This is a genomic window from Pseudomonas sp. A-R-19 (assembly GCF_019956575.1).
Taxonomy (GTDB): Bacteria; Pseudomonadota; Gammaproteobacteria; order Pseudomonadales; family Pseudomonadaceae; genus Aquipseudomonas.
The window spans coordinates 57,672-115,342 of record NZ_JAHBDR010000115.1 but is presented as its reverse complement, the minus strand read 5'-3'; the positions used below and the strand labels follow the sequence as shown (position 1 = coordinate 115,342).

The window sequence follows — 57,671 nt, the reverse complement described above, 5'->3', positions numbered from 1 at the left end:
TCCGCGCCTCGGTCAAGGACGTACAGCACGAATTGCTGATCGCCATCGCCCTGGTGGTCATGGTCACCTTCCTGTTCCTGCGTCGCGCCAGTGCCACGATCATTCCGTCGGTGGCCGTGCCGTTGTCGTTGATCGGTACCTTCGGCGTGATGTACCTGGCCGGGTTCTCGGTCAACAACCTGACCCTGATGGCCCTGACCATCGCCACCGGTTTCGTGGTGGACGATGCAATCGTCATGCTGGAGAACATTTCGCGCTTCATCGAGGAGGGCGACAGCCCGTTGAACGCGGCGCTCAAGGGCGCCAAGCAGATCGGTTTCACCCTGATCTCCCTGACGTTGTCGCTGATCGCCGTGCTGATCCCGCTGCTGTTCATGGCGGACGTGGTCGGGCGGCTATTCCGCGAGTTTGCCATTACGCTCGCGGTGGCGATCCTGATTTCCCTGGTGGTTTCCCTGACCCTGACGCCGATGATGTGCGCGCGGTTGCTCAAGCGTGAACCCAAGGAAGAGGAGCAGGGCCGTTTCTACCGTGCCAGCGGTGCGTTCATCGACTGGATGATCGCCGCCTACGGACGCAAGTTGCAGTGGGTGCTCAGGCACCAGCCGCTGACCTTGATGGTGGCCATCGGCACTCTGGCGCTGACGGTGTTCCTGTACATGGTGGTGCCCAAGGGCTTCTTCCCGGTGCAGGACACCGGTGTTATCCAGGGTATTTCCGAAGCGCCGCAATCGATTTCCTTCGCCGCCATGAGCGAACGCCAGCAGGAACTGGCCAAGGTGATCCTGGCCGACCCGGCCGTCGAGAGCCTGTCGTCCTATATAGGCGTCGATGGCGACAACTCAACACTCAACAGCGGTCGCTTGCTGATCAACCTCAAGGCGCACCACGACCGTGACCTGAGCGCTATGCAAGTGATCGCCCGCCTGCAACCGGAACTGGACAAACTCGTCGGTATCCGCCTGTTCATGCAGCCGGTGCAGGACCTGACCATCGAAGACCGGGTCAGCCGTACGCAGTACCAGTTCAGCATGTCGTCGCCGGATTCGGAGTTGCTCAGCCTGTGGAGCGGGCGCCTGGTCGAGGCCCTGGCCGAGCGGCCGGAGCTTACCGACGTGGCCAGCGATTTGCAGGACAAAGGCTTGCAGGTCTACCTGGTGATCGACCGCGATGCGGCGTCGCGGGTCGGTGTGTCGGTATCGAACATCACCGATGCACTGTACGACGCCTTCGGCCAGCGGCAGATCTCCACGATCTACACCCAGGCCAGCCAATATCGCGTGGTGCTGCAATCGCAGTCCGGCGAGAAAATCGGCCCGGATGCGTTGAACCAGATTCACGTCAAGACCACCGATGGCGGGCAAGTACGCCTGTCCAGCCTGGCGCATGTCGAGGAGCGTCAGGCGCAACTGGCGATCACCCACATCGGCCAGTTCCCGGCGGTGATGATGTCCTTCAACCTGGCACCCGGCGTGGCGCTGGGGCATGCCGTCGAGATCATCGAGCAGGTGCAGAAGGACATCGGCATGCCGATTGGCGTGCAGACCCAGTTCCAGGGCGCGGCGGAGGCTTTCCAGGCTTCGTTGTCGAGCACCTTGCTGCTGATCCTGGCGGCGGTGGTGACCATGTACATCGTGCTGGGCGTGCTCTACGAGAGCTACATCCATCCGATCACCATTCTGTCGACTTTGCCTTCAGCGGCGGTCGGCGCCTTGCTGGCGTTGATCCTGAGCGGCAATGACCTGGGCATGATCGCGATCATCGGCATCATCCTGCTGATCGGCATCGTGAAGAAAAACGCGATCATGATGATCGACTTCGCCCTCGACGCTGAGCGCAACCAAGGCATGGACCCGCAAACGGCGATCTATCAGGCCGCCTTGCTGCGTTTCCGGCCGATCCTGATGACCACCCTGGCGGCGTTGTTCGGTGCCGTGCCGTTGATGCTGGCCACCGGTTCCGGTGCGGAACTGCGCCAGCCGCTGGGTCTGGTGATGGTTGGCGGTTTGCTGCTGAGCCAGGTTCTGACGTTGTTCACTACGCCTGTGATTTACCTGTATTTCGATCGGTTGGGACGTCGTTTTGGCAAGACCGGTGCGCAGGAGACGGCGGTATGACGGCCTGCGTGACCTGTGGGAGCGGGCTTGCTCGCGAAGGCATCCGGTCAGTCGACAAGGATGTTGAATGCAAAGCCCTCTTCGCGAGCAAGCCCGCTCCCACAGGGGGCCGCCATCGATGAACCTTTCGGGACCTTTCATCAAGCGCCCGGTCGCGACCATGTTGCTGAGCCTGGCGATCATGCTGCTGGGCGGTGTGAGCTTCGGTTTGCTGCCCGTGTCGCCGCTGCCGCAAATGGACTTTCCGGTGATCGTGGTCCAGGCCAGCCTGCCCGGGGCGAGCCCCGAGGTCATGGCGTCGACCGTGGCCACGCCGCTGGAGCGCTCCTTCGGCACCATCGCCGGGGTCAACACCATGAGCAGCCGCTCCAGCCAGGGTTCGACCCGGGTGATCCTGCAATTTGACCTGGACCGCGACATCAATGGTGCGGCGCGGGAAGTGCAAGCGGCTATCAATGCCTCGCGCACCCTGCTGCCGAGCGGGATGCGCAGCATGCCGACCTACAAGAAGGTCAACCCATCCCAGGCGCCGATCATGGTACTGTCGCTGACCTCGGACGTGCTGGAAAAAGGCCAGCTCTATGACCTGGCCTCGACGATCCTGTCCCAGAGCCTGTCCCAGGTGCAGGGCGTGGGCGAGGTGCAGATCGGCGGCAGTTCCCTGCCGGCGGTACGTATCGAACTCGAACCGCAGTCGCTGAACCAGTACGGCGTGGCCCTGGACGATGTGCGCAACACCATCGCCAATGCCAACGTGCGCCGGCCCAAGGGCTCGGTCGAAGATGACCAGCGGCTGTGGCAGGTCCAGGCCAACGACCAGCTGGAAAAAGCCAAGGACTACGAATCGCTGATCATCCACTACAACGGCGGCGCGGCCCTGCGCCTGAAGGATGTGGCCAAGGTCAGCGACGGCGTCGAGGACCGCTACAACAGCGGCTTCTTCAACGACGACGCGGCGGTGCTGCTGGTGATCAACCGCCAGGCCGGTGCCAACATCATCGAGACGGTCAACGAGATCAAGGCGCAATTGCCGGCGTTGCAGGCGGTGCTGCCGGCCAGCGTCAAGCTGAACCTCGCCATGGACCGTTCGCCGGTGATCAAGGCGACACTGCACGAGGCGGAAATGACCCTGCTGATCGCCGTGGCACTGGTGATCCTGGTGGTGTTCCTGTTTCTCGGTAACTTCCGCGCCTCGCTGATCCCGACCCTGGCGGTGCCGGTATCGCTGGTCGGCACCTTTGCCGTGATGTACCTCTACGGCTTTTCGCTGAACAACCTGTCGCTGATGGCGCTGATCCTGGCCACCGGGCTGGTGGTGGACGATGCCATCGTGGTGCTGGAGAACATTTCCCGGCACATCGACGCAGGCGTGCGGCCGATGAAGGCGGCGTACCTGGGCGCCCAGGAAGTCGGCTTTACCTTGCTGTCGATGAACGTGTCGCTGGTAGCGGTGTTCCTGTCGATCCTGTTCATGGGCGGGATCATCGAAAGCCTGTTCCGCGAGTTTTCCATCACCCTGGCGGCGGCCATCGTGGTCTCGCTGGTGGTGTCGCTGACCCTGACGCCGATGCTCTGCGCCCGTTGGCTCAAGCCGCACACGCCGGGGCAGGAGAACCGTCTGCAACGCTGGAGCCAACGGGCCAATGAATGGATGGTCGGCAAATACGCCACCAGCCTCGACTGGGTGCTGCGCCACAAGCGTCTGACATTGCTCAGTCTGTTTGTGACAATTGGCGTTAACATTGCACTCTATGTTGTTGTTCCTAAAACGTTTATGCCTCAGCAAGATACAGGGCAACTGATCGGTTTCGTACGCGGCGACGACGGCCTGTCGTTCAGCGTGATGCAGCCGAAGATGGAAATTTTCCGCCGGGCTGTGTTGAAGGACGAAGCGGTGGAAAGCGTTGCCGGGTTCATCGGCGGCACCAACGGCACCAACAACGCCTTCATGCTGGTGCGCCTGAAGCCGATCAAGGAGCGCAACATTTCCGCGCAGAAAGTCATCGAACGCCTGCGCAAGGAAATGCCCAAGGTTCCCGGCGCGCAACTGATGCTCATGGCGGACCAGGACCTGCAATTCGGTGGCGGCCGCGAGCAGACTACCTCGCAGTATTCGTACATCCTGCAGAGCGGGGATCTGGGGGCGTTGCGCGAGTGGTATCCGAAAGTCGTCACCGCGCTCAGGGCCTTGCCCGAACTGACGGCGATCGATGCCCGTGAAGGCCGGGGTGCCCGGCAAGTGACCCTGATCGTCGACCGCGACCAGGCCAAGCGCCTGGGTGTCGACATGGACATGGTCACGGCGGTGCTGAACAACGCCTACAGCCAGCGGCAGATTTCGACCATCTACGACAGCCTCAACCAGTATCAGGTGGTGATGGAGGTCAATCCGAAATACGCCCAGGACCCGATCACCCTCAAGCAGGTCCAGGTCATTACCGCCGACGGCGCGCGGATCCCGTTGTCGACCATCGCTCATTACGAAAACAGCCTGGAAGACGACCGGGTCAGCCACGAGGGCCAGTTTGCCTCGGAGAGCATTTCCTTCGACATGGCCGAAGGCGTGACCGTGGAGCAGGGCACCGCCGCCATCGAGCGGGCGATTGCCAAGGTGGGCTTGCCGGAAGACGTGATCGTGAAAATGGCCGGCACCGCCGACGCCTTTGCCGCCACGCAAAAGAGCCAGCCGTTCATGATTCTCGGTGCCCTGGTGGCGGTGTATCTGGTGCTCGGCGTGTTGTACGAAAGCTACATTCACCCGCTGACCATTCTGTCCACGCTGCCGTCGGCCGGGGTCGGTGCGTTGCTGTCGATCTATGCGCTGGGCGGCGAATTCAGCCTGATTTCGTTGCTGGGGCTGTTTCTGCTGATCGGCGTGGTGAAGAAAAACGCCATTCTGATGATCGACCTGGCGTTACAGCTGGAGCGTCATCAGGGCATGGCACCGCTGGAATCGATTCGCAGTGCCTGCCTGCAACGTTTGCGGCCGATCCTGATGACCACCCTGGCGGCGATCCTCGGTGCCTTGCCGCTGCTGCTCAGCCGCGCCGAAGGGGCGGAAATGCGCCAGCCGCTGGGCCTGACGATCATCGGCGGGCTGATCTTCAGCCAGGTGCTGACGCTATACACCACCCCGGTGGTCTACCTCTATCTCGACAAACTGCGCCATCGCTTCAATAAATGGCGTGGGGTGCGTACCGATGCTGCTCTGGAAACTCCGCTATGACTGAACGTTCGCTTTTCAACCTGGCTGCACCGCTGATCACGGCCCGAGGCTCGCGTTTGTTGAGCCTGTCTCTGTGCGTGGCGATGCTCAGTGCCTGCGCCGTCGGCCCGGATTACCAGCGCCCGCAAACCGCCGAGCCAGCGCAGTACAAGGCCGCAGAAGGCTGGCGCCAGGCCAATCCGAGCGATGCCTTGGCGCGTGGTGCGTGGTGGGAGTTGTACGGCGACCGACAGCTCAATGGCCTGATCGAGAAACTCAACAGCTCGAACCAGACCGTGGCCCAGTCCGAAGCCCAATACCGTCAGGCCCAGGCGCTGGTGCGCAGTGCCCGTGGGGCGTTCTTTCCGACGGTCGACCTGACGGCCGGCAAGACCCGTTCCAGCCAAGGCACTGGCAGCAGCAGCTCTAGCCTCAGCAGCTCTTCCAGTGGTATCCGCGACACCTATACCGCCCAGGCCGGGGTCAGTTGGGAGGCCGACATCTGGGGCAAATTGCGGCGTGGCCTCGAAGCCGATACGGCCAATGCCCAGGCGAGCTTTGCCGACCTGGCGGCCATGCGCCTGAGCCAACAGTCGGAACTGGTGCAGAACTACCTGCAATTGCGGGTGATCGATGGCCAGAAGCGCTTGCTCCAGGACACGGTCGAGGCCTACCGGCGTTCGCTGAAAATGACTGAAAACCAGTACCGCGCCGGGGTTTCCGGCAAGGACGCAGTGGCCCAGGCGCAGACGCAGCTCAAAAGCACCGAAGCCGATATGATCGACCTGATCTGGCAACGCGCGCAGTTCGAGAACGCCATTGCCGTGCTGATCGGCCTGCCGCCGGCCGAGTTCAGCCTGGCGGAAAGCAGCGACATTCCGCAGTTGCCGCAAGTACCACTGGCACTGCCGTCGCAGTTGCTGGAACGTCGCCCGGACATCGCTTCGGCCGAACGCTCGGTGATCGCCGCCAACGCCAACATTGGTGTGGCCAAGGCTGCCTATTACCCGGACCTGACCCTGAGTTTGAACGGTGGTTACAGCAGCAGTACCTCGAAAGACTTGTTCAGCCTGCCGAACCGCTTCTGGTCGGTCGGGCCGCAATTGGCCATGACCCTGTTCGACGGCGGCCAGCGCTCGGCGGAAGTCGACCGCAGTGAAGCGGCCTACGACGAAACGGTGGCCAAGTACCGCCAGACCGTGCTGGACGGATTCCGCGAAGTGGAAAACTTCCTGGTGCAGCTCAAGGTGCTTGAGGACGAAGCCGTCGTGCGCCAACAGGCATTGGACGCTGCCCGCGAATCGTTGCGCCTGACCCAGAACCAGTACAAGGCCGGTTTGATCGCGTACATCGATGTGGTGGTGACCCAGGCCGCAGCACTGAACAATGAACGCAGTAACCTGGACCTGCTGCAAAGCCGCCTGATAGCCAGCGTGCAATTGATTGCCGCCCTGGGCGGTGGCTGGGACGGGCAGCTTGAGGTGAGCGAAAACCAATAACGGTTGACCCCTGCAATCCCTGTAGGAGCTAGCTTGCCAGCGATGGTCGACAACGATAACGCTGTAAACCGGATAAACGCGGCGCACTGGAGTCCATCGCCAGCAAGCCGGCTCCTACAGTCTGGCGTTCACATCATTTCGACCAGGACGCGGTCCCTTGTAGGAGCTGGCTTGCCAGCGATGGTCGTTAACGATAACGCGTATGACCTGGATAAACGCGGCGCACTGGAGTCCATCGCCAGCAAGCCGGCTCCTACAGTTTGGTGTTCACATTATTTCGGCCAGGACGCGGTCACCTGTAGGAGCTGGCTTGCCAGCGATGGTGGATAACGATGACGCGCATGAACCGGACAAACGCGGCGCACGGGAGCCCATCGCCAGCAAGCCGGCTCCTACAGTTTGGTGTTCACATCATTTCGACCAGGACGCGGTCCCTTGTAGGAGCTGGCTTGCCAGCGATGGTCGTCAACGATGACGCGCATGAACCGGACAAACGCGGCGCACTGGAGTCCATCGCCAGCAAGCCGGCTCCTACAGTTTGGTGTTCACATCATTTCGACCAGGACGCGGTCTCTTGTAGGAGCTGGCTTGCCAGCGATGGTCGTGAAAGATGACGCGTACAAACTGGATAAACGCGGCGCACTGGAGTCCATCGCCAGCAAGCCGGCTCCTACAGTTTGGTGTTCACATCATTTCGACCAGGACGCGGTCCCGTGTAGGAGCCGGCTTGCCAGCGATGATCGTTAACGATGACGCGTGTGACCGGGATAAACGCGGCGAACTTGAGTCCATCGCCAGCAAGCCGGCTCCTACAGTTTGGTGTTCACATCATTTCGACCAGGACGCGGTCCCTTGTAGGAGCCGGCTTGCCAGCGATGGTCGTTAACGATGACGCGCATGAACCGGACAAACGCGGCGCACTGGAGTCCATCGCCAGCAAGCTGGCTCCTACAGTTTGGTGTTCACATCATTTCGATCAGGACGCGGTCCCTTGTAGGAGCCGGCTTGCCAGCGATGGTCGTTAACGATAACGCGTATGACCTGGATAAACGCGGCGCACTGGAGTCCATCGCCAGCAAGCCGGCTCCTACAAGGTTTGTGTTGACGATGCGAGTTAATGTAAAACCTTAAAACAGGCGTTTCATCGGCCTGATGGCCTTTTGCTTATTTTGTGAGTGCGTTCTCATTTGGAATCAGTACAATCGCCGCATTTGCCCCCCAGCGAGAATCAATACCATTAACAGGGGCATTCGCGAGAAGTCCCCATGCTCATCGGTAGCTATTCCCCCACCCTGGTTATCATTTCGCTCTGCGTAGCGATTCTCGCGTCATACACCGCCCTCGACCTGACCGGACGCATTGCCACCGCCAAAGGCCGCGCCGTGCATTTGTGGACCGCGGGCGGGGCCATTGCCATGGGCGTCGGCATCTGGTCGATGCATTTTATCGGCATGCTCGCGTTCAAGTTGCCGATCGACCTGGGTTACGACGGCATGATCACCCTGTTGTCGCTGCTGATCGGCGTGCTCTCCAGCGGTTTTGCCCTGTGGCTGGTCAGCCAGCCGCAATTGCCGGCCTGGCAACTGGCCTTTGGCGCGTTGGTCATGGGTGCTGGCATCAGCGCGATGCACTACACCGGCATGGCGGCCATGCGCATGCAACCGGGCATCGATTATGACCCGACGCTGTTCGGCGCTTCGCTGATGATCGCGGTCGGTGCATCGGGCGCGGCATTGTGGATCGCTTTCCATCTGCGCCAGCACACGCCTTATGTCCGCCTGATCCGTGGCGGCGCCGCTGTGATCATGGGCATCGCCATCGTCGGCATGCACTACACCGGCATGGCCGCTGCACGTTTTGCCGATGGCAGTTTTTGCGGGGCGGCGGTCAATGGCCTGAGCGGCAAGGGCCTGGACAACCTGGTGCTGGTCACCACGCTGGCGGTGCTGAGCATCGCCTTGCTGACCTCGATCCTCGATGCACGCCTGGAGGCCCGCACCGCGAGCCTGGCGCAGTCGTTGACCGAGGCCAACCGGGAATTGACCCAACTGGCCCTGCACGACACCCTCACCGGGTTGCCGAACCGGACGTTGCTCGCCGACCGAATCGATCAGGCCATGTCGCGGGTCCGGGAAGAAGGGGGCTGCTTTGCCCTGATGTTCATCGATCTGGACGGCTTCAAACCGGTCAACGATGCCTTCGGCCACCATATGGGTGATCTGCTGTTGCGCGAAGTGGCCCAGCGTCTGCGCGAAGACCTGCGCAGCCAGGACACCTTGGCGCGGATCGGCGGCGATGAGTTCGTGTTGCTGGTGCAATTGAGCGAACAGAACGACGCCTTGAACCTCGCGGCCCGTCAGGTCGGGTTGATCGCGCGGGCGTTCCGGGTGACCGAACATGATCTGCATATCTCCGCCAGCGTCGGCATCGCGCTCTACCCGGGTAACGGCCAGTCCGCCCACGAGTTGCTGATGAACGCCGACGCGGCGATGTATCACGCCAAGGGCGCAGGTAAAAACGGCTACAGCTTTTTCGATGCGTCAATGAACAGCAACGCGCGCAAGCAGCTGCAATTGCTGCAGGATCTGCGAAATGCCGTGGAACATCAGGAGTTCAGCCTGCATTACCAGCCCAAGTTCGACGCCGCCAATGGCCGTCCGGTGGGCGCCGAGGCCTTGTTGCGCTGGGAGCACCCGACGCAAGGAATGCTGTTGCCGGACAAATTCATCGAACTGGCGGAAAAGACCGGGTTGATCATTCCGATCGGCGAGTGGGTGCTCAACGAAGCGTGCCGCCAGATGCGCGAGTGGTACGTGCTGGGCTATACCGATTGGCGCATCGCGGTGAACCTTTCTGCCATCCAGTTTTGCCATGCGGGGCTGGTCCAGAGCGTCGCCAAGGCCTTGGCCACTCACCATCTGCCGGCCAACAGCCTGACCCTGGAAATCACTGAAACCACGGCCATGAGCGATGCCGATGCGAGCATGACGGTGCTTCAGGAACTGTCGGAAATGGGCGTTGACCTGTCCATCGACGATTTTGGCACCGGCTATTCGAGTTTGATGTACCTCAAGCGCCTGCCGGCCAATGAACTGAAGATCGACCGCGGTTTTGTCCGCGACCTGGAGCACGACAGCGATGACGCCGCCATTGTTTCGGCCATCGTCGCCCTCGGCCAGGCGCTGGGGTTGCGCATCGTTGCCGAGGGAGTGGAGACGGGCTCGCAGCAAGACTTCCTGACGCAACTCGGTTGCGATTCGTTGCAGGGTTACCTGCTGGGGCATCCGCTGCCGGCCGCAGGTTTCATGATGGAAATCCATCGCGGCGAGGCACTGGTCGCCAGCTGACCCGTGGCGAGGGAGCTTGCTCCCGCTGGGTCGCAAAGCGGCCCCCGCTTTTCAGCCTGCAGAGTCAACTGAAATCGCGACTGCTTCGCAGCCGAACGGGAGCAAGCTCCCTCGCCACAATGCTCTGTCGAATTCATGCAAAAACCGCCAATGGCGGTTATTCTTGCCCCCGACCGCTTAAGCTTTGATTGGGGGAAAGCTCGCATGGATAAAGTCATCGTCATCACCGGCGGCAGCCGCGGCATTGGGGCCGCCACCGCTCTGTTGGCCGCCGCGCAGGGCTATCGGATCTGCATCAACTACCAGGCCGACGAACAATCTGCACTCAGCGTGCTGGAGCAAGTCCGCGCCCTCGGTGCGCAAGCCATTGCGGTACGGGCCGACGTCAGCATCGAAGACGAAGTCATCGCGCTGTTCAATCGGGTAGACAGCGAACTTGGCCGGGTCACCGCGCTGGTGAACAACGCCGGCACCGTCGGGCAAAAGTCCCGGGTCGACGAGATGTCCGAGTTCCGCATTCTCAAAATCATGAAAACCAACGTCCTGGCGCCGATCCTCTGCGCCAAGCACGCGATCCTGCGCATGTCGCCCAAACACGGCGGGCAGGGTGGCAGCATCGTCAACGTGTCGTCGGTGGCCTCGCGCTTGGGCTCGCCCAACGAGTACGTCGACTACGCGGCCTCCAAAGGCGCGCTGGACTCGTTCACCATCGGTCTGTCCAAGGAAGTGGCGGGCGAGGGGATTCGGGTCAACGCCGTGCGTCCGGGCTACATCTACACCGATTTCCACGCCTTGAGCGGTGATCCGGATCGGGTCAGCAAGCTGGAATCGGCGATCCCGATGGCCCGGGGCGGACGTCCGGACGAAGTGGCGGAGGCGATTGTCTGGCTGCTGTCGGACAAGGCTTCTTATGCGACGGGGACGTTTGTTGATCTCGGTGGTGGTCGTTAAGAGGAATTCGCGTGGTGTCTACTGTCATTCGTGACAGTAGACGTTCCTTCCGGGATGCGCCTAGATTCGCGGTAGTCTTTGAAGGGACGCCTCGATTTGAACAGGCACACACCATCGATCAACGTTGTTGACCCGCGCGGTTTAGCCGTTCGTGCGCTGGCGTACCATCGACTGGCGGCCGTCAAACCGATCACTGCGCGGGTAACGCAGCAGGTTTTCGATCCGCTTGGCCGCCTCGTTCAACAACGCGATCCGCGATTGTTTGCCTTGCGTCAGAGCGATGCCTCGGTCCCGGCGAACCTCACCACGATCCATAACCTGACGGGGCAGGCGCTGTGCAGCGACAGCGTCGATGCCGGGTGGCAACTCGGGTTGGCGGGTGCGGCAGGGCAGGTGCTTGAGTCATGGGATCAACGTGGCTGGCATCGTCGCACTGAACATGATCCATTGCTGCGGCCTGTCGCAGTGCATGAGCAGGTTTCGGGTGAACCCGAGCGCTGTGTCGAGCGAATGACGTTCGGGGGCGTTTCGGATGATCACGCCCGGTATAACTGCTGTGGCCAACCCATCCGCCAGGACGACCCGGCAGGTAGTCGATTGATGACCGACTATGGGCTGTCGGCGGTGGTACTGCATGAGCGTCGGCACTTCCTCAACAGCTTCGCTCCGGTTGACTGGCCAGCGCTGTACACAGACCGGGACCGCTTGCTGGAGCCAGGCACCGGCGCTCAGACTTCGTGGCGCTTCGCGTCTACCGGCGAAGTGGCAGCGCAAACCGATGCCAAAGGTCATACCCAGTATTTTGCGCATGATCGCGCTGGTCAATTGCGTTCGGTGGGGCTAAAGCGCTCTGGACAACAAGGCGTCGATACGCTGGTCAGTGCCATCCATTACAGCGCTTCAGGTCAAGTTGAACATGAACTCGCCGGCAATGGCATGCGCACCACTAGCGTTTATAATCCGTCCGATGGGCACCTAATGCTGCTGGCCACTCAATGCCCGGATCAGAGCTTTTTGCAGAAGCTGAGTTACTGTTACGACCCGGTTGGCAACATCACCGAAATCACCGACGCTGCTTTACCCATCCAGCATTTTGCCAACCAGCGCATCGAACCGGTGCGGCGCTTCAGGTACGACACGCTTTACCAATTGATCAGCGCGACCGGCTGGGAAACCGTCAGGCCCTCATTCGGTCCTGCCTTACCAGAGTGGCAGACGTACGGCCCGCCGGATGGCAGCCGCTGGTGCAACTACAGCGAAACCTACGATTACGATGAAGCGGGCAATCTGTTGCAGCGTATCCATCATGGCGCGGTGGGCGATACCCTGAGCATGCGCGTCGCCCCGCTGAGTAATCGCAGCGTCAAGGTCCACCCCACTCAAACCGGCGTGGATGAGTCGTTCGACGCTCGGGGCAATCTGTTGGAGCTTCAACCCGGGCAAGGCTTGCAATGGAACGGGCGAAGCCAGTTGGCTCAGGTCACACCCGTCGTTCGGGTCAATGGCGCTGACGATCTAGAGCGATATGTCTACGACAGCGAAGGCACGCGCCTGCGCAAAACCCGCACGACCGCAGCGAAATCCATCGCCCATACCGCCGAAGTGCGTTATCTGCCCGGCCTCGAACTGCACAGCAACAGCGCCACGGGGGAACAGCTGCAAGTAGTCAGCATTCAGGCCGGCCGCTGCACCGTGCGTCTGTTGCATTGGGATAGCCCGCCACCGGCCGAAATGGACAACGACCAATTGCGTTTTTGCTTCGATGATCACCTGGGATCGAGTGCCTTTGAGGTAGACGCCCAGGCGAAGGTGATCAGCCAGGAAGTGTATTACCCCTTTGGCGGCACGGCATGGCTGGCCGGACGGCATGAAGTGGAAATCGGGTACAAGACCATTCGTTATTCAGGCAAGGAACGGGATGCGACGGGGCTTTATTATTATGGGGCGCGGTATTACGCGCCTTGGTTGCAACGCTGGTTGAATCCGGATCCGGCGGGGGATGTGGATGGGGTAAACCAATACCTAATAGTAATTAATAATCCGTTATTTTTTTTTGACCCCGATGGCTGCGGTCGTACCTCAATCGTTGCTGAGGCTTCATCTTTCGAATTAGTACACAGCATTGAAAGGGTGTCATATTTTCATTCTGAGCTGCAGCAACGTCTTGATTCCGCCGGAGAGCAGTCAATAAAACGTTTTTATAATGTTGAAAGTAAAGTTTCGGATGTGTTTGAAGGGGGGTATGAAATTCACTCGAAATATAGGTGGGATAAATTTGAAAACACATTCTGGAAGGATTTATGGGCCTTTCAGACAAATTATCGAACGGAAATGCGGCAAGGGTATTACGCCAGTGATGTTGCTAAGTATCAATATACGAAAGTGTCTAAAACGAATGGCTTTTTTGGGTATCTTCCATCTGTAATAAAAAGAGTCGGCGTTCAGAACGATGCAACACTGGAGAAAACGGAGCAGTTAGTTAGTGGGGGCGAGCAAATGCTAACAATTTTTATGGGTGACACTCCAAATGGAAAGTCTACACAGCAAATTTTGAATGATTTTGGTCTAAGGGCGCTTAAGGTTGAGCGAGTGGATCATGATAAAAGAGAAGTTGATTTTTTTATTCATGTCGAGCCTGTGGCTCCGGGTTTTACACGTTACATTGATGTGGTTGCCAAGGAAAATGAATTGACAGTTGAAAATTTGGCTCCTTTTAATGTTGTTTCTGTTGAACGGCGTAATCACCGATTATTCTGAGATTTTTAACCGCGGCACAGAAGGTTTGAAAAGGCTGGTGAACAACGGCGATGTAGTACCTTGTGGTGCTAACTTTCCAAGTTCTGTAAAGAGTTGAAGTTAGTAAAGAGTAGTGTCAAAACGACCGCACAATCCGCCCCAACGTCTCCATCGCCTTCTCCGCAGTCTCATCCCACGGGCTGCCATAATTCAACCGAATGCAATTCCTGAACCGCTGCGCTGGCGAAAAGATCGGCCCCGGTGCAATGCTGATCCCCTGCGCCAACGCCATCTGAAACAACTTCAACGAATTCATCTGCTCCGGTAGTTCCAACCATAGGAAATACCCGCCCGCCGGTTGGCTGACCCGCGTCTGCGCCGGGAAATAACGGGCGATGGCGGCGAGCATGGCGCTTTGCTGGTCTTCCAGCGCATGGCGCAATTTGCGCAGGTGGCGGTCGTAGCCGCCGTGTTGCAAGTAATCGGCGATGGCGGCTTGGGCCGGCATCGATGCGCACAGCGAGGTCATGAGTTTCAGCCGTTCGATTTTCTGCGCGAAACGCCCGGCGGCGACCCAGCCGATGCGGTAACCAGGGGCCAGGCTCTTGGCGAACGAGCCGCAGTGCATCACCAGGCCTTCGGTATCAAAGGCCTTGGCCGGTTTTGGTGCTTGTTGGCCGTAATACAGTTCGGCGTAGACATCGTCTTCGATCAACGGCACCTGGTGGCGGCGCAACAATTCCACCAGCTGCTGTTTCTTGGCCTCGGGCACGGTCGCGCCCATGGGGTTCTGGAAACTGGTCATGCACCAGCAGGCTTTGATCGGATGGCGTTCCAGGGTTTGCTCGAGCACGCCGAGGTCGATGCCATCGCGTGGGTGCACGGGGATTTCCACGGCCTTGAGCTTCAGGCGTTCGAGCACTTGCAGGCAGGCGTAGAACGCCGGGGCTTCGATGGCTACCAGGTCGCCGGGCTCGGTCACCGCTTGCAGGCACAGGTTGAGCGCCTCCAGCGCGCCGTTGGTGATCAGCAGTTCTTCCATGGGTAGCATCAGCCCTCCGACCATGTAGCGCAGGGCGATTTGCCGACGCAGTTGCGGGTTGCCTGGCGACATGTCGGTGACGACCATGCGCGGGTCCATTTCGCGGCTGGCGCTGGCCAGGGAGCGGGACAAGCGTTGCAGGGGAAACAACGTAGGGCTGGGGAACGCCGAGCCGAAGGGCACGGTGTTCGGGTCCTTGATCGAGTCGAGCACCGAGAACACCAGTTCGCTGACATCGACCTCGGTGGACTCATTGACCTGGCTACTGATCTCCGGTTCGGAAAATGGCCGTGGTGCATGGGCGTTGACGAAGTATCCGGAACGCGGACGAGCGCGGATCAGTCCGCGACGTTCCAGCAGGTAGTAGGCCTGGAACACCGTCGACGGGCTGACGCCATAGGTCTGGCTGGCGTAGCGAACCGAGGGTACGCGCTGGCCGGGACCCAGGACGCCGGATCGGATCAGTTCTGCGATGTCGTCGGCGAATTTTTCGTAGCGTTTCATCGGTGTCCCGTCATGGAGTCGATTCGATTTACTGCGGCGAGGGGGCTTGCCTGTGGCGAGGGGGCTTGCCCCCGTTGGGGCGCAAAGCGGCCCTGCTTTTTTTCATTCCACAACACCGAGTCGTCGGATTGACGACTGCTTCGCAGCCGAACGGGGGCAAGCCCCCTCGCCACAGTGGATTGCATTGCCAAAACAGGGTTGCACTTCACCAAGGTCTGCATCTTAAAGGTTCAGCGATTCATCGGCGCAACAAACCGGCTCTTTGCCACGCTGTAGACGTCAGGCTCATCGCTGTCGATCACCTTGAAACTGATGCTTTGCGAACTGCTGGCCGGACGCTCGGTGAGCATCGCCACCGACACCGGCACGTCGACAATTTCGCCCGGTGCCAGGCTCAACTCGGTCTTGCCTTGCAACTCGAAATCATCGGCATCGACCAGGTGCAATTGGTAGTCCTGGCGCTGCTGGGTCTTGTTGATCACTTTCAGACTGTAGATGTTTTCGATCTGCCCCTGGCTGTTCTCGCGGAACAGGCCACGGTCCTTGCTGACATCGAGCGACACCATCGGCCGCTCCACCAGCGCCACCACCAGGGCGGCGATCATTACCAGCAGCACGGCGGTGTAGCCGATCAGGCGCGGGCGCAGCAGGTGTGTCTTGCCACCCTGCAACTGATGCTCGGAGGTATAGCTGATCAATCCCCGGGCGTAGCCCATTTTGTCCATGATCGAATCACAGGCGTCGATGCACGCCGCGCAACCGATGCACTCCATCTGCAAGCCATCGCGAATGTCGATGCCGGTCGGGCAGACCTGTACGCAGAGCTGGCAATCGATGCAATCGCCCAAACCCACGTCGGCGGGCTTGACCTCGCGTTTGCGCGGGCCACGGTTTTCACCACGGGCCACGTCGTAGGAAATGGTCAGGGTGTCCTTGTCGAACATCACGCTCTGGAAGCGCGCGTAGGGACACATGTGCATGCACACTGCTTCACGCAGCCAGCCGGCATTGATATAGGTGGCGCCGGTAAAAAACAGCACCCAGAACAGACTGACGCCGCTCATTTGCAGGCTCAGCAGTTCTTCGGCCAGTGGCCGGATCGGTGTGAAGTAGCCGACAAAGGTCAGGCCGGTCAGCAGGCTGATGGCCAGCCACAAGGTGTGCTTGGCCGAACGCCGCATCAGTTTGTTCAGGCCCCACGGCGCGGCCTGCAACTTGATTCGCTGGTTGCGTTCGCCTTCGGTGATCTTCTCGCACCACATGAAGATCCAGGTCCAGGAGCTTTGTGGGCAGGTGTAACCACACCAGACCCGTCCCGCGAACACCGTGATCGCAAACAGGCCGAAGGCGGCAATGATCAGCAGCGCCGAGAGCAGGATGAAATCCTGCGGCCAGAAAGTCGCGCCGAAGATATGGAACTTGCTTTCGGAAAGGTCCCAGAGCACCGCCTGGCGGCCGCCCCAGTTCAACCACACGGTGCCGAAGAACAGCAAAAACAGAAAGCCCGCGCCACTGATGCGCAGGGTGCGGAACAGCCCGGTGAAGCTGCGGGTGTGGATCAGGTTGTCGCTGGTTTTGGCCTTCATCTTTGGACGTGAAGGCTCGAATGTTTCTACGGTTCGGACGGGGATTCTCTCGCTCATGGTCTTTCGCTCATCAGCCTCCATCAGGCATGAGCACTATGAGCGGCGATCTGTTTACATAACAGACTCAGGTATCGCATTAAAAAGCGGATCAGATAGCCCGGGGCGCACGGCCTGCGACAACTTGAAGCACCCGCCACGCAGGGGCGCAAACGCCAGGTAGAAACAGCGGCGGAGGAAGTTGATCAATGCCAGTCAAATCACCGAACCACTGTCGGTGGCTTTCAAGTGTCGGCGTCCATCCACTGCGCCGGCGACGGTCAAGGCGTTGGCCTCGGCTTCGGTGATGTAGATGCGGTGGCCTTCGATGTCCACTGCCGACATGGCTTTGCGGCCATCGGTGACGATGGTCACGTCGGGACACAGACGAATGTATTCGCCATTTTCGGTGGTGAAAAAGCCGGTCTGGTTCTCGATGCGTACAGTCATGGCGGAATCCTTTTTTTAGCGGAGTCTAAAGATTCAGGCCGCAACCACCGGACATCGTTCTGTGCAACCGATTAATGGTCGCTGCGGTCCACCGTCCATGGCCCCCCTCAAGGACAACCCCATGAACGCCTGGTGGCACGAAGTCTGGGTGACCCTGCAAGCCGAGTTCGCCGACATCACCGATGCCTCGCAACTGACGCGGATGACCGTGCGCCTGTTGATGGCCGCCGTGCTAGGTGGGATTCTCGGGTTCGAACGCGAACACCAGGGCAAGGCTGCTGGCGTGCGCACCCATATGCTGGTGGCGATGGGGGCCGCGCTGTTCGTGCTGGTGCCACAGATGTCCGGCTCACAGGCCGACGCCATGAGCCGGGTGGTGCAGGGCGTGATCGCCGGGATCGGTTTCCTGGGGGCCGGCACCATCCTGAAAAACCAGGAGGGCGACGAAGGCCACGTCAAGGGCCTGACCACCGCCGCCGGCCTGTGGATGACCGCCGCCATTGGCGTTGCAGCCGGGCTGGGCCGGGAGGCGACGGCGGTGCTCAGCACACTGTTGGCGCTCGGGGTGTTCAGTGTGATGCCGAGCATCGTGAGGCTGATTGACAAGGATCGCGGGCCCTAGGAGGTATTCACCCGGTCTGCGGAGGTCGCTTCACAATCTGATTCCTGCTCGTCGCACTTTGATTCCGAGAGTTCATGCTGGCTGTAGTCCATTTCACAGTGCAGCAGATGATTCTCCAGATCCTTGATGATTGAGCTTCTGGTTGAAAGCTCAGAGCGATTGCGTTCGGCATCGAAGCAAAGAAATTCGTAGTTGAATATTTTCAAGGGAAGGCCAGCCGTCGGTTGATCGTTCACGGTTGAGCGCGTGGTGCTGTGCGCTCGCTATGTCTGTGAATTCGCTGACGCTGGAAAAAAAAGTTTTCATGGCTGGCCACGCTCAAGACTGATGGAGTGGTGGCTATATAAGGCGCAGGGTGCAAGTTCCGTAAAGTGTCGAACGGGCAGAACTGGTGTTTTCGGATCGGTACTACGCGTTCTTGGGAAGTGTCATTCATTTTTCATGATCGTCCCTGGCTTTGAGGCAGGAACGATCAACTGTCTTCATTCAGGATTCACAATCACCGGCGGCATCGTCGCGGGTGGTTCTTCCCTTGGCGGCGGGGTCGTGCCGGGCGGGTCCTGTTCGGGCACCGGTTGAGGATCCGTCGGCGGGATCACCGGGTCATCGATGTTCGGATCGGGGGTTTCAGCCGGGAATGGATTGTTCATTGTTCAAGCCTCCGGTGGCACATGGCGTGAGTCGTGCTTAAGTAGGTGGACTGCGGCGCGAAGGATTTGATTCCGCAAATTGTCGCTGAACTTTTCCCGACGACTGTCGCTCGGAACCTAAAGTGAGTCCATTCCGGGGCGGATGGCCCGACGGGATGGCGACCAGACACCAGCGCGTCCATGGGGCGTAAGGAGAGAGGCTCGATGACGGCTGAAAAACCGACTGAGTTGAGCTACAACCCGCACATGCCGCTGTCGCAGGCGTTGTTGCTGCCGCGTATCGTCATTGAAAACATCATGCCGACCCTTGAAGGCGGGCAGTTCGCGGTCAAGTCCGTGGTGGGTCAGGATGTGGTGGTGACGGCCAAGGTGTTCGCCGACGGGCATGACAAGCTGGCGGTTCGCGTACGCTGGCGGGCCGATGACGAGGACGTTTGGCACAGCGCGGTCATGAACGATCTGGGCAACAACGGCTGGCAAGGGCAGTTCCGTGTCCACAGCCAGGGCCGGTATCTGTTCTGTATCGAAGCGTGGATCGATCAGTTCGCCAGTTTTCGCTATGAGCTGGAAAAGAAACATGCGGCGGCGGTTCCCGTCAGCCTGGAGCTGCAGGAAGGGCGGATTCATGTGCAGCAAGCCGCCGAACGTAGCGAAGGGCAACTCAGCGAGCAACTGGCGGCCTTGCACCATGAACTGTCAGGACTGCTTGAAACCGAGCAGGTCGCACTGTTTTTGCACCCGCGTAGCGCCGACCTCATGGCCCGCGTCGATCATCGCGCCTATCTGAGCCTGAGCCCGGAGTACCCGGTGGATGTGGAGCGCGAGTTGGCGCAGTTTGCCAGTTGGTATGAACTGTTTCCGCGTTCGATCACCGACAGTCCGCAACGCCACGGTACTTTCAACGACGTGCATTCGCGGCTGGCGATGATTCAGGACATGGGTTTCGACGTGCTGTATTTCCCGCCGATCCACCCGATCGGGCGCAGCTATCGCAAAGGCCCGAACAACTCGCTGACGGCGGGCCCCGATGATCCGGGCAGTCCCTATGCAATCGGCAGCGAAGAGGGCGGGCACGAGGCGATTCACCAGCAGTTGGGCACCCGCGAAGACTTCCGCCGACTGGTGGCCGCCGCCGCGGCCCACGGTCTGGAAATCGCCCTGGATTTTGCCATCCAGTGCTCCCAGGACCATCCGTGGCTCAAGCAACACCCCGGCTGGTTCAACTGGCGACCGGACGGCACGATCAAATACGCGGAGAACCCGCCGAAGAAGTACCAGGACATCGTCAACGTCGACTTCTATGCCCCCGAGGCGATTCCCAGCCTGTGGGTGGAACTGCGTGACATCGTGGTCGGCTGGGTCGAGGAGGGCGTGAAGATCTTTCGCGTTGATAACCCGCACACCAAGCCGTTGCCGTTCTGGCAATGGCTGATCGCCGATGTACGGGCGTTGTACCCTGAGGTGATCTTCCTCGCCGAAGCCTTCACCACCCCGGCGATGATGGCGCGCCTGGGCAAGGTCGGTTATTCCCAGAGCTACACCTATTTCACCTGGCGCAACACCAAGGCCGAACTGGCGACCTATTTCACTGAACTCAACGAATCGCCGTGGCGTGAATGCTACCGGCCGAATTTCTTCGTCAATACGCCGGACATCAATCCAGCATTCCTGCATGAATCCGGGCGTCCCGGGTTTCTCATCCGCGCCGTGCTGGCGACCATGGGCTCGGGCTTGTGGGGCATGTACTCGGGTTTCGAGTTGTGCGAGTCGGCGCCGGTGCCGGGCAAGGAGGAATACCTCGATTCCGAGAAGTACGAGATCCGCCCGCGGGACTTCAATGCGCCGGGCAACATCATCGCCGAGATCGCCCAGCTCAACCGCATCCGCCGGCAGAACCCGGCGCTGCACACGCATCTGGGGCTGAAGGTCTACAACGCCTGGAACGACAACATCCTGTACTTCGGCAAGCGCAGCTATGACGGCAGCAATTTCATTCTGGTGGCGGTCAGCCTCGATCCGCACAACGTGCAGGAGGCGAACTTCGAGTTGCCGTTGTGGGAAATGGGTTTGCCGGACGACGCCAGCACCCAGGGCGAAGACTTGATGAACGGTCATCGCTGGACCTGGCACGGCAAGCAGCAATTCATGCGGATCGACCCGGCGTATCAGCCGTTCGGGATTTGGCGCATTACTGCCTCATAAATACATCACAGACACCCGTGGCGAGAGGGCAATGTAGACCTGTAGGAGCCGGCTTGCTGGCGATGGCTGCGCATCAATTTACATGGATGGCGCCTGACACACCGCTATCGCCAGCAAGCCGGCTCCTACAGGCGAAAGGTGCCCATCCAAAGTTTCCCGGCTCTGTGGTGGTTACTTTGAATTGAACAGGAGTTTCACATGGCGAAGAAACCCAAGGCAGCCACGTTCATCAAGGACCCGCTCTGGTACAAGGACGCGGTGATCTATCAAGTTCACGTCAAATCGTATTTTGACTCCAACAACGACGGGATCGGCGATTTCCCCGGCCTCATCGCCAAACTCGATTACATCGCCGACCTGGGCGTCAACACCATCTGGTTGTTGCCGTTCTATCCCTCGCCACGGCGCGACGACGGTTATGACATCGCCGAGTACCGTGGCGTGCACAGTGACTACGGCACCATGGCCGATGCCAAGCGGTTCATTGCCGAGGCACACAAACGCGGCCTGCGGGTGATCACCGAGCTGGTCATCAACCACACGTCCGACCAGCACCCGTGGTTCCAGCGCGCCCGCAAGGCCAAAAAAGGTTCAGCCGCCCGGGACTTCTACGTGTGGTCCGATGACGATCAGAAGTACGACGGCACCCGCATCATTTTCCTCGACACCGAGAAGTCCAACTGGACCTGGGACCCGGTCGCCGGGCAATACTTCTGGCACCGTTTCTACTCTCACCAGCCGGACCTGAATTTCGATAATCCGCAAGTGATGAAAGCGGTGCTGTCGGTGATGCGTTACTGGCTCGACATGGGCATTGACGGCTTGCGCCTGGACGCCATTCCCTACCTGATCGAGCGCGATGGCACCAACAACGAGAACCTGCCGGAAACCCATGACGTCCTGAAACAGATCCGCGCCGAAATCGACGCCAACTACCCCGACCGCATGCTGCTGGCCGAAGCCAATCAGTGGCCGGAAGACACCCAGTTGTACTTCGGCGACACCGACAAGAAAGGCCTGAACGGCGACGAATGCCACATGGCTTTTCACTTCCCGTTGATGCCGCGCATGTACATGGCGCTGGCCCAGGAAGATCGCTTCCCGATCACCGACATTCTGCGCCAGACCCCGGACATTCCCGCCAATTGCCAATGGGCAATCTTCCTGCGCAACCACGATGAGTTGACCCTGGAGATGGTCACCGACAAGGAACGCGACTACCTGTGGAATTACTACGCCGCTGACCGCCGGGCGCGGATCAACCTGGGGATTCGCCGTCGCCTGGCGCCGCTGGTGGAGCGCGACCGCCGCCGGGTCGAGTTGCTCAACAGTCTGTTGCTGTCGATGCCCGGCACGCCGACCCTGTATTACGGCGACGAAATCGGCATGGGCGACAACATCTACCTCGGCGACCGCGACGGCGTGCGCACGCCGATGCAATGGTCCATCGACCGCAACGGTGGTTTCTCCCGAGCCGACCCGGCCAGCCTGGTGCTGCCGCCGATCATGGACCCGCAATACGGCTACCTGTCGGTCAACGTCGAAACCCAGGCCGGCGACCCGCATTCGCTGTTGAACTGGACTCGGCGCATGCTCGCCGTGCGCAAGCAATCCAAGGCCTTTGGGCGCGGTACGTTGAAGATGCTGTCGCCCAGCAACCGGCGGATTCTGGCCTACACCCGCGAATACACCGGGGTGGACGGCAAGCACGAAGTCATTCTGTGCGTGGCCAACGTGTCGCGCAGCGCCCAGGCCGCCGAGCTGGATTTGTCGGCCTATGTCGGCATGGTGCCGGTGGAAATGCTCGGGGGTAATGCGTTCCCCCCCATCGGCCAGTTGAATTTCCTCCTGACACTGGCGCCTTATGGCTTCTACTGGTTCGGCCTCGCCGCGGAAAACCAGATGCCGAGCTGGCATGTGGAGCCCGCGCAAAGCCTGCCGGACTTCACCACGCTGGTGCTGAAAAAGCGCATGGAGGAACTGCTCGAGGCACCATCACGCACCACGCTGGAGCAAAGCATCCTGCCGAACTGGTTGCAAAACCGCCGCTGGTTCGCCGGCAAGGACGCCGCCATCGAACAGGTCGATCTGGCCTATGGCGTGCGCTTCGGCGATCCGCAGCATCCGGTACTGTTCAGTGAGATCAACGTCACCAGCGGTGGCCAGATCAGCCGCTACCAGTTGCCGTTCGGTTTTATCCCGGAAGATCAGGTGGGTACTCCGTTGCCCCAGCAATTGGCGTTGTCGCGGGTACGGCGCGGACGCCAGGTCGGCCTGATCACCGATGCCTTCAGCCTGGAAACCTTTGTGCATGCCGTACTGCAGGGCATCCAGGCCGGCACCGTATTGGCCTCCAGCGAGGGCGACATCCGCTTCGAGTCCACCGCCGAGCTGGAAAAGCTCGGCCTCAATGCCGAGTCGCCGGTGCGTTACCTGTCGGCCGAGCAGTCCAACAGCTCGGTGGTGATCGGCAACAGCCTGGTGTTGAAACTGATTCGCAAAGTCGCCTGCGGCGTGCATCCTGAGCTTGAGATGAGTGCCTACCTGACCGAAGCCGGGTTCAGCAATATTTCGCCATTGCTCGGTGCGGTGGTGCGCCGGGATGCGGCCGGCGAAGATAACCTGCTGATGATCGCCCAGGGCTATTTGAGCAATCAGGGCGACGCCTGGGAATGGACGCAGAACAACCTCGAACGGGCGCTGCGCGATGAACTGGCCGACGCCATGTCCGAGCAGGAACAACACTACAACGCGCTCGGCGAACTGAAAGATTTCGCCGCTATGCTGGGGCGGCGCCTGGGGGAAATGCATCAGCTACTGGCGGCACCGAGTGCCAATCCGGACTTCCTGCCGCAGGTCACCACGCAGAAAGAAGCCCAGGCCACGGCCAAGGATGTGGCGGCACAAATCGAGCATGCGCTGGACTTGCTCAAGCAGCGTAAAAATCAACTGAACCCGGCGGACCAGATACTGGTCGGCCATTTACTGGACAACAAAAAAGCCATCCTCGGCCATGTACAAGCGTTGGGTAAACAGACCGCGGGCGGCTTGCGCATACGTGTACATGGCGATTTACACCTGGGACAGGTGCTGGTGATCAAGGGCGATGCCTATCTGATCGATTTTGAAGGAGAACCGGCGCGACCATTGCATGAACGACGGGGCAAGCACAGCCCGTACAAGGATGTCAGCGGTGTGCTGCGCTCCTTCGACTATGCGGCGGCGATGGCGATCAATGCGCAGGGCGTCGAGAACACCCCAGCGGCCGATGCCGCGCGCTTGCGGGTCACCGAGCGCTACTTGAGCGAGGCGCGGCAAGCATTTGTCGACGCTTATCGGCTGGCGGCAGCTAGTCTTGCCCATGCATGGCAAGATCCCGAAGGCGAGGATGCGGCGCTTGCGTTGTTCGGTCTGGAGAAGGCGGCGTATGAAGTGGCCTATGAGGCGGAAAATCGCCCCACCTGGTTGCCCGTGCCGTTGCACGGTTTATATGGATTATTGAGTGGGCTTAAACCCTTTTCCGGTCTTGGTGGAGAGTAGTCATGAGTGTCTCGAACAAGGAACAGGGTCATCACAAAGAAGCGCTGCTGCCCAAAGCGCGGGATATCGATGCGTTGGTGCGCGCCGAGCATATCGATCCTTTTGCAGTTCTCGGCCCCCACGCCGATGGCGTCGGCGGGCAGTTCATTCGCGCTTATCTGCCGGGCGCCCTGAGTGTTGAAGTACTGGCCAGGGACTCGGGCGAAGCGCTTGGGAATCTTCAAGCCACGGAGACGCCGGGATTGTTTGTCGGGCATTTCCAGCGTGCACAGGCGTATCTGCTGCGCACCCGTTGGGCCGGCGGCGAGCAGACGGCAGAAGACCCTTACAGCTTCGGCCCCTTGTTGGGCGAAATGGATTTGTACCTGTTTGCCGAAGGTAATCACCGCGACCTCAGCGCGTGCCTGGGTGCGCAACTGAAAACCGTGGACGGCGTCGACGGCGTGCGTTTCGCCGTATGGGCACCCAATGCCCGGCGGGTCTCGGTAGTCGGTGATTTCAACGTCTGGGACGGGCGCCGGCATCCGATGCGCCTGCGTCATCCCACCGGCGTCTGGGAACTGTTCATCCCGCGCCTGCAAGCCGGTGATACCTACAAATACGAAATTCTCGGCGCCCACGGCATTCTGCCGTTGAAGGCCGATCCCATGGCGCTGGCCACCAGCCTGCCACCGGACACGGCGTCGAAAGTCGCTTCACCGTTGAAAGTCGACTGGCAGGACCAGGACTGGATGATGTCCCGGGGCGATCGCCACCGGGTGACGGCGCCCTTGTCGATCTACGAGTTGCACGCCGGCTCGTGGCAATGTGAGCTGGACGATCTGGGCGAAGTGGCCCGCCAGTACACCTGGCCCGAACTGACCGAGCGGTTGATTCCCTATGTGAAAGAGCTGGGCTTCACCCACATCGAACTGATGCCGATCATGGAACACCCGTTCGGCGGATCGTGGGGCTATCAGCTGCTGTCGCAATTCGCGCCGAGTGCGCGCTATGGCACGCCCGACCAGTTCGCCGCGTTCATCAACGCCTGCCACCAGGCCGAGCTCGGGGTGATCCTCGATTGGGTGCCGGCGCATTTTCCCACCGATACCCACGGCCTGGCCCAGTTCGACGGCACGGCCCTGTACGAGTACGGCAACCCGCAGGAGGGCTTCCACCAGGACTGGGACACGCTGATCTATAACCTCGGCCGCACCGAAGTGCACGGCTACATGCTGGCGTCGGCGCTGCACTGGCTCAAGCATTTCCATGTCGACGGCCTGCGCGTCGATGCGGTGGCCTCGATGCTGTACCGCGACTACTCGCGCAAAGCCGGCGAGTGGGTGCCGAACCGCCATGGCGGCCGAGAGAACCTGGAAGCCATCGATTTCCTGCGTCACCTCAACGATGTGGTGGCCCTGGAAGCACCCGGAGCGCTGGTGATCGCCGAAGAATCCACCGCCTGGCCGGGCGTCAGCCAGGGCACGCAACAGGGCGGCCTGGGCTTTGCCTACAAATGGAACATGGGCTGGATGCACGATTCGCTGCACTACATCCAGCAAGACCCGGTGTACCGCGCCCATCACCACAACGAACTGAGTTTCGGCCTGGTGTATGCCTGGTCCGAGCGCTTCATCCTGCCGATCTCCCACGACGAAGTGGTGCACGGCAAACACTCGCTGATCGACAAGATGCCCGGCGACCGCTGGCAGAAATTCGCCAACCTGCGGGCCTACCTGAGTTTCATGTGGGCGCATCCGGGCAAGAAACTGCTGTTCATGGGTTGCGAGTTCGGCCAATGGCGCGAGTGGAATCACGATCAGCAACTGGACTGGTACCTGTTGCAGTACTCCGAGCACAAGGGCGTGCAGAAACTGGTCGGCGACCTCAATCGCCTGTACCGCGAAGAGCCGGCGCTGCATGAGCAGGATGACGTGCCCCAGGGCTTCCAATGGCTGATTGGCGATGACGCGATCAACAGCGTTTATGCGTGGTTGCGCTGGAGCAAGGACGGTAAACCGGTGCTGGTGGTGGCCAACTTTACGCCGGTGCCGCGTGAGGCTTATCGCGTTGGGGTGCCGTTTGCGGGGCAGTGGAGTGAGGTGCTTAACAGTGATTCGTCGATTTATGCCGGTTCCAATTACGGCAACAGTGGCGGGGCAGCGGCCGAGGAAACGCCGAGTCATGGGCAGGCGTTGTCGCTGGTGCTGAATTTGCCGCCGTTGGCGGTGTTGATGTTAAGGCCGGAGATATAAAGTATTTGCAGGTGCCTCCCTGAGTTTGCTTTTGTATGATTTATAGGGAGGCACCTCGCTGAGTTTTGGGGTATTGATCGGATCGTGGTGAACTCAATCATTGAGTCAGCAATTGATGTCGTCCTACACAAATATGTGCTGAGGTGCAGCGACTATTCTTGTGCTTAGTGAGGCGATCATTTCACTCCATGAGTCGGCATTGCCTGTTGAAATAAACTCTCTGAAGTCCCTGTCGTTGGCGTATTTTTTCAGTGCCGATTGCATATCGGGTTCGTTGGATGCCTCGATGAAGTCCTCTTCGTACGTGCTTTTTACAGTTAGTGTATATCTGCCCTCCAGCCAATCGAAAGCCATGATCTGGGCGTTGTATGTCGCGGAGATCGAGTCATCATTGATGTAATAAAAATCGGCAGTGTTCAATTCATCTAAAACATGCGTGTACTCATGAATTAGTGTGGTGGAGAAGAATTCTCTTGGGTCATTTAGTGAGGTGGTATTGATGTAGATATTTTTTAGTGTTGAATGACTATAAACAAAGGCGTAAGGTGGCAAACTGTTTCCAGTTTCAGGTTTAGTAATTTCTACAGCAACTATTCGTTGGGAGTTATGACCGTACTGCCTGCTGAGTGCGTAGAGGGATTTGAGTTTCTCTAGTAAAAGTTCCGGTGGTGCGGCTTTTCCCATGTAATCACTGATAATTCCAGAGTAGGTGCCATCATCTTCGTTGTTTACAATACTTTCCACAGCCTTGATTGCGTTGGCTATAGTAGTTCTTGAGTCATCTAAGCCGTTTTTTATTTTTTCGGCGAGCTCTGGGTTGTATTTCGTTATGGCTGTCATGCCTCGAGCTCTTATCGGCAGCTTACGCTCGAGCTGGCGCCGTTCAGCTCGATCTTCTTTGGTAATAAGCCCATCATCATCCAAAAATGTAATCGGGTTATTTTTCGTCATTCGATACAGATTCTCTCCATCCACATACCCCGCCGGATCCGGATTAATCCACCGCTGCAACCACGGCGCGTAATACCTGAACCCATAATAATAAAGCCCTGTCGCATCCCGCTCCTTGCCTGAATAACGCACGGTCTTGTACTTGGCTTCAGTGGCCGAGCGGGCCGCGAAACACGCTGTACCGCCAAACGGGTAGTACCATTCCTGGCTGATCAGGTCGGCGGTTTGGTCCAATTCCAGGGCGCTGGATTTCAAGTGGTCATTGAGGCTGTAGCGCACTAGATCGTTGCCAATGTCTTCGGGTGGATTGGTGGCCCAATGCAGCACTTGCACGCTGTTGCTGCCTGCACTGGCATTGATCACGTGGAGGATTTCCCCCGTACCACCGTGCCTACGGATTTCCACACCGTGCAGGTAGCGCACTTCGCTGATCAACGTTCGGGCGTTGGCCTGGTTTGCACGGAGCTTGCGAACCCGCTGGCCGCCGCCGTCATAGAGGTAACGTTCGTAATCGTCATTGCCGTCTTCGCGAATCACCGGGCGCACGGTGGACAGTTGATTACGCAAATCCCAACCCATCGACTGGCCGGCTTGCAACTCACACAGGTTGCCATTGGCATCGAAACCGGTGGCCAGTTCGGCTTCAGTCGGTGGGCGGCCATTGCGCTCGGGCAGGCAACGGTTGCTGTATCGGGCGCGGGTCAAGGTGCGGCCATGGGTCTGAGCGCCGACATGTTTCAGGTCCAGCAGATTGCCGCCAGCGTCGTAGTGGAAGGTCTGGGTGTACTGGGCGATCTGGTTAGGGTCGAGGGGCAGGGGTTGCAGGTTGGGCAGGGCGGGGCCGCCGTGGCCGGTTTTGGCTTCCCATCCGGTGGCTTCGATCAATTGATTGAGGGTGTCGTAGCAATAGGTCTTGATCGGTTCGATGCGCTGGTTGTTGAAGTAGCGGATCGGTTGGGCGGTGTCCTGAAGGGTTCGTACGTTGCCGGCGGCGTCGTAACGGTACTTCAGATTTTGCAGCGGCGAGCCGTTGGCTTTGTGGGCACTCAAGACGATGAGGCGGCCATCCGCAGGGTCGTAGTGGTGGCGGGTGATCACGCCGTTGCCGGCGGTTTCCGACTCGATCTGGCTGAAGGCGTTGTACTGCAGATCGCTGACCAGCGTTCGTTCTGTCTGGCCGGGGCCGGCCAAGGTCAGTCGCGTGTCTTTCAGTTCGGCGGCGTTGGTGTAGGTAAAACGCTGATGATTGCCCAGTGCATCGATTTGCCGGAGCAATTCGCCGCTGGCGGCATAGTGCAGCGCGGTGGTGGCGCCGTCGGTGGGCTCAAGCAAGGCATCGCGCGAGGGCACGCTATCGGGCCAGTTGACCGGATCGGTTCCCAGCAAAAAATGCCGGGTCTGTTGCAGTAGCGCCCCAGCAATGCCGAGTTCGCGCAGGTGCAGGGTTCCGGCCGGATCGTCATGGCGAATCAACTGACCGCACAGATTGTGCGAGGCGGCGTCGGCATCGACTCCCGCATAGGTAAAACGCTCAAGCACACACTTGGCGAAATCTTCACCGTCCTCATGCACGGCCACCGGTCGCAGCAGTTCATCGAACTCAGTCAGGGAGTGACTGCCTCGGCCATCCCAGGCCTCGACGCGTTGCCCGGCCGCACCGTGCAACGCTACTCGCCAACCCGCATCCACGCTGTCACTCGACAACGCTACAGCTGACAAACTGAACACCTGGCTGAGATTGGCCGGCACCGACAAATCGTCCTGCGCCAAGGCAAACAGATACGGATCACGGCTAGCCACGGGGCGGCCAGCGGCATCGAAGCGTTGATGCGTCACCCGCATTTCAACAGGATCGGCAGTCTTCCGCCGATGGTACTGAATGGCCCTGACCGCCAGCCCGCGCGGGTCTGCAACCGCAAGGGCCGGTGTGCCACGATGTAGATGTTCCAAGTCCCTGGTCATCATCAAAAATCCAGCCTTACTCCGAGTGTCGCCGTGCGTCCGTTCAGTGCATTGCTGTCAAGTTGGGTCTCGTAGCCAGCCTCGCCATACAGGCTCAAAGCGTTCGAAACCTGCAGGGTCATACCCATGCTCAGGTCCATGGTCGTGGACTTCTGCTGGGTGTCGATCGCCGTGAAGTTGTTGAAGGTCACCCGGTCGGTGCCGGACAAGGTATGCCAGACATTGCTGCGCACGTAGGGCAGCGCGGGCATGCCGGCCAGCTGATAGGTGCCGCGCAGTCGGGCACCGAGTCGAGCGGTTACGCTGTTGTCGGCATCGAAGTCGACATCGGAGATCCCGTCGTTCTGTCCGTCCAAGGCGCTGTGCTGGTTGATCAGTTGCACTTGCGGCTCAAGAACCCAGGACTGGAAAACCTGCAGTGGATAGCCGGCCTCGACGGACAACGTCATCGCGTGGCCGCGGGTGTTGAGCTTGACTGCGCGAATGGACTCGCTGTTGATGTCCAGTTCCGTCCACATCAGCACGCTGTCGATGTACCAGCCGTAGGGGTCAATGAGTGTCCAGTACAGGCCCACGCTATTGCCGCGCAGCGTACTCTTGCCGGCGTCACGGTGCTCGAATCCGCGATTGAAGCCGTCAATGTCGCCTTGCGCTCGGCTGTGACCGACAAAAAATCCGATCTTTTGCGTTTGTTCATCAGCGGTGGTCCAGCCGTACAGGTCGCTGCCGACCTGATAACCCGTCGTCGAACCGTCCAGACGCGGATTAACCGTGCCAGCAAAGGTCTGGCGGCTGTTACTGGCATAAAACCGACCCCAGCCGGCCGCCATTGTGCCTGTCTGATGTTGTTGGTTCTGATCGCCCTGGCGTTCATGGAAGGTGCCAAGGGCGGCCAGGGTCATCTGCTTGACGGCAGGCAAGAGTGCGGAATACACCGGGACTTCCGGGCGATAGATTGGAATTGGCGGTTTGCCGGGTTCGGTTTCCGGCAAGTCCGGTAAGGTCGGCAGAATTGTGCCGCCCGGATCGAGGATGACGCCTGGCAGCGGCACCGGAGGGTGTTCCGGTTCGGGCAAGGGCACGTGAGGGTCTTCCGGGTTGGGCAAGGGCACGTGAGGGTCTTCCGGGTTGGGCAAGGGCACGTGAGGGTCTTCCGGGTTGGGCAACGGCACGTGAGGATCTTCCGGGTTGGGCAAGGGCACGTGAGGGTCCTCCGGGCCGGGCAGTGGAGGCGCCACGACGGCGGAACGCAAGTACCAGTTCTGGGCTGTGCCCGGGGTGACGCCACCCTTGAACAGATAGTACTCATAGGCTCCGGCGGAAATGGGTCCGGGGGAAGTGAACGCCCGGTCACTGCCCGTGGCGCCATTGAGCGCCTGCACCACCAGGATGCCGTTTTGTCGTGTCAGATCGCCAGCACCGGCGAGGTTGACGATGTTGATATTGGTGGAACCTTGCAGCGTACCTCGCTCCACCACCAGTTTGTCGCTGGCTGCATTGTCGCTGGCCAAAACACTGTGCAGGCGCAGTTGCCCATTGTCGCCAAAGTAATTGCCCTGGACCGTGAGTCGGTTGGTCGCTGTGGCGTTACCGCTGGTCATGTCGATCAGGCCCTTGTTGTTCAACGTCGCTAACTGTCCGGCGCTGAACGGTGTGATGCTGCCCTGGTCGACCAACAACACACTACCGCCGCCAACGTTGAACGTACCGGTGGCGGAAACGCTGTCGCCGAGGACGAAATTTCCATTCAGGTTGAAGCGCGAGTCGTTATCCAGATTCACGGTTTCCCAATGGGGGTAGCGTCCCGGGCTGGCGGATTGGCTGTTATCGAACGTCAGGCTGTCGTTGCCCGGCCCGCCATCGATGCCCGGTGTGGACGACAGGCTGGTTTCGTTGAGATTGTGCAGCAACGCTTGATCGTCGCCACCGCCCATCAGGATGGCCGAGTGAATCAGCCCGCCGGTATCCCAGGTGAAAGTGTCATTGCCGCGACCACCACGAACCTGGCCATTGATCTCGCCTGCGCTGACCGTGATCACGTTACCGCCGCCACTGACGATAATATTTCCGCCAACCGTACCGCCCTTGATGGTGACGGCGTTGTTGTCGGTTCCGGCGTCCAGGTCGCCGACGATCCGGCCACCAAGCAATTCGAATGAGTTAAGGTCCAGATTCATCGCGACCCGGCCAATGCTACCCCCGCTCATGAGGGCCTGTTCACTGTCTTCAACGCTACCGGTAATGGTGCCGGTGCTCATCGTGAAGACGTCATGGCCTGCGCCTTGGGACAGGGAGGTGATGGTGCCACCGCTGATGGTGAAACTGTCGTTACCAGCGCCCTGGGTGAAGGTGGTGGCTGAACCGCCGCTGACCTGCACGATGTTGGTGCCATCACCTTGGCGGATCGGACCGCTGATGGCCCCGTTGAAGAGCTGCAGGATGTTTGCACCGTCACCCATGTCCACGGCGCCAATGACGCTGCCTGAACTCAAATGCACAAGATCATTGCCAGCGCCAAAGGTGACATTGCCATTGAGGGTGCCGGTACCGCCTTGCGGAAATGTCAGGCTGTTATTGCCGCCCGTGTCCGAGAGCCCCGAGCCGGTGCCGCTGCTGCAGGTAAAGCTGTCATCGCCTGCAGTGGGCACCAGTGTGCAGTCGGCGTGAGAATTGAGCGGCCAGCCCGCCATGATCATTAACGACAGGGTGCCTGTGCCCAGGTACTTGAGAGACGAAAGTGCCTTACTCATGATCCATCCTCGCTCGATGGGATGTGCCTTGCCCGCTCCTGCGGGTCAGACCATGGCAATGTCGAAAGCGATACGGATCAGGGACTGCTGGTTTCCTGCATCGGAAAACATCGGGCTATGCAACCAGTTGGCATGGTTTTATCGACTGCACATCACAATGCACAGTGCTGTTTCCACGGTATCAACAGGTCAGTCGACGCGCTACTGTCAGAAATAACAGGTATTGAGGGAAAATAACGGTTCCAGGTACGGCGCTTGCGACGGAACGCCTACTGAGGAAACACCAAGCCTTCAGCAGACGTCCACCCCGTAACTGCATCTTTTGAGACTCGCTCCTCACCAGCGCATCCGCACACCCAGGCTGCCGATCAGCCCGTTCAGGTCGTTGTCGTCCACGTCGCTGCTGTAGTCGGCGCTGATGTACAGGCTCACGGTCGGGCTAACCCTGGTGACCAGGCCAAGGCCCAGTTCAACGGTCGAGGAGTTGCGGCTGCTGCTGATCTTGTCGACCTGATCGAGGGTCACGGTGTTGCCTGTGTACACGGTGTGCCACAAGTTGGTCCGCACGTAAGGTTCGACCGGCATCCCGTTGATGTCGTAACTGCCTTTCAAGCGCGCACCGACCCGGCCACTCCACGAGGTCAGGTCAGTAGAGGAGGCGTTGCCCGACCCGGCATACGGGGTGTCCAGGGTGATGCGCTGATTGATCAATTGCGCCTGGGGTTCAATCACCCAGTTTTCGCCCAGGCCGATAGGGAAGCCACCTTCCACCGACAGCGTCATGGCGCTGCCCTCGGTGGCTCTTCGGGTCCCTTGTTCGTTGCGGCTGAAGCCGCTGACTCGACCACCGCTGGCAGTCAGGTCGACGTGCCAGCCTTGCGGACCGGTCAGGCTCCAATAGGCGCCGAGGCTTTGCCCCTGGAGGTTGAGCGTGTCGCGGTTGGGGTCGGACATTGCCGGGGTGACCTGCGCGCCGTTGCTGTTGAACTGGATCTGGCTCGTGCCACCGACCAGGCCAACCCTCTGCGTATGGCCGCTGGCGCTTTGCAGGGTGAGGATCGCCGGACCCTTGAGTTCGTTAGTGCCGGGAACGGCCAGGCCCTGGGAAAGGTCATCGGATTGTGCCTGGCGAGACGGCTGGCCGTAGAGTTGCTCCCAGGCCGTGGGCGCGGCGTCTTCGATGGTCAGGCTGGAGCTGCGCAGATCGGGATGAGTGCTGAATTGACCGGGCCAGGTTGCTGCAAGGCTAGACAGACCGGGTGTCGGGATGTCCTGCCGATACCATGGCGTTGTTTCCTGCTCGGCAGTGGCGGCTTGCACTTGCATGGAGGAACACAGCAGGAGTGAAGTAGACACAGTGCAAAAAGTGATTCTGATCTCGTGTGATGTGAGTGAAATTTTCATGGAGGTCTACCTTGCAGTCGCATGAGGTATCTCGCTCTGGCGTCTCTCCTACCCCGAATGAGGGGCGACCGAATGGATTAGGGGGGCAGCACGGGCAGCCCGTTTTTACGGGAGCCCGAGGCTGGTCCTGGTGGTAATTCCGGGGGTAGTAACGTGAAGTCAAGAAGACGGAAACAGTCGAGTCAAGAAGATGGCCGATCAGTGGTAATGGTTCAAATGACTGATTTTTGGCGTGTACTCCAAGTACTTGTTTGTTCGAAGGATCACCAAAAAAACCTCGGGATTGAGGGGTTTGAACCCCTCACCACTGCACCCGAACCCCAACGTTACCGAATGTTCCCCGTTGTTGAGTGCTGTCGATATTGCTGGTGTAGTCGACGCCGGCATACACACTGACGGATGACGCGACGCTCAGTACCATGCCGATACCGAGGTCGGCGGACGAGGTCCGTTGTTGGGTTTCGATCTGATCGACATGGTCAAAGGTGACCGTGTCGGTGCCGGTGAAAGTGTGCCAGATATTGGCCCGCAGATACGGTTCCAGCGGCCGGCCACTGACCTCATAGCGCCCTTTGAGGCGTGCCCCGACGCGGCCGGTCCAGGCGCTGTCGGAATCGAACGAGACATGGGAGATGCCGTCATCCTGACTGTCGAGCTTGACCTTCTGATAAATCGCCTGGACCTGGGGTTCAACCACCCAGCTGCCGGCCAGCGCAAGCGGATACCCGACTTCTGCCGATAACGTCGTGACGTGACCCTCATTGTCGAACTTCAGGCCGCTTTCGGAGTGATTGTCACCGTTGAGCCAGGTGTACATGGCCACGGTGTCGAGATAGGCCCCGGCGGGGTCGGTGAGGGTCCAGCACGCGCCGAGGCTGTCACCTTGCAATTCCACTTTGCCGGAGCGTTTGCCTTCGAAACCCTGGTTGAAACCGTCGACATCGCCTTGCAGGCGACTGTGGCCGATAAAGAAACCGCTGCGTTGGGTTTGCCCGCTGGCCAGTTGCGAACCGAACAGATCAGTGCCGACCTGAAAGCCATTGAGCGAACCATCCAGTTTTGGCGAAACGGTGCCGGACCAGGTCTGCTCGAGGTTCTTGCCGTAGACCCGGCCCCAACCGGCGCTCAAGGTACCGGTTTGCGTCAGCAGGCGCTGATCACCCTGACGGTCATGAAAGGTGCCCAACGCCGTCAGGCTCAATTGTGCTGCGGCTGGCGGCACCACCGACCAGGTGGGCACCGCCTCGCGATACAGGGGGATGGGCGCTGCTCCGGGTACGGCGGCCGGTAACACCGGGGCTTCGACTGTCGCCACTCCATCAACCCCGACAGCCGTAACAACCGGCGCGGCCACCGGTACTGCGACCACCGGCACCAGCGTCGGCGGCAAGGCGGGATCGGGATTGGCGACGGCAACCACTGGCGGCGCTATCACCGAGGAGCGCAAGTACCAGCTGTTTTCGCTACCGGGCGTGATACCGCCTTTGAACAGGCGGTAATCGAAGGCGCCCACCGACACCGGGGTCTTGAGGACAAACGCAGTGTTGTCGCTGAGTGCCGTGCCTTGGGCCTGCACCAGTTGAATACCGTTTTGCCGGGTCAGGGCGCCCACGCCGCCCAAGTTATTGACGGTGATCAGGGTGCTGCCGGTCAGCGTCCCGTTGTTGACCACCAGCTTGTCGCTGGGAGAGTTGTCGTCGCCCACGGCGCTTTGCAAGAGCAATTGACCGCCATTACCCACGTAATTGCCTGCAACCGTCAGGGTGTCATTGGTGCGCGAGTTGGCACGGGTGAGATCGATAACCCCGCTGTTGTTCAAGGTAACGAGCCGACCTGCGGTCAATGGCGTGATGCTGTCCTGCACCGATGTCAGCGTACTGCTGCCATCGACGTTGAACACGCCCGTGCCGCTGGTGCTGTCTCCCAATTGAAAGTTGCCATCCAGATCGAAGCGCGAACCGTTGACCAGGTTGACGGTTTCCCAGTTGATATAGCGGGCGGCGCCTGACGAGGTGGTGTGATCAAGGGTCAACAGGTCATCGCCGACACCGCCGTTGATGCTCGGGGTGAGGGCGAGAGTGCTTTCGCTCAGGTTGCGCAGGGTCGCGCGATCACTGTCCGCCGCCAGCAGGATTTGCGAGCGAATGATCCCGCCCCCGTCCCATACCAGACTGTCGTCGCCGTTGCCGGCGCGGATCTCGCCGACAATTTCCCCGCCCGTGACGGTGATGCTGTCGTTGCCATTGCTGACACTGATGTTGCCGCCGATACGCCCGCCGGAAACGATGATGGTATCGGTGCCCAAACCGGTCACCAAGTTGCCAAGGATCTGCCCGCCCGACATGTCGAAGAGATTGTTGTCGAGTTTCATGTCGACCCGGCCGATGGTGCCGGCGGTCATCCTGGCGACGTCGCCGTCCTCGAAGGCACCGACGATGGTGCCGCCGGTCATCAGGAAGGTATCGCGACCATCCCCTTGGGCCAGGGACTGAATAGTCCCGCCAGACATGACGAAGTTATCGATGCCATTCCCCTGGCTGACCGCCCCGGTGACTTGCCCGGCGCTGATCATGAAGCTGTCCGCGCCGTCGCCCTGATTCACTTCGCCGGCCACGGTGCCGGAGGCCATGTTCACCGTGTCGGTGCCGGCACCGAAGGTCACGTTGCCGTTGATCCTGCCGGTGCCATTGGCGGGGAAGGTCAGGGAGTTATTGCCCGACAAATCGGTCAACGGTCCGCTGGTGGCGCTGTCGCAGACGAAGTTGTCGTTGCCGGCGGTGGGGGTGAGTGAGCAGGCGGCGTGGGCTGCTTGAGACCAGTTCGCACATAACCAGATTGAGAACAGGTACGCGCCGAAACGGTATTTGGGCAGATCTGTCGAAAACTCCATGCTTGCCTCCGCGATGGGATCAACTTCCGTTCCCTTGGCCTTCATCAATGGCCAGGAACCGGACGTGCTTGGCAGCGCGAGTTGCAAGACAACATCGGGAGAAACAATGACCCGCAAGTACCTTCGGCAACCAAGGCGCTACGTGTGTGGCGCAAGCCCCTGCGGATTTCCGTCAGGGCGTCACCAACGTAGCAGGCACCGATCCAGCGTGGCTACTGTCAGAAGTAACAGGTGGGGGATGATTTTTCGCCACTTTGCACTGAAAGGCCGTGATTCAAAGATGCACTTCCACCGCCAGCGGCAAATGGTCTGAAAGGTGCGTCCACGGCTTGCTCCCGAGTATTTTCGGCTCGTGGCTGCTGGCGTTGCGCAGGTAGATGCGGTCCAGGCGCAACAAGGGAAACCTGGCGGGGTAGGTTTTGGCCGGGCGGCCATGGTGGCGTTCGAAGGCTTCGTGCAAGTAATCGCGGCGGGCCAGGGCGGCATTGCCTTGCATCTGCCAGTCGTTGAAGTCGCCGGCGATGATCACCGGCGCCTGGTCGGGCAGGGACTCAAGGAGCTGACAGAGCAGCTGCAGCTGCAGCTGACGATGGCTTTCCAGCAGGCTGAGGTGCACGCAGATGGCATGCACTTCGCTATGCCCCGGCACGTCCAGCACGCAGTGCAGCAGGCCGCGGCGTTCCGGGCCGGTGATGGAGACGTCGAGATTGCGGTATTCGCGGATCGGGTATTTCGACAGCAGGGCGTTGCCGTGATGGCCGTCGGGATAGACGGCATTGCGCCCATAGGCGAAGTCGCTCCACATGCTGTCGGCGAGAAATTCATACTGCGAGGTTTGTGGCCAATCGTTGTAGCGGGAAGAGTGACGGTCGTGCTCGCCGACGACTTCTTGCAGGAACACCAGGTCTGCCGACGTACTGCGCACCGCTTCACGCAGCTCGGGGAGGATGAAGCGCCGGTTGAGCGCGGTAAATCCCTTGTGGGTATTGACCGTCAGCACGCGAAGCCGATGAATGGCCGCAGGCGTGTTCAATGGCATTGATTCGGCTTCCTGCCGTTTTGAATGACTGGCCACATGCACTCCTCTGATTCAGGGCTGCTTATGTATGCGACTGAGGTGACGGCGTGCAGTTCAGTCTGAAGGATGGCGATTTCAAACCAGGACGATTTCATAAGGCAAACGGATACGCTCCAGCAGCGTTCGCGGCAGCAACGGCGCAAGGCCGATGGCCGGTTCGCCGTCGAGCTGGCTGGCATAGGCATGGATGGCGTGGCTCTTGCGGGCGACTGTCCAGGTATCGAGGCGCACCTTGCGCGCGCGATGCCAGGGAATCAGCTCGCGGTCCCGGGCCGGCCAGTGCCAGGCCCGGAACGGTACGTCGTGGTAGGTTGCCCCGGCGATGGCCGCCGCCCTGGCGCTGGCCCGGCCGACGGTGTCGTGGTCGACGTTGCCGTCCTCGCACCAGGTGCTGAACACCACATCGCCGGGGCGCAGGTAGCGCGTGATGAACTGGACGATCTGTTCTTCGTGTTCCACCAGGGCGTTATCGGTAAACCCGCCACGAATCCACTTCAGGCTGTGCATTGGCAGCCCGAGACGGCGTATGGCTTCAACGCTTTCCTGGGGGCGAAAAACACTGAGGCGTTTTTCCGACCACTGCCGGGAGCCCGGATGGCTGGCGCTGCCGTCGGTGATCGAGATCAATTGCAGTGGGTGGCCGAGGTTGCTGAGCAATTGCAGCAGGCCGCCGCAGGCCACGACTTCATCGCCGGGGTGTGGGGCAATGAACACCGCGCGTGCGCCGCTGGGCACCAGGGATTGGGTGCTGATGACCGCAATGCTGTCCAGTTGCGGGGCACTGTTCCAGATCTGTGATGGCAGGCTGGCTTCGCTGACGGAAACGGATTTCATGGGTATTACGTCCTTGTTCTGCTTCGCCTTCAGTCGTGCGCGGGTCTGGCCCGGCCGACCCGTGAGGGCTGGTGGATAGCGTGGTGCGACAAGCCCAACCCTGGATGGCCGCGAATCGAGTATTGCTCATGTAATGCTATTCGTCGCGTCGCCAACTCAAGCAAAATGACTTTTCCGCCCTGCGGCAGTGGCGCGGTGAATTCCTCGACCTCGTCGTTACTCTTCTTCCTCATGCTGCAACTCGAACAGCAGCAGCGAGCGGCCGGTGACCGAGTACTCGTGGCCGAACTCGAAGCGCTCCTGGCCACGGATCGACGGCTGGTTGGTGTCGATCATGCACGTCCAGAAACCACCGTCAGGCACCTCCGGCAGGCGGAAGTTGACGATGTCGTGATGGGCGTTGAACACCAGCATCAACGTCGCGTCGGCGCCTTTGCGGCGGATGCCGGTTTCCTGGGCGCGGCCATCGAGCAGCATGCCCAGGCAGCGATTGTGCGCATCGTGCCATTGCTTGGTGGTCATTTCCGATCCGTCTGGCGCCAGCCAGGTCACGTCCTTGACGCCAATGTCTTCGTTGTAATTACCCACCAGGAAACGCCCGCGACGCAGGATCGGGTAGGTCAGGCGCAACTTGATCAGGCGTTTGACGAACTTGAGCAGGGCCTTGCCGTCTTCGCTAAGGTCCCAGTTGACCCAGCCGATCTCGCTGTCCTGGCAGTAGGCATTGTTGTTGCCGTCCTGGGTCCGGGCGAACTCGTCGCCGGCCACCAGCATTGGCGTGCCTTGGGCCAGCAGCAGGGTGGCGAAGAAATTGCGCATCTGCCGATGGCGCAGGGCGTTGATCTCGGGGTCGTCGGTGGGGCCTTCGACGCCGTGGTTCCACGACAGGTTGTTGTTGCTGCCGTCCTGATTGTCTTCGTCGTTGGCTTCGTTGTGCTTGTCGTTGTAAGACACCAGGTCATTGAGGGTGAAGCCATCATGGGCGGTGACGAAATTGACTGATGAATAGGGCCGCCGGCCACGTTGATTGAACATTTCCCCCGAAGCGGTCAGGCGGCTGGCAAAGTCCGCCAGTTGCCCGTCATCACCTTTCCAGAACGAGCGTACGGTGTCGCGGAATTTGTCGTTCCACTCGACCCACCCCGGCGGGAAGCGGCCGACCTGGTAACCGCCGGGGCCGCAGTCCCAGGGTTCGGCAATCAGTTTGACCTGGCGCAGCACCGGGTCCTGGCGGCAGGCGACGAGGAAACTGTGGCGCTCGTCGAAGCCGTCGTGGTAACGCCCGAGAATGGTCGCCAGGTCGAAGCGGAAACCGTCCACGTGCATTTCCGAGGCCCAGTAGCGCAGGGAGTCGGTGACCATTTGCAGTACGCAGGGGTGGCTCAGGTCGAGGGTGTTGCCGGTGCCGGAATCGTTGATATAGAAGCGCTTGTCCTCGGGCATCAGACGGTAGTAGGACGCGTTGTCGATGCCGCGCATCGACAGGGTCGGGCCTTGTTCGTTGCCCTCGGCGGTGTGGTTGTAGACCACGTCGAGGATCACTTCCAGATTGGCTTCGTGCAGGTGCGCGACCATTTCCTTGAACTCGGCAATCTTGCCGCTGGCCAGGTAACGCGGGTCGGGGGCGAAAAAGGCAATGCTGTTGTAGCCCCAGTAATTGGTCATGCCCTTGTGCAGCAAATGCTGGTCGTTGACGAACGCGTGGATCGGCAGCAACTCCACGGTCGACACGCCGAGCTTGCGGATGTGTTCCACCACGTCATCGACCATCAAGCCGGCAAAGGTGCCGCGCACGTTTTCGGGAACCGAGGGGTGACGCATGCTGAAACCGCGGACATGGGTTTCATAAATGATCGTCTTGTCCCACGGCACGCTGACTCGATGATCGTGGCCCCAGGTGTGCGCCGGGTCGATGACCTTGCACTTGGGCACGAAGGGCGCGCTGTCGCGTTCATCGAAGCTGAGGTCGGCGTCGGGGTGGCCGATGGTGTAGCCGAACAGCGCTTCGGACCATTTCAGCTTGCCCACCAGTTGTTTGGCGTAGGGGTCGATCAGCAGTTTGTTGGGGTTGAAGCGATGGCCATTGGCGGGGTCGTACGGGCCGTACACGCGATAGCCATAGATCTGCCCCGGATGGGCGTCGGGCAGGTAGCCGTGGTAGATCTCGTCGGTGTATTCGGGCAGTTCGATGCGTTCGAGTTCCACCTCGCCGGCGTCGTCGAACAGGCACAGTTCAACCCGGGTGGCGTGGGCGGAAAACAGGGCGAAGTTGACTCCCAGTCCATCCCAGGTGGCGCCCAGTGGGAAGGGCAGGCCTTCGCGGATTCGCGTGGCTTCAGCGCGTGGGGCTGGCGCGGCGGCTTTCTTTGGGCTGGTCATGAATGCTCCTGGGTACAAATACTCGCGGATCAGCACTGCAACCTGTGGGAGCGGGCTTGCTCGCGAATGCGGTCTGACATTCAACATTTGTGTTGTCTGAAACGCCGCTTTCGCGAGCAAGCCCGCTCCCACAGGTATGTCTTGGACCTAATCAGATCGCGGGCGGTTTTCGCGGCGCCCGGGGTTTTTTCTCCGCGGCCTTTTCTCCTGGCGGGAGCACTTTCGACGCTGCCGCCGGTTTGGCCTTGGTCTTCGACGCGGCGGTCTTGCCGTTGAGCGTCTTGTCGGGGCCAGGTTTTGCGTCGGCGGTTTTCTTCGGCGCTGCCTTGCTGGCGGCGACCTTCGGGGACTTTTTCGGGGCCAGGGCTTCGGCTTCTGCCAGCTTGCGCGCCATCTCCCAGTGGCGGGCTTCCTGACCTTCGGGTTTTCCTTCGGACTCCCAGATCTGATAGGCGAATTCGCGGATGCGTTTATCGTCGGTACTCATTGCAATGCTCCTGAACTGACTCAAGTGTGAATAATGAGATTGACCGGGAAATCCCCCAGCGCGGCGCTGACCAGCAGCTCCCTGTGTTTTGTGACTGTGACGCCGGAAAAAAGTCCCTTCAGATGTTCATCAGGGGCGGTGAACGGCAGTTTGACCCGGGTATCGCCCCACAGCGGCGCGTGGACCTGCGGCTCGGCACTGTTTTCCAGCAGTTCGGCACAACGTATCGGCACAATCACGATGGCGCGTTTTCCCTCCCGTTCACGGACAAAACCCAGCACTCGATGGGCCTCGCTGCCCACCACTTCCAGGGCCTGGTAGGTGCCTCGCCGAAACAGTTCGGCATGCTCGGCACGCAACCCCAGGGCGCGGGCAATCAAGGCCTGCTTGATGCGCCCGTCACGCCAGTTCGCCAGCAGATCGGGTAGATCCACAGGCTGCTGCATCGCCCGCTGGCGGCTGGCGTAATCCACCGGCCGGCGGTTGTCCGGATCGACCAGGCTGAAGTCCCAGAACTCGTTGCCCTGATACAGATCCGGCACGCCGGGCACGGTCATGCGCAGCAAGGTTTGCGCCAAACCGTTGAGTGCGCCGGGGACGGCGATCGACCGGGCAGCCTTGGCGAGGGCCTTGCGCAACAGCTCGCCTTCGGGACCGAGCAACAGGCGCTGGATGAAGCCTTCGCTCGCTTGCTCGTAAGCATCATTGGGCGCGCTCCAGCTGCTTTGCAGCTTGGCTTCGCGCAGGGCCTTGCGTTGCCACTGCCAGAGGCGTTTTGCGTAGTCCTCCAGCGCCGCCGGATCGCCTATGTCCAACTCCAGCGGCCAACTGCCGAGGATCGCCTGATACAGAATCAACTCATCGCCCGCCGACGGCGCTTGATCGTCACTGCGCAATGGCCGGGCGAGGGCGCGCCACAGGCCGATCTGATCGGCATACCAGCTATGGCGTTCGCTCAAGACCGCCAGCCGCGCCCGCGAATCTTCGCCGCGCTTGTGGTCATGGGTGGCGCTGGCCAGCAAGTTGTCCGGGAAGGTGCGCAGACGCTCGATGCAGGCTTGATGAAAGTCGCCGACCGGGGCACTGAACTGCCCGGTGCTGAACCCCACGTCATTGCGCGAGAGCAGGACGGCCGAACGATAGAAGGCGGTGTCTTCCACAGCTTTCGCCGCGGCCGGCGAGGTCAGTTGCTGGAAACGTACGCAGGCGTGCTTGAGGCGTTTGCGTTCGCGACCGGCCGGGCGTTGCCGCCAGGGCTCGCCACCGAGCCAACCGGCCAGGCAATCGAGCACCGGCCAGTCCGCTTCGCCCAGGGTTTGCCGGGCGCCGTCCATGGCCTGGCGAAAAAACACCTCGTCCTCGGCAGACCGGCCAAGGGGGCTGATGTAGGTGCGGTACACCGGAAAATGCACGATCAGCGCCTGCAAGGCCCGGCGAATCGCACCGAGGGTCAAATCGCGGGTCATGAGATTGTCCCGGGCCACTTGCAGCAAGGCCTGGGCGACGCTTTCGAAATCGCCGGCCAGGGAACCATTGAGGACCTGCTGGCGCGCCAGTTGCGCTTCCTGGTCGAAGTCGGCGGTGCGCTCGCTGTGGCGCTGCCAGCGTTCGGCCAGTGTCTGCGCACCCCGAGGGTCGGTTTGCAGCAGTGATAGCTGGTTCATGAATTCGTAGCCGGTGGTGCCATCCACCGACCAGTCGCGATGCAGGGTTTCGCCTTCGCCGAGGATCTTTTCGACATAGATGGGCAGGTGGCGCCCCGCAGACAGGCTGTCGACCCGGCGGCGCAGTTTTCGGCAGTAACCCCGTGGGTCGGCGAGGCCGTCGATGTGGTCGATGCGCAACCCGTCGATCAGCCCTTCAGCCACCAGTTGGAAAATTTTCCCGTGGGTGGCTTCGAACACCGCGGGACGCTCGACGCGCAGCCCGCCGAGCTCATTGATATCAAAGAAGCGCCGCCAGTTGATGTCGTCGGCGGCGGTGCGCCAACTGGCCAGGCGATAGCTCTGGCGTTCCAGCAGGTTGTGCAGGCGCAGGAAGCCATCGCCGTTCAGTGAGTCGTAGTCTTTCAGGTGCTGCTCAATGGCTTGGGCAATGGCCGGATCGCTGATCAGGTCGAGTAGTTCTGCTTTCAGTGGAATCGCCAGGCTGTGGGCGTCGGTCTGGTAGCTCAGGGTGCTGAAGCGATCGGCGAGGTTTTTCAATTGCTCGTTCTGTTGCGCATCGAGCGGCGCATCGACCTTGAGCAATTCGCCGTAATCGCTTGGGCAAATGGGGAAGCGGTGTTCGTAGTGCTCGACATGAAAGCTGCCGTGCCAGGCATCGAAGCGCAGGGGCAGGGTGCCGTCCTGCAACGCGACGCCGTAATCGCTGCCCAGGAACGGCAGGAGCAATTGGCCCTCCATCAACGGATCGGGCGAGTGCCACTGGATATCGAAAAACTCGCCGTAGGGGCTCAGGCGTCCCCACTCGAGCAAATCCAGCCACCAGGGATTATCACTGCCGCCGACCGCCATGTGGTTGGAGACGATGTCGAGGATCAAGCCCATGTTCTGCCCGTGCAATGCGCTGACCAGGCTGCGCAGCGCCGCCTCGCCGCCCAGTTCCGGGTTGACCCGGGTCGGGTCCACCACGTCATAGCCATGCATCGAGCCGGCGCGCGCGCGAAGCAGCGGGGAGGCATAGACATGGCTGATGCCGAGGCGGGCGAAATACGGCACCAGTGGCACCGCATCCTCCAGCGTGAAGCCTTTGTGAAATTGCAGGCGCAACGTGGCGCGCAACGGTCGGGTCGGCACTTGAGTCATCGATCACGCTCGGCCGCCTGAAGTCGCGCACAGGCGAGCAGTTCCAGGCGCCGCGCGGCATCCGCGCCATCGAGCAAGGCTTCGCTGTAACCGGGCAAGCGCCGCGACCAGTTCGGGTGGGTGTCGATGGTGCCCGGCAGGTTGGCCTGTTGTTCCACGCCAAGGGCATCTTCCAGTGGCAGCAACACCAAGGGTGCCCGGGTATGGCCGAGGAAACGCACGCTGGCATCGAGCACCTGGTCGGTTTCGTGGGATTCCTCGCGAAAGTTCTGCGGGTCCTGGCTCAACGCCCGGCGCAGGCCTTCGCGCTCGCGTTCACGGTGCTGGCGCCATTCGATTTCAGTGCTGGCATCGACCATGCCGAGCCGGGCGTTCCAGTCGATATCACGGCCATGCCACCAGCCGTTGAGGGTGGGCAGGTCATGGGTGCTGGTGGTCGCCAGGGCGTTGTCGGGCCAGTCGAGGATCGGCTTGAAGTGCGTGTTGTCCTGTTCGAACAGCAATACCCGCATGCCGAGCATCGAACGGGCGATGAGTTTTTCCCGCAGGCCGTCCGGTACGGTACCGAGGTCTTCGCCGAGGACGATGGCCTGGTGACGGTGGGACTCCAGGGTCAGCAGGCGCAGCAGATCGTCCACCGGGTAATACAGGTAGGCGCCGTCGGCTGGCGGCGAGCCATTGGGGATCACCCACAGACGCTGCAAGCCCATGACGTGATCGATGCGCAAGCCACCGGAATGGGCGAAGTTGGCCCGCAGCATTTCGATGAAGGCACGGAAACCATTGCGCACCAGGCCTTCGGGGGAGAACGCGGAAATCCCCCAGCCCTGGCCACTGCGGTTGAGAATGTCCGGCGGCGCTCCGACGGTGAGGGAGGCGAGCAGTTCGTCCTGACGGCTCCAGGCCTGGCTGCCACCGCCATCGGCGCCAACGGCCAGGTCGGCGATCAGGCCAATGCTCATGCCACTGGCGCGGGCGGCGGTTTGCGCGCGCTCCAGGCAGCGCGTGATCAGCCACTGACAGAAGGCATAGAAACCGATTCGCCCGGCATTCTCTTCGGCGAATGCTGCAAGCTCGTCACTGCGCGGGTTGCGCCAGGGTTCGGGCCATTGGCGCCAGTCGAGGTGTTCACCGCGTGCGGCGCGAGCCTCCTGGATGGCTTCGAAGCGGCAGTGGTTTTCCAGCGCTTCGCCTGCGGCGTGACGAAAACTGCTGAAATCCTCGTGCAACGGGTGTTCACCCTGGACGAAACCTTCGTACAGCGACTGCAGCAGCCGGTGCTTGGCTTCGGCGGCGGCCGGCCAGTCAATCAGCGGGCGTTCTTCCAGTGCCTTGAGTTCAATGGCCAGGCCAGTGGCGTCAATGGCGGTACGCAATGCGCGTTCGCCGAGAATGGTGCCGGGGGCGCAGTAAAGGCTGTTGAGAAACAAGCGGCTGGACGGCGAATATGGGCTGTAGCGCTGGGTGTCACTGGAAAACATCGCATGCAACGGGCTGATCGCCAGCGCCTCGGCGCCACGCTCACCGGCCACCCGGGCGAGGTCCTCCAGCGCCTGGGTATCACCAAAGCCGCCATCGCCGGGGCGGCGCAATCCATACAGCTGCACGCTCAGGCCCCAAGCACGCGGGATCGGGTTGTCCACGGCGTCGGCCACGCTGTAGCAACGGGCCGGGGCCACCGCCAGGGTGAAGGTTTGTCCGTCGATGCTGACTTGTTGATAGCCGACCGGAACCAGTCCCGGCAGCACCGAGTTGGCATCCAGTTTCAGGTTCAGCCGCGAGCCATCCTCGAGGTGGATTTCGCAAGGGGTTTGCGGCTCGAAGAAACGCGCCAGGTCCAGGCCTGAACCCGCATCGACGGTCATCAGGGGTGGCAAGTCATGGGTCTGTTGCACCGCCTGCAATTCCAGCAGGCTGGCGTCGATTTCCTGGGCGCTGCCGGCCGGGTGGCCAAGGCCGGTCAGGACGTTGCGCAACACCGAGGGTGCAACTTTTTGCGCACGGCCGTTGGCGTCGATCCAATCGACCGCGAGGCCGGCACGGCTGGCCAGGATTTCCAGTTGCGCATCACTCATGGACGCTCTCCATACGGGGTAGCAAAGGGGCTGCGGCGGCGAGGCTGGCGAGCGCGCAATATGGGGCAAGGGTGCCTTGGTCCAGCAGCCCGGCGCTCTGTGGCGGGTATTCGAACAACCGCGTGGCACCAGGCAGTGAGGTGTGGACTACGGGCTTGGCGCTGAGGTTCAGGTCAATGCGCAGTTGGCTGCCGTCGCCCAGGCGCCAGGACGCACTGACCGCGCCTGCGCCCAGCACGTCGGCGCCCAATGCCTGGGCACCGGGCAGGCGCGGGATGAGGAGCCGGTGACGGATCTGCAACAGCCGGCAATACAGGTCATGCATCTCGCCGTGGCCGGTCAGGGGCAGGACAGGGCGCGACGCTGCAAACGTCTGCGGATCGTTCGGGTCCGGAATGTGTTCGAGCAGGAGCGGGTCGGCAAAGGCGCTGAACGCCGCGAACTCGTTGCGTCGGCCGTCGCGGACAAGTTTCGCCAATTCACCGTGATGGCTGGTGAAAAACAGGAAGGGTTGCTCGACGGCAAACTCGTCGCCCATGAACAGCAACGGAATCATCGGCGACAGCAGCAGCAACACCGTGGCGGCCCGTAGCGCTTGCGGGTGGGCGAGTTGATGCAGGCGTTCGCCGAAGGCCCGGTTGCCGATCTGGTCATGGTTCTGCAAAAACAGGATGAATGCGCCGGGTGGCAAATGCCCGCTGGGCTCACCACGCGCCACACCATGACGGTTCAGATGGCCCTGGAACACGAAACCCTGGCTCAGGCAGCGCGCCAGTTGTTCGGTGGGGTTTTGCGCGTAGTCGGCGTAATAGGCCTCGGTTTCACCGGTGAGCAATACGTGCAGGGCGTTGTGGCCGTCGTCATTCCATTGCGCGTCGTAATCGTGTTCGAGCAGGCTGGCCTGGTTGTGTTCGTTCTCCACCATCAGCCAGACATGCCGCGCCGGCCCCGTCTGCTGGCGCACCCGTCGGGCCAGTTCCTGGAGGAAGTCCGGGTCTTCGATGGCGTGCACCGCGTCCAGACGCAATCCGTCGAATCGGTATTCCAGCAGCCACATCAAGGCGTTTTCGATGAAGAAGTCCCGTACTTCGCGACGGCGCAAGTCGATGGCCGCGCCCCACGGGGTGTGTTTGTCTTCGCGAAAAAAGCCCTTGGCATAACGATGCAGGTAATTGCCGTCCGGGCCGAAGTGGTTGTAGACCACGTCGAGAATCACCGCCAAACCGTGGCCATGGGCGGTATCGATCAAGTGCTTGAGCTGCTCGGGTGAGCCGTATGAAGCCTGGGGTGCGTAGGGCAGGACGCCGTCATAACCCCAGTTGCGCTCACCGGGAAACTGCGCGATGGGCATCAGTTCGATCGCAGTCACACCCAGTTCGACCAGCCGCGCCAGATGCTGCTCGACGGCACTGAAGCCGCCGAGTGCACCGACATGCAACTCGTAGATCACCGCTTCGTTCCATGGCCGTCCCGGCCAGGTACTGTGTTGCCAGGCATAGGCCAGCGGATCGACCACCACACTGTGCCGGTCAACATCGCCTGCCTGGGCGCGGGAGGCCGGGTCGGGCACCTCCAGTTCGCCGTCGATGCTGTAGCGGTAACGCGTACCTGCCGGGCATCGGGTGTTGATCACGAACCAGCCGTCGGCCTGGGGCAGCAACGGCAAGGACTGTCCATTTTCCAGTTCGACACTGACGTAGAACGCATCTGGCGCCCACAACGCGAATCGCGTGTGCTCCGGGTCCAGCATGATTGCGCCGTGGGGCCAGGTCTCAAGGGTCCGTAACGGCATCTTGAAAGCCTCTTACTGTTTGTGCGATTTCCCCAATGCCTTAGCCACAAGCTGTTCGTAGAGTTCGGCGTAGGGTTCGACCGCCTTGCACCAGTTGAACGGTGCTGCCATGGCCCGGCAGCGCATGGCGTGCAGCAGGTCGGGAAAGGCGAACACCTTGAACGCACGGCTCAGGGCTTCCTGATAGCTCTGCACGGTGGATTCATCGAACAGGAAACCGGTCACGCCGTTTTCGATGGTGTCGGCCAGGCCTCCGGTATTGCGTGCCACCGGCAACGAGCCGAAGCGCTGGGCATACATCTGGCTCAGGCCGCATGGCTCGTAACGCGAAGGCATCAGCAGGAAGTCGCTGCCGGCGAACATGCGCCGGGCGTCGGTTTCGTTGAAGCCAATGCGCACGCCGATCTGCCCGGGGAAGCGCAGGGCCAGTTCGCGCATCGACTGTTCTTCCTCCGGCTCGCCACGGCCAATGATTGCGATCTGGCCGCCGGATTTGACGATGTATTCGGAGACTGCCTCGGTGAGATCCAGGCCTTTCTGGTAAACCAGTCGCGAGACCACCGCAAACAGGGGGCCTTCGGAGTCTTCCAGACCGAACAGCTCGCGGACGTGGGCGGCATTGACTGCCTTGCCATCCCAGTCGCCGACCTCGAACGGGCAGAACAGGTGCGGGTCGGTCGCCGCATCCCAGCTTTCATCGATACCGTTGGGAATCCCGCTGAGCAGGCCTTGCTGGGTCTTGGCTGCAAGGAAACCGTCGAGACCGCAGCCGAAGTCCGGCGTGGTGATTTCCTGGGCGTAGGTCGCGCTGACCGTGGTGATGTGGCTCGAATAGGCCATGCCGGCCTTGAGGAACGACATCTTGCCGTAGAACTCCATGCCTTCCTGTTGCAGCGCGTGATGGGGAATGCCCAGTTCGGGGCACGAGCCCAGGCTGGTCACGCCCTGGTAAGCCAGGTTGTGAATGGTGAACAGCGTCGGCGTGCGCTGCCCGCGCCAGTGCATATAGGCCGGGGCCAGGCCGGCGGGCCAGTCGTGGGCATGCACCAGGTCCGGGCACCAGTGGATTTGTGCGAGGTTGGCGGCGATATCGGCGGCTGCCAGGCCCAGGCGGGCGAAACGGATATGGTTGTCCGGCCAGTCGCGGCCGTTGTTGGCGCCGTAGGGTGAACCTTCGCGCTCATAGAGTTCGGGGCAGATCAGCACGTAAATGACCAGGCCATCGGGCATGTCCATGCGCCCGATCTTGCACGGTGGCAACGCCGCATGGCCGCCGAGTTCGCCAATGATATGGATCGGATTTTCGCTATGCAGCACCTGCGGGTAACCCGGGATCAACACCCGTACGTCATGCAGATGGGCCATGGCCCGTGGCAGTGCCGCGGAAACGTCGCCCAGGCCACCGGTTTTCACCAGGTCGGCAATTTCCGAGGTGACGAACAGGACTTTCTTACGGTTCGGATTCTGGTTGGCTGCCGGGGTCAGCGTCCTGGTGCCAGGCGCGTTGACAGGTTGGGTATTTGCGGCAGTCACGGCGCTCGATTCGCCGACCTGATGAGCACGCTCTCCCTGTATTTCCAAAGCCGTACTGATCATATGAATCTCCCGTGTTGTTGATCTAATTCTTAGGTCTGGCAAACGGTGTTCCAAAGCCAATTCACGTGGCCGGGCGCAATCGCGCTACGCATCAGTGAGCAAGCGCTGCCCAATGCGCTGAAGCAGAAAGGGTGAATGAGCCGTTGCAAAGATTGCACCAGTCGCAACGCACCTTCTTGTCAGAGGACTGATCGGGATGGGAAAAAGTTTCGGCTATTTTTCCACTTTATGACCGATCGGTTTCGTCTCGAGAAAATGAGTCTAGGCCAGAACTTAGAGCGGTAAAGGGCAGATGGCAAAATTGTTCGACAATCGGTTTATAACGGTACGGACGTGCCTGTTAGAGGTGCAAACGCCCCGACGAAGTGCAGTTTTTTATGCATTTTTGCCGCAAAAAGTCACCGGGAAGTCATATAAATGTGCAATGGGATCGAGCGCTTGCGCACCATCGTGGTGCGCCCGCTGAGTCCCGCATTTGGCCGAACCACTGCCTTACTGCCCACCTTGATGCCTTGTTATAGTTCCGGCCTCATTTTTGCCCGCAAAAGGATCACTGGCATGTCTCAGTACAGCGCGTTCAACGTCGAACTGGTCGATAAAATCGCCCATGTGCAGATCAACCGCCCGGAGAAGATCAACTCGATGAACGCCGCGTTCTGGAGCGAGATCGTCGAGATCTTCCAGTGGATCGACGACACCGATGAAGTGCGCGTGGTGGTCCTCAGTGGCGCAGGCAAGCATTTTTCCTCGGGCATCGACCTGATGATGCTGGCCGGCGTGGCCAATGAGCTGGGCAAGGACGTCGGACGCAATGCGCGCCTGCTGCGGCGCAAGATCCTCACCCTGCAAGCGTCGTTCAATGCCGTCGATAACTGCCGCAAACCGGTGCTGGCGGCCATTCAGGGTTACTGCCTGGGCGGCGCCATTGACCTGATTGCCGCGTGCGACATGCGTTATGCCGCCGAGGACGCACAGTTTTCGATCAAGGAAATCGACATCGGCATGGCCGCCGACGTCGGTACGTTGCAACGCTTGCCGCGGATCATCGGTGACGGCATGCTGCGTGAACTGGCTTACACTGGTCGCACCTTCGGCGCCGACGAAGCGCGGGGCATGGGCCTGGTCAATCGCGTCTACAGCGACAACGCCAGCCTGCTCGACGGCGTCATGGGCATTGCCCGGGAAATCGCCGGCAAGTCGCCGATTGCCGTCACCGGCACCAAGGAGATGATCAGCTACATGCGTGACCATCGCATTGATGACGGCCTCGAATACGTCGCCACCTGGAACGCCGCCATGCTGCAATCCACCGATCTGCGCGTGGCCATGGCCGCCCATATGAGCAAACAGAAACCTGAATTTCTGGATTGATTAACCATGATTCCTCGCTGGACCACTGCAGTACTGGACACCGATCAACCCGGCGGCTGGGCTGTTGCGCGCAGCCCCGAAGGCTTTCTGTTCGATGACAATGGCGCACTGTTCGCGCGCGAATGGCTCAAGCGCCAGGACCTGCCGATTCTCGCCGAGCATGGCATCGGTCATCTCGATGGCGAGCCGGTCTACCTGCTGGAGCTGCGCAGTCAAAGCGAAGTGCCGGGCTGCAACTGGAAAGGCCTGCGGGCGTTCATGCTGGAGGGCGATCACACGATCTACAAAGTGCTCGGTTACGCCGCGCAGATCGGCACCTGGGCCCGCGAGCACCGTTTTTGCGGCAATTGCGGGCAAGCCATGACGCAAGTGCCGCGGGAGCGGGCGATGTATTGCCAGCCATGCGATTTGCGCAGTTACCCGCGAATTTCGCCGAGCATGATTGTATTGGTCACTCGTGGCGATGAAATCCTGCTGGCGCGTTCACCGCGTTTCGTCACGGGCGTCTACAGCACGTTGGCCGGGTTTGCCGAACCGGGCGAGTCGGCCGAGGACTGCCTGATTCGCGAGGTTCGCGAAGAGGTGAGCATCGAGGTCAGGAATATCCAGTACCTGGGCAGCCAGTGCTGGCCGTTCCCGCACTCGATGATGCTCGGCTTTCATGCCGAATATGCCGGTGGCGAGATCGTCTGCCAGGAAGACGAGATCGAGGACGCCCAATGGTTCAACGTGCACGAGCTGCCGCCGTTGCCGGCGTCACGCTCGATTGCCCGTTACCTGATCGACGTCTACGTGGCGCGGCGCTTAGGCCACGCTGAACCAGTGCTGCCAGGCTAGACGCACGGTCAGGCCCAGCACCACGGTGATGAACACCGGACGAATGAATTTCGCACCGCCGCTGATGGCGGTGCGGGCACCGAAGAAGGCGCCGACCATCAACGACGAGCCCATGCACAGGCCGATGATCCAGTCCACCTGACCGGAAAAGATGAAGATCGACAGCGCCGCCGCGTTGCTGACGAAGTTCATGCTGCGCGCCACACCGCTGGCCTTCACCAGGTCGATGGGGTACAGCAGCAGGCTGCTCACGGTCCAGAACGCGCCCGTGCCCGGACCTGCCACGCCGTCATAAAAACCGAGGCTGAAGCCTTGGGTCGACTGCCATTTTTTCTTGATCGGTGCGTCGCTGTCCGTCGGCGCTTTCGGCGTGCCGCCAAACAAGAGATAGACACCACAAGCGAAGACGATCACCGGCAGCATTTTGTTCAGCCATTCCGCCGGCAGGTAGTGCGCGACCACGGCACCGGTCAACGCGCCGACCAGGGTGCCGACGATGGCGTGGACCCATTGCGCGGGGTGGAACAGCTTGCGTCGGTAGAAAGTGAAGCTGGCAATGGCCGAACCGAAGGTCGAGCTGAGCTTGTTGGTGCCCAGCACCAGATGCGGTGGCAGGCCGGCAGTCAGCAGGGCCGGGGTGGTCAACAGTCCACCACCACCAGCGATGGCGTCGATGAAGCCGGCAACAAAAGCGACAAGGGCCAGGATGGCCAGGGTAGAGAGGTCAACGCTGAGTTCGAAAGGCATGGGATCGACTTATTCGGCGGGTGCAGAAAGAGGCTGCGGGGAAGGGCAGCATCTTAACCACCTGCACAACACAAAACCATTGTGGGAGCGGGCTTGCTCGCGAAGAGGCCGTCAGATCCAGCATAAATGTTGGCTGACACACCGCTTTCGCGAGCAAGCCCGCTCCCACAGGGGTTAGTGCAAATTCAAACTACAGGCCCAGATCCGACAGCCCCGGATGATCATCCGGACGACGCCCCAGCGGCCAGTGGTACTTGCGCTCGCTTTCCTTGATCGGCATGTCGTTGATGCAAGCGAAGCGGCGGGCCATCAGGCCGTCCTCGTTGAACTCCCAGTTTTCGTTGCCGTAGGAACGGAACCAGTTGCCCGAGTCATCGTGCCACTCATAGGCATAACGCACGGCGATGCGGTTGTCGGTAAAGGCCCAGAGTTCCTTGATCAGTCGATAATCCAGTTCCTTGGCCCATTTACGGGTCAGGAAAGCCTTGGCTTCTTCGCGGTTGTGGGCGAACTCGGCGCGATTGCGCCATTGGGTGTCCAGGGTGTAGGCCAGGGACACTCGCTCGGGATCTCGGGAGTTCCAGCCGTCTTCAGCCAGGCGAATTTTTTCAATGGCCGATTCACGGGTGAAAGGGGGCAATGGTGGACGAACTTCGGTATTAGACATTTCAAGTCTCCGTATCAAGTTAAAGTTAAAACAACTGTCGAGCTTGATCAGGTTGCTACAGGTCCAATAACTTTCGCGCCATGCATTGCGCATTATCGGCGGCACTGTGATCACCCATTACAAGCGCCACGGTAATGGCACCATCGATCAGGATCAGCAGCTGTCTGGCCAGCCTCTGCGGATCCTCGGCGCCATGTTCGGTACACAGCTCGCACACGTAGTCGAGCAGCTTCTGTTTATGCTCTTTGGCGACCAGGCGCACCGGGTCTTGCGGGTCGCCGGTTTCGCCACTGGTATTGATGAAGGCGCAGCCGCGGAAGCCTTCCGAGGCGAACCACGATTTGAGCACGGTAAACAGGTTGAGCAGGCGTTCGGCCGGGGTTCGGGCCTGGTCGACTTCGCCCCTGTACCAGCGCATCCAGCGTTGGTCGCGGCGTTGCAGGGCGGCTACCACCAGTTCGTCCTTGTTGGCGAAGTAGCGGTAGATGCTTTTTCTGGAGACGCCGGCGGTCTTCACCAGAAGATCCATGCCAGTGGCGGCTATGCCACTTTTGTAGATCAACTTCTCGGTGACATCCAGGATGATGTCGCGTGTATCGTTACTTTTGATTTCGTTCATGTGGCTAACAGTAGAACGATCGTTCTCCTTAGTAAATTGGTTTTTGTGGTGCTTGACAAATGGTCTTCGCGAGCAAGCCCGCTCCCACATTGAAATGCGTTCCCCTGTGGGAGTGGGCTTGCTCGCGAAGGGGCCATAACAGACAGTAACAAGACCCGAAGCTATCGATGGTGTAAGCTCTCGGGTTCTTCGGATTCGACCCATTGCGAGCCCTATGCCGTCGCTTTTCAAACGCTCCCTGCTGCCCAAACTGCGCAGTTTTCCGCTGAAGGCCGATGCCGTCAGCATCCTCTCTGGCGCTGCCGAATTCCGTCGTTGCCTGCTGGAGAAAATTGCCAGCGCGACCCGGCGTATTTACATCGTTGCGCTGTATCTGCAACAGGATGAAGCCGGCCAGGAAATTCTCGATGCCTTGCACGCGGCCAAGCTGGCGCGTCCTGAACTGGACGTGGTGGTGGTCGTCGACTGGTTGCGCGCCCAGCGCGGCCTGATCGGTGCAGGCAAGCAACCGGGCAACTCGGCCTGGTATCAGGAAATGACCCGCACCCACGCAAGTGAAGTGCCGATCTACGGCGTCCCGGTACAAACCCGCGAACTGTTCGGCGTGTTGCACCTTAAAGGCTTCGTGATCGATGACTGCGTGATCTACAGCGGCGCGAGCCTGAACAACGTCTATCTGCACAAATTCGACAAGTACCGCTACGACCGCTATCACCTGCTGCACAATCGCGAACTGGCCGATTCTATGCAGCACCTGGTGCAGCACGGCCTGGTGGCGTCCAAGGCCGTGCACCGCCTCGACCTGCCGAACCTGCCGACCACCCGCAGCCTGCGCAATGACATCGGCGACTTGCGCAGCCGCCTCAAGCACGCGGCGTACGACACCACGCGGGGCTCCACGGACAGGACGGGGTTGTCCGTCAGCCCGCTGCTCGGCGTCGGCAAGAACAATCCGCTGAACCGGGTGATTTGCGAGCTGATCGCCAGTGCCCAGCAGCAACTGACCATCTGCACACCGTACTTCAATTTGCCGCTGGCGATCATCCGCGAGATCAATCGCGCGCTGGCCCGTGGGGTGAAGATCGACATTGTGGTCGGCGACAAGACGGCCAACGACTTCTACATTCCACCCAGCGAACCGTTCCGGGTCATTTCGGCGTTGCCGTACCTGTACGAAATCAGCTTGCGCCGGTTTGCCAAGCGCCATCAGCGCAACATCGATAGCGGCCAGTTGAACCTGCACTTGTGGCGCGATGGTGACAACACCTATCACCTCAAGGGCATGTGGATCGACCAGCGCTATACCTTGCTGACCGGCAACAACCTCAACCCACGGGCATTTCGACTCGATCTGGAAAACGCCTTGTTGATCGATGATCCCCATGGCGAACTGCTGGAGCCGCGTGGCCATGAGCTGGCAGAGATCTTCCAGCACACCCGTCGTATCGAGCATTTCCAGAACCTGGAAACCCTCGCCGAATACCCGATGGGCGTGGCCAAGTTCCTCAAGCGCGTGAGTCGGGTGCGGATCGAGCGGTTGCTCTATCGCATCCTGTGAACCCGCTGGACTTCCGATCTGCTGTTGCTCCTCTGTAGGAGCGAGCCTGCTCGCGATGGGCGCAAACGATAACGCGGGAAACCTGATTCACCTCGGCGTCCTCAGGTTTTTCGCGAGCAGGCTCGCTCCTACAGGTATGCGCGCCAGTCCCCGGATAAACGCCGCTTACGGTCGCTGTAAAACTCAGTTCAGACCGAGCTTCCCGCGCAATGTCGACAAGTCTTCAGCCAAAGTATTGACCGGCCCAACCAGTGCCTTACGGTCGGCGTCCTTCACCTTGTCATAGGTCTCGAAACCGCCATCCTTGGTCTTGTACTTGGCCAGGATCTTGTCCACGGTGGCGAAGTTCTTGTCGACCTTGGCCACGAACGCCGCATCCTGCTTCTCGATCTGCGGACGGAACAGGTCGACGATTTTCTTCGCGCCGTCGATGTTGCCCTGGAAGTCATAGAGGTCAGTGTGGCTGTAGCGGTCTTCTTCGCCGGAGATCTTGGTCGCCGCGACTTCTTCGAGCAGCGCAGCGGCACCGCCTACGACTTTCTCGGGGGGGAAGGTCAGGCCGGCCACACGGGTTTGCAGGTCTTTTACGTCTTTGTTCAAACCGTCGGCCAGTTCGCCCAGGTCTTTCGTGCTCTTTTCCGAGAACAGCGAGTATTCGAGGCGGTGGAAACCGGTGAAATCTTCGGCTTTCACGCCTTTTTCGTGGTCGTCGACGCGGGAGTCGATGGACGCATCCAGATCACTGAACAGCTCGGCGATCGGCTCGATCGACTCGTAGTAGACGCGAGTCGGCGCGTAGAGTTTTTGCGCGGTGGCCAGGTCGCCCTTTTTCACGGCGTCGGTGAATTGCTGGGTGTGGCTGGCCAGCTCGTCCAGTTGCTCGGTCACGTAGATCTTGTAGTCCGAGACCGGCCCCACCAGGTCCAGCGGTGCTGTCGCCGCGAAGACCGAAAGCGAAGTGTTGAGCAAGCCAAGGGTCAGCAATAACGCGAGAGGTGACTTTTTCATGGGGCGGTTCCGTGAGGGTTGTGTGGGTTAGGCGGTTGTTGTTGGATGTGTGGCATCGAGCAGAGAGCGACCGATGAAATCCTGGTCGCCGGTCACTCCGGGCAGCGTGAAGAAATAGCCACCGCCGACAGGCTTGAGGTACTCCTCCAGAGGTTCACCGTTGAGACGGGTTTGCACGGTGATGAAGCCTTTCTCCAAGTCGGCCTGGTAGCAGATGAACAACAGGCCCATGTCGAGCTGGCCGTTCTTGTTCACGCCGTTGGAGTAGTTGAACGGCCGGCGCAGGATCAGGTTGGCCTGGGTCGCGGCGGTGCGCGGGTTGGCCAGGCGAATGTGCGCGTCGAGCCGGGTCAGCTTGCCGGCCGGGTCCTTGCTGTAGTCCGGCACTTCGGTTTCATGGGCACCGCCCATGGGCGCACCGGTGCTTTTGACCCGGCCGAGAATGCTTTCCTGTTCCTGCAACGGCGTACGGTCCCAGCGCTCGACGAAGTTGCGGATGATCCGCACGGCCTGATAGCTGCCGTTGGCGGCCCACGCCGGTTCATCGCTGCCGGGTTGCACCCAGACAATGCTGTCCATGGCCTTGGCATCGTTGGAATCGGGGTTGGCCGAACCGTCGCGAAAACCGAGGAAGTTGCGCGCGCTCTGTGCCGGTACGCCGGGTTTCGCCGGGGCCTGGGGCGGCACGCTGCCTTCCTGTTTCCAGCGCACCAGCAGCAGGTCCGGCAGGTTTTTCACGATGTCCCGCAGGGCGTGGATATTGGTGTCGGTGGTGTTGGAGCAGAACTGGATGCTCAAGTCGCCATGGCAGCAATCGGCTTCCAGCGCGTCGTTGGGGAAGCCGACCATGCGTATCAGCCGCTTGGGCTTGGCGTGGGCCAAGCCGAAACGCTCGTCGAACAGCGACTCGCCCACCGACACCGTGATGGTCAGGTTATCCGGGGTCACGACCGGACCGAGAATGCCCGAGTCCACGGGCGGCAGCTGCGGATCGACCTGCGTCACCGCGCCGCCTTTCATCAGGAAGGCGATGCGCTGGTTCAGGGTGCGAAACAGCCGCTCAAGGTCTTCACGGTCACTGGCCAGCACATCGAACGACACCAGCATGCCGGACGCCGGGCGCGGCGTGACGATGCCA

Annotated in this window: 35 protein-coding genes (2 of these 35 cut by a window edge); 13 read left to right on the top strand and 22 right to left on the bottom strand. The window is 60.6% G+C overall.

The features are described 5' to 3' along the window. From KGA88_RS29975 to KGA88_RS29950, 6 genes are all read left to right on the top strand, one after another. Positions 1 to 2,117, top strand: partial view of an MdtB/MuxB family multidrug efflux RND transporter permease subunit gene (locus KGA88_RS29975; RefSeq protein ID WP_110657740.1) — the 3' portion only. 979 nt of this gene lie to the left of the window's left edge; only the last 2,117 of its 3,096 coding nucleotides appear in the window; its start codon lies off the left edge, out of view; the stop codon is at positions 2,115 to 2,117. A gap of 118 nt (positions 2,118 to 2,235) precedes the next feature. Next, positions 2,236 to 5,343 (top strand): efflux RND transporter permease subunit, encoded by a 3,108-nt coding sequence (locus KGA88_RS29970; RefSeq protein WP_223596354.1) that lies wholly within the window; start codon positions 2,236 to 2,238, stop codon positions 5,341 to 5,343. Further along, the gene (locus KGA88_RS29965) at positions 5,340 to 6,821 is read left to right on the top strand and encodes an efflux transporter outer membrane subunit (protein ID WP_110657744.1); all 1,482 of its coding nucleotides are present in this window, start codon (positions 5,340 to 5,342) and stop codon (positions 6,819 to 6,821) included. The genes KGA88_RS29970 and KGA88_RS29965 overlap by 4 nt, the downstream gene beginning before the upstream one ends. 1,265 nt (positions 6,822 to 8,086) lie before the next feature. Next, positions 8,087 to 10,168, top strand: a complete 2,082-nt coding sequence (locus tag KGA88_RS29960; protein WP_223596296.1) for a putative bifunctional diguanylate cyclase/phosphodiesterase — start codon at positions 8,087 to 8,089, stop codon at positions 10,166 to 10,168. Between the two features lie 204 nt (positions 10,169 to 10,372). Continuing rightward, positions 10,373 to 11,119 carry an SDR family oxidoreductase gene (locus KGA88_RS29955; protein ID WP_110661933.1) on the top strand — a complete coding sequence of 249 codons (747 nt, stop codon included), beginning with the start codon at positions 10,373 to 10,375 and terminating at the stop codon, positions 11,117 to 11,119. Positions 11,120 to 11,215: 96 nt separating this feature from the next. Further along, entirely contained in the window at positions 11,216 to 13,876 is a 2,661-nt protein-coding gene (locus tag KGA88_RS29950; protein ID WP_223596293.1) for an RHS repeat domain-containing protein, read from the top strand. A 115-nt stretch (positions 13,877 to 13,991) separates the two neighbouring features. Here the strand turns inward: KGA88_RS29950 and mapR are convergent, their stop codons facing one another. The 3 genes from mapR to KGA88_RS29935 all read right to left on the bottom strand — a co-directional run bounded on the left by mapR (position 13,992) and on the right by KGA88_RS29935 (position 17,473). Next, positions 13,992 to 15,401, bottom strand: a complete 1,410-nt coding sequence (mapR, locus tag KGA88_RS29945) for a GntR family transcriptional regulator MpaR (RefSeq protein WP_223596291.1) — start codon at positions 15,399 to 15,401, stop codon at positions 13,992 to 13,994. Positions 15,402 to 15,631: 230 nt separating this feature from the next. Beyond that, on the bottom strand, positions 15,632 to 17,044 hold the full coding sequence (gene ccoG / locus KGA88_RS29940; RefSeq protein WP_223596289.1) for a cytochrome c oxidase accessory protein CcoG: 1,413 nt from the start codon (positions 17,042 to 17,044) through the stop codon (positions 15,632 to 15,634). 195 nt (positions 17,045 to 17,239) lie between these two features. Next, positions 17,240 to 17,473: a DUF3203 family protein gene (locus KGA88_RS29935; RefSeq protein ID WP_223596287.1), complete on the bottom strand. Its 234-nt coding sequence runs from the start codon at positions 17,471 to 17,473 to the stop codon at positions 17,240 to 17,242. Between the two features lie 121 nt (positions 17,474 to 17,594). Between KGA88_RS29935 and KGA88_RS29930 the strand changes: the two genes are divergently transcribed. Continuing rightward, positions 17,595 to 18,095: an MgtC/SapB family protein gene (locus KGA88_RS29930; RefSeq protein ID WP_223596285.1), complete on the top strand. Its 501-nt coding sequence runs from the start codon at positions 17,595 to 17,597 to the stop codon at positions 18,093 to 18,095. Here the strand turns inward: KGA88_RS29930 and KGA88_RS29925 are convergent. Both KGA88_RS29925 and KGA88_RS29920 read right to left on the bottom strand, forming a co-directional pair. After that, a complete protein-coding gene (locus KGA88_RS29925; protein ID WP_223596283.1) occupies positions 18,092 to 18,331 on the bottom strand; it encodes a hypothetical protein in 240 nt (79 codons plus the stop codon). The genes KGA88_RS29930 and KGA88_RS29925 overlap by 4 nt on opposite strands. Positions 18,332 to 18,577: 246 nt before the next feature. After that, on the bottom strand, positions 18,578 to 18,745 hold the full coding sequence (locus tag KGA88_RS29920; protein WP_181432150.1) for a hypothetical protein: 168 nt from the start codon (positions 18,743 to 18,745) through the stop codon (positions 18,578 to 18,580). Positions 18,746 to 18,949: 204 nt separating this feature from the next. Between KGA88_RS29920 and KGA88_RS29915 the strand changes: the two genes are divergently transcribed. The 3 genes from KGA88_RS29915 to glgB all read left to right on the top strand — a co-directional run bounded on the left by KGA88_RS29915 (position 18,950) and on the right by glgB (position 26,721). Continuing rightward, positions 18,950 to 20,947: an alpha-1,4-glucan--maltose-1-phosphate maltosyltransferase gene (locus tag KGA88_RS29915; protein ID WP_223596281.1), complete on the top strand. Its 1,998-nt coding sequence runs from the start codon at positions 18,950 to 18,952 to the stop codon at positions 20,945 to 20,947. 198 nt (positions 20,948 to 21,145) lie between these two features. Beyond that, complete coding sequence (gene treS / locus KGA88_RS29910) at positions 21,146 to 24,487, top strand: maltose alpha-D-glucosyltransferase (RefSeq protein WP_223596279.1); 3,342 nt, start codon at positions 21,146 to 21,148, stop codon at positions 24,485 to 24,487. A 2-nt stretch (positions 24,488 to 24,489) separates the two neighbouring features. After that, positions 24,490 to 26,721 carry a 1,4-alpha-glucan branching protein GlgB gene (gene glgB, locus KGA88_RS29905; RefSeq protein ID WP_223596268.1) on the top strand — a complete coding sequence of 744 codons (2,232 nt, stop codon included), beginning with the start codon at positions 24,490 to 24,492 and terminating at the stop codon, positions 26,719 to 26,721. Positions 26,722 to 26,844: 123 nt separating this feature from the next. Here the strand turns inward: glgB and KGA88_RS29900 are convergent, their stop codons facing one another. The 12 genes from KGA88_RS29900 to glgA all read right to left on the bottom strand — a co-directional run bounded on the left by KGA88_RS29900 (position 26,845) and on the right by glgA (position 49,726). Continuing rightward, on the bottom strand, positions 26,845 to 29,637 hold the full coding sequence (locus tag KGA88_RS29900) for an RHS repeat-associated core domain-containing protein (protein ID WP_223596266.1): 2,793 nt from the start codon (positions 29,635 to 29,637) through the stop codon (positions 26,845 to 26,847). Then, positions 29,637 to 32,384 carry an autotransporter outer membrane beta-barrel domain-containing protein gene (locus KGA88_RS29895; RefSeq protein WP_223596264.1) on the bottom strand — a complete coding sequence of 916 codons (2,748 nt, stop codon included), beginning with the start codon at positions 32,382 to 32,384 and terminating at the stop codon, positions 29,637 to 29,639. The genes KGA88_RS29900 and KGA88_RS29895 overlap by 1 nt, the downstream gene beginning before the upstream one ends. A gap of 336 nt (positions 32,385 to 32,720) precedes the next feature. Continuing rightward, the gene (locus KGA88_RS29890; RefSeq protein WP_110660922.1) at positions 32,721 to 33,788 is read right to left on the bottom strand and encodes an autotransporter outer membrane beta-barrel domain-containing protein; all 1,068 of its coding nucleotides are present in this window, start codon (positions 33,786 to 33,788) and stop codon (positions 32,721 to 32,723) included. A gap of 301 nt (positions 33,789 to 34,089) precedes the next feature. Then, on the bottom strand, positions 34,090 to 36,678 hold the full coding sequence (locus KGA88_RS29885) for an autotransporter outer membrane beta-barrel domain-containing protein (protein WP_223596255.1): 2,589 nt from the start codon (positions 36,676 to 36,678) through the stop codon (positions 34,090 to 34,092). Positions 36,679 to 36,952: 274 nt separating this feature from the next. Next, positions 36,953 to 37,717: an endonuclease/exonuclease/phosphatase family protein gene (locus KGA88_RS29880; RefSeq protein WP_263296301.1), complete on the bottom strand. Its 765-nt coding sequence runs from the start codon at positions 37,715 to 37,717 to the stop codon at positions 36,953 to 36,955. A 114-nt stretch (positions 37,718 to 37,831) separates the two neighbouring features. Beyond that, positions 37,832 to 38,590 (bottom strand): PIG-L deacetylase family protein, encoded by a 759-nt coding sequence (locus tag KGA88_RS29875; protein ID WP_110660920.1) that lies wholly within the window; start codon positions 38,588 to 38,590, stop codon positions 37,832 to 37,834. Positions 38,591 to 38,806: 216 nt separating this feature from the next. Continuing rightward, positions 38,807 to 40,969 carry a glycogen debranching protein GlgX gene (gene glgX / locus KGA88_RS29870; RefSeq protein WP_110660919.1) on the bottom strand — a complete coding sequence of 721 codons (2,163 nt, stop codon included), beginning with the start codon at positions 40,967 to 40,969 and terminating at the stop codon, positions 38,807 to 38,809. 151 nt (positions 40,970 to 41,120) lie between these two features. Then, positions 41,121 to 41,456, bottom strand: coding sequence for a DUF2934 domain-containing protein (locus KGA88_RS29865; protein ID WP_110659920.1), 336 nt, complete (start codon positions 41,454 to 41,456; stop codon positions 41,121 to 41,123). Between the two features lie 20 nt (positions 41,457 to 41,476). Continuing rightward, on the bottom strand, positions 41,477 to 44,263 hold the full coding sequence (locus KGA88_RS29860) for a malto-oligosyltrehalose synthase (protein WP_223596252.1): 2,787 nt from the start codon (positions 44,261 to 44,263) through the stop codon (positions 41,477 to 41,479). Next, positions 44,260 to 46,338: a 4-alpha-glucanotransferase gene (gene malQ, locus KGA88_RS29855; RefSeq protein WP_223596250.1), complete on the bottom strand. Its 2,079-nt coding sequence runs from the start codon at positions 46,336 to 46,338 to the stop codon at positions 44,260 to 44,262. The genes KGA88_RS29860 and malQ overlap by 4 nt, the downstream gene beginning before the upstream one ends. Continuing rightward, entirely contained in the window at positions 46,331 to 48,130 is a 1,800-nt protein-coding gene (treZ, locus tag KGA88_RS29850) for a malto-oligosyltrehalose trehalohydrolase (RefSeq protein WP_223596249.1), read from the bottom strand. Before treZ ends, malQ begins: the two co-directional genes overlap by 8 nt. A gap of 12 nt (positions 48,131 to 48,142) precedes the next feature. Beyond that, positions 48,143 to 49,726, bottom strand: a complete 1,584-nt coding sequence (glgA, locus tag KGA88_RS29845) for a glycogen synthase GlgA (RefSeq protein WP_223596247.1) — start codon at positions 49,724 to 49,726, stop codon at positions 48,143 to 48,145. A 558-nt stretch (positions 49,727 to 50,284) separates the two neighbouring features. On the opposite strand from glgA, the gene KGA88_RS29840 reads away from it, so the two are divergent. Both KGA88_RS29840 and nudC read left to right on the top strand, forming a co-directional pair. Beyond that, positions 50,285 to 51,097, top strand: coding sequence for a crotonase/enoyl-CoA hydratase family protein (locus KGA88_RS29840; protein ID WP_110659925.1), 813 nt, complete (start codon positions 50,285 to 50,287; stop codon positions 51,095 to 51,097). A 6-nt stretch (positions 51,098 to 51,103) separates the two neighbouring features. Beyond that, positions 51,104 to 51,934 (top strand): NAD(+) diphosphatase, encoded by an 831-nt coding sequence (gene nudC, locus KGA88_RS29835; RefSeq protein WP_223596245.1) that lies wholly within the window; start codon positions 51,104 to 51,106, stop codon positions 51,932 to 51,934. Here the strand turns inward: nudC and KGA88_RS29830 are convergent. The 3 genes from KGA88_RS29830 to KGA88_RS29820 form a co-directional block, all read right to left on the bottom strand. After that, positions 51,902 to 52,681 carry a TSUP family transporter gene (locus KGA88_RS29830; RefSeq protein WP_104448285.1) on the bottom strand — a complete coding sequence of 260 codons (780 nt, stop codon included), beginning with the start codon at positions 52,679 to 52,681 and terminating at the stop codon, positions 51,902 to 51,904. The two genes, nudC and KGA88_RS29830, sit on opposite strands and share 33 nt — an antisense overlap. A 190-nt stretch (positions 52,682 to 52,871) precedes the next feature. Further along, entirely contained in the window at positions 52,872 to 53,348 is a 477-nt protein-coding gene (locus KGA88_RS29825; protein ID WP_110661100.1) for a DUF1348 family protein, read from the bottom strand. A 55-nt stretch (positions 53,349 to 53,403) separates the two neighbouring features. Further along, positions 53,404 to 53,967 (bottom strand): TetR/AcrR family transcriptional regulator, encoded by a 564-nt coding sequence (locus tag KGA88_RS29820; RefSeq protein WP_110661101.1) that lies wholly within the window; start codon positions 53,965 to 53,967, stop codon positions 53,404 to 53,406. A 214-nt stretch (positions 53,968 to 54,181) separates the two neighbouring features. Here KGA88_RS29820 and pssA point away from each other — a divergent pair, with 214 nt between their 5' ends. Then, positions 54,182 to 55,525, top strand: a complete 1,344-nt coding sequence (gene pssA / locus KGA88_RS29815; protein ID WP_110661102.1) for a CDP-diacylglycerol--serine O-phosphatidyltransferase — start codon at positions 54,182 to 54,184, stop codon at positions 55,523 to 55,525. 183 nt (positions 55,526 to 55,708) lie between these two features. Here the strand turns inward: pssA and efeO are convergent, their stop codons facing one another. Then, positions 55,709 to 56,533: an iron uptake system protein EfeO gene (gene efeO, locus KGA88_RS29810; protein ID WP_223596243.1), complete on the bottom strand. Its 825-nt coding sequence runs from the start codon at positions 56,531 to 56,533 to the stop codon at positions 55,709 to 55,711. Positions 56,534 to 56,560: 27 nt separating this feature from the next. Beyond that, positions 56,561 to 57,671: the 3' portion of an iron uptake transporter deferrochelatase/peroxidase subunit gene (gene efeB, locus KGA88_RS29805; RefSeq protein WP_223596241.1), read on the bottom strand. Its footprint extends 188 nt past the window's final position; 1,111 of the gene's 1,299 nt are visible here — the last part of the coding sequence; the start codon falls outside the window, past its right edge — the gene reads right to left on this strand; the stop codon is at positions 56,561 to 56,563.

What these genes read in the sequence shown, in the direction of transcription:
- glgA (WP_223596247.1), bottom strand. Translation starts at nt 49,726, where the DNA reads ATGATCAGTACGGCTTTGGAAATACAGGGAGAGCGTGCTCATCAGGTC.
- KGA88_RS29900 (WP_223596266.1), bottom strand. Translation starts at nt 29,637, where the DNA reads ATGATGACCAGGGACTTGGAACATCTACATCGTGGCACACCGGCCCTT.
- KGA88_RS29970 (WP_223596354.1), top strand. Translation starts at nt 2,236, where the DNA reads ATGAACCTTTCGGGACCTTTCATCAAGCGCCCGGTCGCGACCATGTTG.
- KGA88_RS29915 (WP_223596281.1), top strand. Translation starts at nt 18,950, where the DNA reads ATGACGGCTGAAAAACCGACTGAGTTGAGCTACAACCCGCACATGCCG.
- glgX (WP_110660919.1), bottom strand. Translation starts at nt 40,969, where the DNA reads ATGACCAGCCCAAAGAAAGCCGCCGCGCCAGCCCCACGCGCTGAAGCC.
- KGA88_RS29935 (WP_223596287.1), bottom strand. Translation starts at nt 17,473, where the DNA reads ATGACTGTACGCATCGAGAACCAGACCGGCTTTTTCACCACCGAAAAT.
- KGA88_RS29865 (WP_110659920.1), bottom strand. Translation starts at nt 41,456, where the DNA reads ATGAGTACCGACGATAAACGCATCCGCGAATTCGCCTATCAGATCTGG.
- KGA88_RS29890 (WP_110660922.1), bottom strand. Translation starts at nt 33,788, where the DNA reads ATGAAAATTTCACTCACATCACACGAGATCAGAATCACTTTTTGCACT.
- KGA88_RS29895 (WP_223596264.1), bottom strand. Translation starts at nt 32,384, where the DNA reads ATGAGTAAGGCACTTTCGTCTCTCAAGTACCTGGGCACAGGCACCCTG.
- KGA88_RS29920 (WP_181432150.1), bottom strand. Translation starts at nt 18,745, where the DNA reads ATGAACAATCCATTCCCGGCTGAAACCCCCGATCCGAACATCGATGAC.
- KGA88_RS29830 (WP_104448285.1), bottom strand. Translation starts at nt 52,681, where the DNA reads ATGCCTTTCGAACTCAGCGTTGACCTCTCTACCCTGGCCATCCTGGCC.
- KGA88_RS29955 (WP_110661933.1), top strand. Translation starts at nt 10,373, where the DNA reads ATGGATAAAGTCATCGTCATCACCGGCGGCAGCCGCGGCATTGGGGCC.
- KGA88_RS29885 (WP_223596255.1), bottom strand. Translation starts at nt 36,678, where the DNA reads ATGGAGTTTTCGACAGATCTGCCCAAATACCGTTTCGGCGCGTACCTG.
- KGA88_RS29860 (WP_223596252.1), bottom strand. Translation starts at nt 44,263, where the DNA reads ATGACTCAAGTGCCGACCCGACCGTTGCGCGCCACGTTGCGCCTGCAA.
- nudC (WP_223596245.1), top strand. Translation starts at nt 51,104, where the DNA reads ATGATTCCTCGCTGGACCACTGCAGTACTGGACACCGATCAACCCGGC.
- KGA88_RS29820 (WP_110661101.1), bottom strand. Translation starts at nt 53,967, where the DNA reads ATGAACGAAATCAAAAGTAACGATACACGCGACATCATCCTGGATGTC.
- KGA88_RS29965 (WP_110657744.1), top strand. Translation starts at nt 5,340, where the DNA reads ATGACTGAACGTTCGCTTTTCAACCTGGCTGCACCGCTGATCACGGCC.
- KGA88_RS29840 (WP_110659925.1), top strand. Translation starts at nt 50,285, where the DNA reads ATGTCTCAGTACAGCGCGTTCAACGTCGAACTGGTCGATAAAATCGCC.
- ccoG (WP_223596289.1), bottom strand. Translation starts at nt 17,044, where the DNA reads ATGAGCGAGAGAATCCCCGTCCGAACCGTAGAAACATTCGAGCCTTCA.
- treZ (WP_223596249.1), bottom strand. Translation starts at nt 48,130, where the DNA reads ATGCCGTTACGGACCCTTGAGACCTGGCCCCACGGCGCAATCATGCTG.
- treS (WP_223596279.1), top strand. Translation starts at nt 21,146, where the DNA reads ATGGCGAAGAAACCCAAGGCAGCCACGTTCATCAAGGACCCGCTCTGG.
- KGA88_RS29930 (WP_223596285.1), top strand. Translation starts at nt 17,595, where the DNA reads ATGAACGCCTGGTGGCACGAAGTCTGGGTGACCCTGCAAGCCGAGTTC.
- KGA88_RS29880 (WP_263296301.1), bottom strand. Translation starts at nt 37,717, where the DNA reads ATGCCATTGAACACGCCTGCGGCCATTCATCGGCTTCGCGTGCTGACG.
- glgB (WP_223596268.1), top strand. Translation starts at nt 24,490, where the DNA reads ATGAGTGTCTCGAACAAGGAACAGGGTCATCACAAAGAAGCGCTGCTG.
- KGA88_RS29875 (WP_110660920.1), bottom strand. Translation starts at nt 38,590, where the DNA reads ATGAAATCCGTTTCCGTCAGCGAAGCCAGCCTGCCATCACAGATCTGG.
- malQ (WP_223596250.1), bottom strand. Translation starts at nt 46,338, where the DNA reads ATGAGTGATGCGCAACTGGAAATCCTGGCCAGCCGTGCCGGCCTCGCG.
- pssA (WP_110661102.1), top strand. Translation starts at nt 54,182, where the DNA reads ATGCCGTCGCTTTTCAAACGCTCCCTGCTGCCCAAACTGCGCAGTTTT.
- KGA88_RS29825 (WP_110661100.1), bottom strand. Translation starts at nt 53,348, where the DNA reads ATGTCTAATACCGAAGTTCGTCCACCATTGCCCCCTTTCACCCGTGAA.
- mapR (WP_223596291.1), bottom strand. Translation starts at nt 15,401, where the DNA reads ATGAAACGCTACGAAAAATTCGCCGACGACATCGCAGAACTGATCCGA.
- efeO (WP_223596243.1), bottom strand. Translation starts at nt 56,533, where the DNA reads ATGAAAAAGTCACCTCTCGCGTTATTGCTGACCCTTGGCTTGCTCAAC.
- KGA88_RS29960 (WP_223596296.1), top strand. Translation starts at nt 8,087, where the DNA reads ATGCTCATCGGTAGCTATTCCCCCACCCTGGTTATCATTTCGCTCTGC.